51 protein-coding genes and 1 riboswitch (1 of these 52 running past the window's edge) are annotated in these 57,671 nt (G+C 45.4%); of the genes, 22 read left to right on the top strand and 29 right to left on the bottom strand.

Annotation, left to right across the window (positions count from 1 at the left end; translation table 11 throughout):
• Window positions 1-454: the 5' portion of a nuclear transport factor 2 family protein gene (locus tag FEM33_RS09765; RefSeq protein WP_139011879.1), read on the bottom strand. It extends 89 nt beyond the left edge of the window; only the first 454 of its 543 coding nucleotides appear in the window; it begins with the start codon at window positions 452-454; its stop codon lies beyond the left edge, outside the window.
• A gap of 203 nt (window positions 455-657) precedes the next feature.
• On the bottom strand, window positions 658-4,482 hold the full coding sequence (gene metH / locus FEM33_RS09760; protein WP_139011878.1) for a methionine synthase: 3,825 nt from the start codon (window positions 4,480-4,482) through the stop codon (window positions 658-660).
• Window positions 4,483-4,673: 191 nt separating this feature from the next.
• On the opposite strand from metH, the gene FEM33_RS09755 reads away from it, so the two are divergent.
• Window positions 4,674-5,150 carry an Lrp/AsnC family transcriptional regulator gene (locus tag FEM33_RS09755; protein ID WP_139011877.1) on the top strand — a complete coding sequence of 159 codons (477 nt, stop codon included), beginning with the start codon at window positions 4,674-4,676 and terminating at the stop codon, window positions 5,148-5,150.
• A gap of 54 nt (window positions 5,151-5,204) precedes the next feature.
• Here the strand turns inward: FEM33_RS09755 and FEM33_RS09750 are convergent, their stop codons facing one another.
• Entirely contained in the window at window positions 5,205-5,816 is a 612-nt protein-coding gene (locus tag FEM33_RS09750; protein WP_139011876.1) for a PepSY-like domain-containing protein, read from the bottom strand.
• Window positions 5,817-6,061: 245 nt separating this feature from the next.
• On the opposite strand from FEM33_RS09750, the gene FEM33_RS09745 reads away from it, so the two are divergent.
• The 3 genes from FEM33_RS09745 to FEM33_RS09735 all read left to right on the top strand — a co-directional run bounded on the left by FEM33_RS09745 (window position 6,062) and on the right by FEM33_RS09735 (window position 9,140).
• On the top strand, window positions 6,062-6,676 hold the full coding sequence (locus FEM33_RS09745) for an RNA polymerase sigma factor (RefSeq protein WP_201747724.1): 615 nt from the start codon (window positions 6,062-6,064) through the stop codon (window positions 6,674-6,676).
• Window positions 6,666-8,165, top strand: a complete 1,500-nt coding sequence (locus FEM33_RS09740) for a hypothetical protein (protein WP_139011875.1) — start codon at window positions 6,666-6,668, stop codon at window positions 8,163-8,165. The genes FEM33_RS09745 and FEM33_RS09740 overlap by 11 nt, the downstream gene beginning before the upstream one ends.
• Window positions 8,166-8,255: 90 nt before the next feature.
• Entirely contained in the window at window positions 8,256-9,140 is an 885-nt protein-coding gene (locus FEM33_RS09735; RefSeq protein WP_139011874.1) for a Ppx/GppA phosphatase family protein, read from the top strand.
• Window positions 9,141-9,146: 6 nt separating this feature from the next.
• On the opposite strand, the gene FEM33_RS09730 is transcribed toward FEM33_RS09735, so the two are convergent.
• The 8 genes from FEM33_RS09730 to FEM33_RS09700 all read right to left on the bottom strand — a co-directional run bounded on the left by FEM33_RS09730 (window position 9,147) and on the right by FEM33_RS09700 (window position 19,084).
• Window positions 9,147-9,515 carry a hypothetical protein gene (locus tag FEM33_RS09730; RefSeq protein ID WP_139011873.1) on the bottom strand — a complete coding sequence of 123 codons (369 nt, stop codon included), beginning with the start codon at window positions 9,513-9,515 and terminating at the stop codon, window positions 9,147-9,149.
• An 86-nt stretch (window positions 9,516-9,601) separates the two neighbouring features.
• On the bottom strand, window positions 9,602-9,751 hold the full coding sequence (locus FEM33_RS26540; protein WP_201747723.1) for a DUF5989 family protein: 150 nt from the start codon (window positions 9,749-9,751) through the stop codon (window positions 9,602-9,604).
• Between the two features lie 23 nt (window positions 9,752-9,774).
• Window positions 9,775-10,908: an SGNH/GDSL hydrolase family protein gene (locus tag FEM33_RS09725; protein WP_139011872.1), complete on the bottom strand. Its 1,134-nt coding sequence runs from the start codon at window positions 10,906-10,908 to the stop codon at window positions 9,775-9,777.
• A gap of 28 nt (window positions 10,909-10,936) precedes the next feature.
• Window positions 10,937-12,799 carry a carbamoyltransferase family protein gene (locus tag FEM33_RS09720; protein ID WP_139011871.1) on the bottom strand — a complete coding sequence of 621 codons (1,863 nt, stop codon included), beginning with the start codon at window positions 12,797-12,799 and terminating at the stop codon, window positions 10,937-10,939.
• A gap of 24 nt (window positions 12,800-12,823) precedes the next feature.
• Entirely contained in the window at window positions 12,824-14,437 is a 1,614-nt protein-coding gene (locus FEM33_RS09715) for a hypothetical protein (protein ID WP_139011870.1), read from the bottom strand.
• A 381-nt stretch (window positions 14,438-14,818) separates the two neighbouring features.
• Window positions 14,819-15,208 carry an acyl-CoA thioesterase gene (locus tag FEM33_RS09710; RefSeq protein ID WP_139011869.1) on the bottom strand — a complete coding sequence of 130 codons (390 nt, stop codon included), beginning with the start codon at window positions 15,206-15,208 and terminating at the stop codon, window positions 14,819-14,821.
• A 135-nt stretch (window positions 15,209-15,343) separates the two neighbouring features.
• Window positions 15,344-17,665 (bottom strand): 5-methyltetrahydropteroyltriglutamate--homocysteine S-methyltransferase, encoded by a 2,322-nt coding sequence (gene metE / locus FEM33_RS09705; protein ID WP_139011868.1) that lies wholly within the window; start codon window positions 17,663-17,665, stop codon window positions 15,344-15,346.
• Window positions 17,666-17,893: 228 nt separating this feature from the next.
• A riboswitch (cobalamin riboswitch) is annotated at window positions 17,894-18,133 on the bottom strand.
• 201 nt (window positions 18,134-18,334) lie between these two features.
• Window positions 18,335-19,084 (bottom strand): glucosamine-6-phosphate deaminase, encoded by a 750-nt coding sequence (locus FEM33_RS09700; protein WP_139011867.1) that lies wholly within the window; start codon window positions 19,082-19,084, stop codon window positions 18,335-18,337.
• Window positions 19,085-19,240: 156 nt separating this feature from the next.
• On the opposite strand from FEM33_RS09700, the gene fumC reads away from it, so the two are divergent.
• The 10 genes from fumC to FEM33_RS09650 all read left to right on the top strand — a co-directional run bounded on the left by fumC (window position 19,241) and on the right by FEM33_RS09650 (window position 28,420).
• The gene (fumC, locus tag FEM33_RS09695) at window positions 19,241-20,641 is read left to right on the top strand and encodes a class II fumarate hydratase (protein ID WP_139011866.1); all 1,401 of its coding nucleotides are present in this window, start codon (window positions 19,241-19,243) and stop codon (window positions 20,639-20,641) included.
• Between the two features lie 114 nt (window positions 20,642-20,755).
• Complete coding sequence (locus tag FEM33_RS09690; RefSeq protein WP_139011865.1) at window positions 20,756-21,274, top strand: HEAT-like fold family protein; 519 nt, start codon at window positions 20,756-20,758, stop codon at window positions 21,272-21,274.
• Window positions 21,275-21,365: 91 nt separating this feature from the next.
• A complete protein-coding gene (locus FEM33_RS09685) occupies window positions 21,366-22,307 on the top strand; it encodes a D-2-hydroxyacid dehydrogenase (RefSeq protein WP_139011864.1) in 942 nt (313 codons plus the stop codon).
• 16 nt (window positions 22,308-22,323) lie between these two features.
• Window positions 22,324-23,508, top strand: a complete 1,185-nt coding sequence (locus FEM33_RS09680) for a galactokinase (RefSeq protein WP_139011863.1) — start codon at window positions 22,324-22,326, stop codon at window positions 23,506-23,508.
• Between the two features lie 32 nt (window positions 23,509-23,540).
• On the top strand, window positions 23,541-24,680 hold the full coding sequence (locus FEM33_RS09675) for an aldose epimerase family protein (RefSeq protein WP_139011862.1): 1,140 nt from the start codon (window positions 23,541-23,543) through the stop codon (window positions 24,678-24,680).
• A gap of 208 nt (window positions 24,681-24,888) precedes the next feature.
• Complete coding sequence (locus tag FEM33_RS09670) at window positions 24,889-25,512, top strand: beta/alpha barrel domain-containing protein (protein ID WP_139011861.1); 624 nt, start codon at window positions 24,889-24,891, stop codon at window positions 25,510-25,512.
• Between the two features lie 200 nt (window positions 25,513-25,712).
• A complete protein-coding gene (locus FEM33_RS09665) occupies window positions 25,713-26,336 on the top strand; it encodes a PspC domain-containing protein (RefSeq protein WP_139011860.1) in 624 nt (207 codons plus the stop codon).
• A 59-nt stretch (window positions 26,337-26,395) separates the two neighbouring features.
• Window positions 26,396-26,581 (top strand): LiaI-LiaF-like domain-containing protein, encoded by a 186-nt coding sequence (locus FEM33_RS09660; RefSeq protein WP_139011859.1) that lies wholly within the window; start codon window positions 26,396-26,398, stop codon window positions 26,579-26,581.
• Between the two features lie 4 nt (window positions 26,582-26,585).
• Entirely contained in the window at window positions 26,586-27,629 is a 1,044-nt protein-coding gene (locus FEM33_RS09655) for a toast rack family protein (RefSeq protein WP_139011858.1), read from the top strand.
• A gap of 83 nt (window positions 27,630-27,712) precedes the next feature.
• The gene (locus FEM33_RS09650; protein WP_139011857.1) at window positions 27,713-28,420 is read left to right on the top strand and encodes a M15 family metallopeptidase; all 708 of its coding nucleotides are present in this window, start codon (window positions 27,713-27,715) and stop codon (window positions 28,418-28,420) included.
• 56 nt (window positions 28,421-28,476) lie between these two features.
• Here the strand turns inward: FEM33_RS09650 and nadE are convergent, their stop codons facing one another.
• On the bottom strand, window positions 28,477-30,537 hold the full coding sequence (gene nadE / locus FEM33_RS09645) for an NAD(+) synthase (RefSeq protein ID WP_139011856.1): 2,061 nt from the start codon (window positions 30,535-30,537) through the stop codon (window positions 28,477-28,479).
• A gap of 136 nt (window positions 30,538-30,673) precedes the next feature.
• Here nadE and FEM33_RS09640 point away from each other — a divergent pair, with 136 nt between their 5' ends.
• On the top strand, window positions 30,674-31,909 hold the full coding sequence (locus tag FEM33_RS09640; RefSeq protein WP_139011855.1) for an ABC transporter permease: 1,236 nt from the start codon (window positions 30,674-30,676) through the stop codon (window positions 31,907-31,909).
• 76 nt (window positions 31,910-31,985) lie between these two features.
• Here FEM33_RS09640 and FEM33_RS09635 read toward each other — a convergent pair whose 3' ends face one another.
• Window positions 31,986-33,149, bottom strand: a complete 1,164-nt coding sequence (locus FEM33_RS09635; protein ID WP_139011854.1) for a methionine aminotransferase — start codon at window positions 33,147-33,149, stop codon at window positions 31,986-31,988.
• 200 nt (window positions 33,150-33,349) lie between these two features.
• On the opposite strand from FEM33_RS09635, the gene FEM33_RS09630 reads away from it, so the two are divergent.
• A complete protein-coding gene (locus tag FEM33_RS09630; RefSeq protein ID WP_139011853.1) occupies window positions 33,350-33,559 on the top strand; it encodes a hypothetical protein in 210 nt (69 codons plus the stop codon).
• Between the two features lie 18 nt (window positions 33,560-33,577).
• On the opposite strand, the gene FEM33_RS09625 is transcribed toward FEM33_RS09630, so the two are convergent.
• A complete protein-coding gene (locus FEM33_RS09625; protein ID WP_229214172.1) occupies window positions 33,578-34,120 on the bottom strand; it encodes an NUDIX hydrolase in 543 nt (180 codons plus the stop codon).
• Window positions 34,121-34,251: 131 nt separating this feature from the next.
• Between FEM33_RS09625 and FEM33_RS09620 the strand changes: the two genes are divergently transcribed.
• Both FEM33_RS09620 and FEM33_RS09615 read left to right on the top strand, forming a co-directional pair.
• Complete coding sequence (locus tag FEM33_RS09620) at window positions 34,252-34,689, top strand: nuclear transport factor 2 family protein (RefSeq protein ID WP_310588819.1); 438 nt, start codon at window positions 34,252-34,254, stop codon at window positions 34,687-34,689.
• 29 nt (window positions 34,690-34,718) lie between these two features.
• Window positions 34,719-35,768 carry an alkaline phosphatase family protein gene (locus FEM33_RS09615; protein ID WP_161597090.1) on the top strand — a complete coding sequence of 350 codons (1,050 nt, stop codon included), beginning with the start codon at window positions 34,719-34,721 and terminating at the stop codon, window positions 35,766-35,768.
• Window positions 35,769-35,899: 131 nt separating this feature from the next.
• Here the strand turns inward: FEM33_RS09615 and FEM33_RS09610 are convergent, their stop codons facing one another.
• From FEM33_RS09610 to FEM33_RS09600, 3 genes are all read right to left on the bottom strand, one after another.
• A complete protein-coding gene (locus FEM33_RS09610; RefSeq protein WP_139011851.1) occupies window positions 35,900-37,114 on the bottom strand; it encodes an ATP-grasp domain-containing protein in 1,215 nt (404 codons plus the stop codon).
• A 156-nt stretch (window positions 37,115-37,270) separates the two neighbouring features.
• On the bottom strand, window positions 37,271-38,665 hold the full coding sequence (locus tag FEM33_RS09605; protein ID WP_139011850.1) for a leucyl aminopeptidase family protein: 1,395 nt from the start codon (window positions 38,663-38,665) through the stop codon (window positions 37,271-37,273).
• A gap of 307 nt (window positions 38,666-38,972) precedes the next feature.
• On the bottom strand, window positions 38,973-40,523 hold the full coding sequence (locus FEM33_RS09600; protein WP_139011849.1) for a M20/M25/M40 family metallo-hydrolase: 1,551 nt from the start codon (window positions 40,521-40,523) through the stop codon (window positions 38,973-38,975).
• Window positions 40,524-40,721: 198 nt separating this feature from the next.
• Between FEM33_RS09600 and FEM33_RS09595 the strand changes: the two genes are divergently transcribed.
• On the top strand, window positions 40,722-41,651 hold the full coding sequence (locus tag FEM33_RS09595; RefSeq protein WP_139011848.1) for a UbiA family prenyltransferase: 930 nt from the start codon (window positions 40,722-40,724) through the stop codon (window positions 41,649-41,651).
• 6 nt (window positions 41,652-41,657) lie between these two features.
• Window positions 41,658-42,293 carry a class I SAM-dependent methyltransferase gene (locus FEM33_RS09590; protein ID WP_229214170.1) on the top strand — a complete coding sequence of 212 codons (636 nt, stop codon included), beginning with the start codon at window positions 41,658-41,660 and terminating at the stop codon, window positions 42,291-42,293.
• A gap of 25 nt (window positions 42,294-42,318) precedes the next feature.
• Here FEM33_RS09590 and FEM33_RS09585 read toward each other — a convergent pair whose 3' ends face one another.
• Entirely contained in the window at window positions 42,319-43,218 is a 900-nt protein-coding gene (locus tag FEM33_RS09585) for an EamA family transporter (protein ID WP_139011847.1), read from the bottom strand.
• A gap of 169 nt (window positions 43,219-43,387) precedes the next feature.
• Here FEM33_RS09585 and FEM33_RS09580 point away from each other — a divergent pair, with 169 nt between their 5' ends.
• Window positions 43,388-44,185 carry an HAD family hydrolase gene (locus FEM33_RS09580; RefSeq protein WP_139011846.1) on the top strand — a complete coding sequence of 266 codons (798 nt, stop codon included), beginning with the start codon at window positions 43,388-43,390 and terminating at the stop codon, window positions 44,183-44,185.
• 9 nt (window positions 44,186-44,194) lie between these two features.
• On the opposite strand, the gene fabF is transcribed toward FEM33_RS09580, so the two are convergent.
• The 7 genes from fabF to FEM33_RS09545 form a co-directional block, all read right to left on the bottom strand.
• Window positions 44,195-45,445 carry a beta-ketoacyl-ACP synthase II gene (gene fabF, locus FEM33_RS09575; protein ID WP_139011845.1) on the bottom strand — a complete coding sequence of 417 codons (1,251 nt, stop codon included), beginning with the start codon at window positions 45,443-45,445 and terminating at the stop codon, window positions 44,195-44,197.
• Window positions 45,446-45,477: 32 nt separating this feature from the next.
• Window positions 45,478-45,714: a DUF2798 domain-containing protein gene (locus tag FEM33_RS09570; protein WP_510185954.1), complete on the bottom strand. Its 237-nt coding sequence runs from the start codon at window positions 45,712-45,714 to the stop codon at window positions 45,478-45,480.
• Between the two features lie 51 nt (window positions 45,715-45,765).
• A complete protein-coding gene (locus FEM33_RS09565; protein ID WP_139011844.1) occupies window positions 45,766-46,503 on the bottom strand; it encodes an SDR family oxidoreductase in 738 nt (245 codons plus the stop codon).
• A 58-nt stretch (window positions 46,504-46,561) separates the two neighbouring features.
• A complete protein-coding gene (locus FEM33_RS09560) occupies window positions 46,562-47,152 on the bottom strand; it encodes a TetR/AcrR family transcriptional regulator (protein ID WP_201747722.1) in 591 nt (196 codons plus the stop codon).
• A 246-nt stretch (window positions 47,153-47,398) separates the two neighbouring features.
• Window positions 47,399-48,667, bottom strand: a complete 1,269-nt coding sequence (locus FEM33_RS09555) for a PQQ-dependent sugar dehydrogenase (RefSeq protein WP_139011843.1) — start codon at window positions 48,665-48,667, stop codon at window positions 47,399-47,401.
• Between the two features lie 220 nt (window positions 48,668-48,887).
• Window positions 48,888-49,442: a DUF2911 domain-containing protein gene (locus FEM33_RS09550; protein ID WP_139011842.1), complete on the bottom strand. Its 555-nt coding sequence runs from the start codon at window positions 49,440-49,442 to the stop codon at window positions 48,888-48,890.
• A 132-nt stretch (window positions 49,443-49,574) separates the two neighbouring features.
• A complete protein-coding gene (locus tag FEM33_RS09545) occupies window positions 49,575-51,167 on the bottom strand; it encodes a serine hydrolase domain-containing protein (RefSeq protein ID WP_139011841.1) in 1,593 nt (530 codons plus the stop codon).
• Between the two features lie 136 nt (window positions 51,168-51,303).
• On the opposite strand from FEM33_RS09545, the gene FEM33_RS09540 reads away from it, so the two are divergent.
• A complete protein-coding gene (locus FEM33_RS09540; RefSeq protein WP_139011840.1) occupies window positions 51,304-52,446 on the top strand; it encodes a DEAD/DEAH box helicase in 1,143 nt (380 codons plus the stop codon).
• A 7-nt stretch (window positions 52,447-52,453) separates the two neighbouring features.
• Here FEM33_RS09540 and FEM33_RS09535 read toward each other — a convergent pair whose 3' ends face one another.
• The 4 genes from FEM33_RS09535 to FEM33_RS09520 all read right to left on the bottom strand — a co-directional run bounded on the left by FEM33_RS09535 (window position 52,454) and on the right by FEM33_RS09520 (window position 57,581).
• A complete protein-coding gene (locus FEM33_RS09535) occupies window positions 52,454-53,572 on the bottom strand; it encodes a sialidase family protein (RefSeq protein WP_201747721.1) in 1,119 nt (372 codons plus the stop codon).
• Between the two features lie 48 nt (window positions 53,573-53,620).
• Window positions 53,621-54,628 (bottom strand): NAD(P)H-dependent glycerol-3-phosphate dehydrogenase, encoded by a 1,008-nt coding sequence (locus tag FEM33_RS09530; protein ID WP_139011893.1) that lies wholly within the window; start codon window positions 54,626-54,628, stop codon window positions 53,621-53,623.
• A 196-nt stretch (window positions 54,629-54,824) separates the two neighbouring features.
• Entirely contained in the window at window positions 54,825-56,249 is a 1,425-nt protein-coding gene (locus FEM33_RS09525; protein WP_139011839.1) for an efflux RND transporter periplasmic adaptor subunit, read from the bottom strand.
• 60 nt (window positions 56,250-56,309) lie between these two features.
• Window positions 56,310-57,581 (bottom strand): TolC family protein, encoded by a 1,272-nt coding sequence (locus FEM33_RS09520; RefSeq protein ID WP_229214169.1) that lies wholly within the window; start codon window positions 57,579-57,581, stop codon window positions 56,310-56,312.
• Window positions 57,582-57,671: the final 90 nt, after the last annotated feature.

Genomic DNA, 57,671 nt, shown 5'->3' with positions numbered 1-57,671 from the left:
ACAGAATTGTTGCCTGAAAATTGACCGTTTTACCGTTCGGGAATCCGTACTGCTCCGTTTGTACAAGGTAAGCCTGCTCCGCACCGGAACTGCCGCCTATTTTCTCGGAAATGTAAGTATTGGCACCTGCAATCTGCTTTGATGAAAGTTTCAGAGCATCTTCTACTGCCTCCCAGCCTTTTTGCGTGCCGGCCGCAGGCCCTGTAAACATCGTTACGTCATCTTTACGGGACCACAAGGCTTTTGCCAGAGAATCATTTCCATGCGCGAGATCAAGGTTTGCCTGCTGCATTCTTTCAATAGCTTCATTCAATGAATGATCAGCAGCGGCCGCTTCCTGCAACGGCTGAAGGCTTGCAAGGTGCGGCTGGATGCTTTCCGTAGCTTTGGTCCTGTACTTGTATGAAGATGCAAGCAGGATCAACAGAATAAATACACTTATATTTCTTTTCATGGCTAATAAATTTCAAGATTAATATGCAAATCTTTATTACAAATATTCAATTTAATATCATAAGAAAATAGCGTATTTATACCTGATTACTACACATTATACCCATTTACTACGCTTAAATCAATTAAAATAGTATACCGGACACATATAAAAAAAGGGAGAACAGGCTAACCTGTCCTCCCACTGAACCTTAATCAGTAAAATCAGTAACCCAAAACGGGCGAAAGCCACTTTTCTATTTCTTCCAGCGGCATGTTTTTTCTTCGTGCATAATCTTCAACCTGATCCTTGAATATTTTTCCGACCGGAAAATAGCGGCTTTCCGGATGTGAGAAATACCAGCCGCTTACGCTGCTTGCCGGATACATCGCATAACTCTCGGTCAGTGTAATTCCCAGCTTTTCCGCATCAAGCAAGTCGAACAGCATGCGTTTTTCGGTATGGTCCGGACAAGCAGGATAACCCGGGGCCGGACGTATGCCGGTATAAGATTCTTTTATCAGTTCTTCATTGGAAAGCTCCTCATTTCTCGCATAGCCCCACAATTCCTTTCTGACACGTTCGTGCATCAATTCTGCAAGTGCCTCCACCAAACGATCCGCCAGCGCTTTTACCATAATGCTGTTATAGTCATCATGATCTTTTTCATATTTATCCAGAAGCGCTTCAATTCCCAGTCCCGCAGTTACCGCAAAGCCACCGATATAATCCGTTTTGCCGGTTTCAAGCGGCGCAATGAAATCGGACAGACAGTAATTGGCAAGATTGGATGCTTTCTGGCTCTGCTGGCGCAAATGGTGCAGAACTGCGGAAGTATCCGCAACCAACTCTCCCGCATTCAGATTATCCGTTCCATGCTGGCTGATCCGGTACTCGATATGCTGATGAGAGCCATGTCTTTCACAAGGCACATCCCGTGTTTCTTCCTCAAAATGGTGCAAGACAATGTCATCCTGAATAGAATTTGCCGGCCAGAATCCGATCACTGCTTTTGCTTTAAGTGTTTTATCCCGAATAATCTCTCCAAGCAACACGGCGGCATCTTCATAAAGCCTCATGGCTTCCGCGCCTACAACCTTGTCTTCAAATATCTTCGGGTATTTTCCGTGCAGCTGCCAGGTCTGGAAAAACGGCGTCCAGTCAATGTATTTTGCAATATCGGCAAGATCGTAATCATCATAAATCCTTGTACCCAGAAACTGCGGTTTTTTGGCTTCAAAGTTTGTCCAGTCTATTTTAGCCTTGTTTTCACGTGCATTTGCAATCGAAATGTGCGCTTTTTCCCCGCCTCTTTTGGCATGGTCTTCACGGAGTTTGGCATATTCCGCCTTTATATCCGACAATACTTCCGCCTGACTTTGCTCGTTCTGGATCAATTTTCCCGCAACAGGCACCGAACGCGACGCATCCAGCACGTGGATAACGGCACCGGAGTAATTCGGGTCAATTTTTACCGCCGTATGAATGCGCGAAGTTGTCGCCCCGCCGATCAGCAGCGGCATTTTCAGGTTCCGGCGCTCCATTTCCTTGGCAACACCCACCATTTCGTCGAGTGAAGGCGTTATCAGTCCGGACAATCCGATAATATCAACGTTATGCTCAATGGCAGCGGCCAGGATTTTATCCGTCGGAACCATAACGCCGAGATCAATAATTTCGTAATTGTTACAGCCCAGCACCACGCCTACAATGTTCTTTCCAATATCGTGCACATCGCCTTTTACGGTCGCAAGCAGAATTTTACCTGCGGAATTGTTTCCTTCGCTCTTTTCCGCTTCAATGAACGGCTGCAAATAAGCTACGGCTTTTTTCATTACCCTTGCCGATTTTACCACTTGCGGAAGAAACATTTTTCCTTCTCCGAACAAGTCGCCGACAATGCTCATGCCGTCCATTAAAGGACCTTCAATTACTTCCAGAGGTCTGCTGAAAAGTTTTCTGCATTCTTCAGTATCTTCATCGATATAATCCGAAATCCCTTTTACAAGCGCGTGTGAAATACGCTCCGTAATCGGCAGCTGCCGCCAGGAAAGATCCGGGCCGCTTTGTGTTTTTCCTTTATCTTTAACCGTTTCGGCATAAGTAACCAATCGTTCGGTTGCATCCGGACGGCGGTTCAGCAGTACATCCTCAACGAGTTCCAGTACATCTTTCGGTATTTCGTCATAAATCCCGATCTGCGCGGCATTCACAATGCCCATATCCATTCCTGCACGGATCGCATGGTACAAAAATGCCGTATGGATTGCTTCACGAACGGGTTCATTGCCGCGGAAACTGAAAGAAACATTGGAAACGCCGCCTGAAACTTTGGCATGCGGCAGGTTTTCCTTGATCCAGCGCACGGCATTAATGAAGTCCACCGCATAATTGTTATGTTCTTCCATTCCCGTCGCCACGGTCAGAATGTTCGGGTCAAAAATGATGTCCTCTGCCGGAAAACCGACTTCATCCACCAGAATACGGTATGCTCTTGAACAGATTTCAATACGGCGCTCGAAGTTATCCGCCTGGCCCTGTTCGTCAAAAGCCATGACAACCGCAGCCGCGCCATAGCGCAGTACAGTCCGGGCGGATTCTTTGAATTTCTCCTCTCCTTCTTTTAAAGAAATGGAATTTACAATGGATTTTCCCTGCACGCATTTCAGCCCGGATTCAATCACTTCCCATTTGGAAGAATCGATCATGAGCGGAACTTTTGAAATATCCGGTTCCGAAACAATCAGGTTCACAAATGTTTTCATCGCCTCCACGCCGTCGATCATTCCTTCGTCGAGGTTGATATCAATAACCTGTGCGCCGCTTTCAACCTGTTCGCGCGCAATACTTAATGCTTCGTCATACTTGCCTTCACGGATCAGACGGGCAAACTTTTTGGAACCGGTCACATTGCAGCGTTCACCGATATTGACAAAATTCGTCAGCTGATTGATTTTAACGGGTTCCAGACCCGATAACTTCATGACTGTATCCGCAGCAGGCAACGTTCTCGGACGATGCTTTTTGGCAAGATCAGCAATGACACGGATATGGGCCGGCGTAGTTCCGCAGCAGCCGCCGATGATATTCACCAGATTATCTTTGAGAAACCCGTCAATGACTTCACCCATTTGTTCAGGCGACTCGTCGTATTCACCCATTTCATTCGGCAAACCTGCATTCGGGTGAGCAGAAGTATAAAACGGTGCTTCTTTGGCAAGAATCTGGACATAAGGCCGCATCAGGTCCGCACCCAACGCGCAGTTCAGTCCGACAGACAATAACGGCAAATGTGAAACTGAGGTGAGAAAAGCTTCGGTTGTCTGGCCGGATAAAGTTCTTCCGGATGCATCAGTAATCGTACCCGAAATCATTACCGGCAATGCTTCCCCCGGTGCTGCTTTCCAGGAAGGCAAATGCGCTACTTTTCCATTTCTGGCGTCTGTAAAGAACTGATCAATCGCAAAAAGCGCCGCCTTTGCATTCAGCGTATCAAATATCGTTTCAACAAGCAGCAAATCAACACCGCCGTCGGTCAAGCCTTTAATCTGTTCATAATATGCTTCTACCAACTGATCAAAACTGATGGCGCGGTAGCCGGGATTGTTTACGTCCGGCGACAAAGAAGCCGTTCTGTTTGTCGGCCCGATGGAACCTGCAACGAAGCGGGGCTTTTCCGGTTCGCGCTCGGTAAATTCGTCCGCAACTTCTCGGGCCAGCCGGGCAGATTCAAAATTCAACTCATAAACAATTTCTTCCATGCCGTAATCCGCCATGGCAATCGTTGTTCCTGAAAAAGTATTGGTTTCGGCAATATCCGCTCCCGCTTCAAAATAAGCCGCATGTATTTCTTTGATAATGTCCGGCCGTGTCAGCGAAAGCAAATCATTATTGCCTTTTACATCCTGTGGCCAGTCACTGAACCTTTCTCCTCTGTAATCATGATCTTCCAGTTTGTACCGCTGGATCATGGTACCCATAGCGCCGTCAAGTACCAGAATACGGTTTTTGAGAATTTCTCGGATATCTGCCTTTTGCGTTGCTATCATATTTTAATGTTTTTGTGTGATTACTAAATGTTTGGAAAACTGTGGGTTCATACAAGCATACAAATTTAGCGCAATAGATGTTTTGTTTTATAAAATGAAAAAATTCAGATTAATAGTCTGCCAGAATTTACTTACACAAATAAGTTATCTATATTCGGCTCTTTCAAAAAGTGAATAAAGATATTCTATCTATGTACAATCTGGATGAAACCGATGCGAAAATCCTGCATTTCCTGCAACAGGATGCAACTTTAAAAACACGGGAACTGTCAGAAAAGTTAAATCTTTCCTATACGCCGGTTTATGAAAGAGTAAGGCGGCTTGAAAAAGAAGGTGTTATCAAGAAATACGTCGCACTTGTAGACCGTGAAAAAATCGGCCGCAAGCTCATGGCCTTCTGCAACATTGCATTGAAGGAACATTCGAAAGTCATGGGCGAAAAGTTTGTAAAAGCGGTTATCGCCATGCCGGAAGTCATGGAATGTTTCAATATTTCAGGGGATTATGATTTTCTGCTGAAAGTTGTCGTGGACGACATGAGTCAATATCAGCAATTTTTGATGCAAAAACTGGGTTCTCTGGAAAACATCGGCAGCACGCACAGTTTGTTTGTGATGGGTGAAATAAAAAATTCCTCTGCGCTGGAAATGTTCCCTTTGAAAAAATAAATACGGAACCGGAAAGTCCAGTGCCGTATTCCAACTCACCCCTAACAAAAATTCTCAGTGCTTCTTATGCCTTTTCCCGGACTTTTCCAGCTCCTTGCTGAAAGTTCCGTCTGCATTGAAAAGCAGCACTTTAATAACGTTATCAGCTGTAATTGCTACAAAATAAGCGCCGTCCGCATTCGTGGCGGCAGCCGAAACTGTCGAGCCGGCATAATTGGCGGTAATGTAAGCAGTGATTGCTGCCGGAAGCGCACTTACGTCAATTTTGGTCAGACTTGCCTTGTGCGCATGTTGTTTCAGCTCTTCCTGGAATGTTCCGTCCGCGTTGAACAACAATCCTTTTGCCGTTCCGTCAGCCAGAGTAAGGGCCACAATGATTTTTCCGGACTGGTCTTTTGCAGCATATTTGATTTCAGAACCTGCGTAAGTAGCTGTAATGTAACTTGTAACCGCAGCCGGCAAATCAGCCGTTGCCACTTCGGTAAGTTTTCCCTTGCATTTTCCCGCAGTTACAGAATCCGTAGAAACCGAATACCTGGCAGCCGTTGAAACCACACTTTCAAAATCCACCGATTCCACAGCCGGATCAACAGCGGAACCATCCTTTTGACATGAAGAAAACCAGATTCCTGCCAGCACAACCAATAAAAGCGAAATTCTTTTCATAACTCCCACTTACGTTTTTTGTAAATAATCAAACCGTTTTCTTGCATTACGCAGCGGGAAGAAATATTTGTTGCATATGAATTTACAGTTACTTGAATTTCAGAGTTAAAATGCTATTTATCTTTAACTTAGAAATGCATCTTTTTTTATAAATTCAGATAATTTGTAAAAGTCTGCAACAGATGATCTTTATTGTACGTAACCCTCAATAAGAATTCAATCCCTGACAATCTGATAATCTGACTTTGCTGTTCGGAAGAAAAATATCCTTTAACGAAAGCGACTTTGAATCGGTCGTTTCTGCATGCATTGCCGGAAACAGTCAGGCACAACGTTATCTGTACAAGCAGTTTTTTGGATATTCCAAAAGCATTTGTCTCCGTTACACTTCCACAACGGAAGAAGCGGAAGAAGTCCTGAACGAAGGTTTTCTGAAAGTTTTCAACAACCTTGAAAAGTATGATTCGACGCATCCTTTCAAAGCCTGGCTGAGAACCATAATGGTCAATACGGCCATCAGTTATTACAGAAAACACAAAAAGCACAGCGAGGACGTCATTGCACTGGAAGACGCACCGTATCCCAAATTTGACGAAGATGTGATCAGCCAGATTACAGCAGACGAAATACTGGAACTGATACAGCAAATAAAGCCAGTGTATAAAAACGTGTTTCTGATGTATGTCGTCGATGGCTATAATCACCGTGAAATTGCAGACATGCTGCAGATCAATGAAGCAACAGTACGGTCACATTATGTACGTGCGAGGGCACGTCTGCAGCATCTGATCAAACAATATTACCCGAATCTCTTCCCAAGTGATTGGGCTGTAAAGTCATTCAAAGGAAATGAAAACTAGTAAATTTGAAAATACTATACGCCAGAAACTGGAAAGTATCGAACCGGACTTTCAGGAACAGGACTGGGCCAAAATGCAGCGTTACATGCAGGCTCATACCCCGCCCACTTTCTGGCAGCAGTACAGTTCATGGATCGGATACGCCGCTGCGGCTTCCATAACCACGGTTATGGCATTTTTGTATGTAAATCAGCTTTCAAAAAACAACAACCTGACTGCGGATGTAAAAAACCTCAGGAATCAGATTGAAGTGATTAAAAGCACAGCCGCGCCGGCAGCTAAAACGGATACAATTTATATCGTTCAGAAAGAATCCGTTGACATAAACGATGCGCCTTCTGCTAACGGGAACCGCAATGAGTATTTAACCGGAAACCGGAATTCTGACCGTTACAATTCAGAAAATCAGCATGCTGCAACTGCATATCCAACTGCAGAAAAATTCAGTAACTCCAGTGAAGGCAGCAATGCTTTGGAAAGTAAACAGCATCATGAAGTTCTGGCTAACGCAGAAAGTTCTTCAGACAGCGCACCGGATTCCGACAATGCACTAATCAGCAAAGGACCAGTTTCCGGAAAGTCTTTGGCAATTGCGAAACAAGGCAATCCGAAATCCGAAGCTTTTACCGGAAATGAAAACACCCGTTCTTTTGATAATGAAAGGATTCTGGGTCCGGAAATCAGTCTTGACAACATCGGGATTACAACTTTGCATAATGAAGAAAATTCGGTTTCGCGCAAAATGAATTATAATCTTGCAAGCCGCATTTCAGCAAGACAAGTGAACAAAAGCCTTCTTGCAGTTTCTGCAATGGTTTCAAAAGCACAGGTTCCGGCCAAAAACATTGAAAAAACAAATAAAACGGAAAAGGTAATTCCTGAACTGAACCTGAAAGTTCCATACCGCTTTGGCGGCGGCCTTCAGGCTGAAAGTAACGGAACTTCCAAAACCATTCTGGGCGAAGTACTGGTTACCAGAAAGATTTCCATTTCTGCCGGTATCAGCTGGCTGAAAGTGAAACCGATGGAATTCTTTACGGAAAAAATGTTCCGGGATAAAAACAGGAAAGATTTCAAAAGATCTCATCCGGATGAAGTTCCGCTGGCTTTGGAAGTGTTCAACATCAAGGTTAGCCCGACTATGGTGCAGATTCCGCTTACGGTGGCTTTCCGGAATACGGTAAAAAATGATTGGTCTTACTACGGAAGTGCCGGAACAAATATCAGAATTTCATCCAGGGAAAGTATTTCCTTTGCATGCCGCGCCCCTAACAATGAATTTATTAATCAGTCTTTTGAGCGGAAAACGGATGCGCCGATTGTAAATTCCATGAATGTATCACTAGGCATCGAAAAAGTATGGCACCCGATTGTAGTTCAGGCGGAGGGATATTTATATACTTATTTCAAACCACTTACGCCGCTCAGCCATAGCGGCGGTCCGGGTGTAAAAGTGAAATTGTTATATCAGATAGGCGGTAAAATGTAAATGGTAAAACCGAATTTTTACGTGCATTAATGTATCTTGTTGCTTAATGTTCTATTTTTGGCTTTTATTTACTCCCCTATTATATAGCTTTTGAAATTCGCTGCAATCGATATCGGATCCAATGGCGCCCGCATGCAAATATCTTCGGTATTGCATGATGAAGGCGTCTCTCGCTTCAAAAAAGTAGAATACGTTCGCTTTCCGCTTCGTCTGGGCCATGATGTATTTACGCAGGGCAGGATTACCGCCCAGAGTGAAGACCGCATGATCAAGCTCATGCTTGCTTATCAGCTTTTGATGGAGCTGCATGAAGTGGACGATTATATGGCATGTTCCACTTCTGCCATGCGCGAATCCGACAACGGCCATGAAGTCCGGGACCACATTGAAAAACGTACGGGCATTTACATCCAGATTATTGACGGTCAGAAAGAAGCAGAACTGGTTAATAACGTTGTTGTAAAATCCCTTGGCGAAGGTCAGTACATTCACATTGACGTCGGCGGCGGCAGTACAGAGCTTAACATTTACAAAGACAGGCAGAAAATCAATGCAAAATCTTTCAAACTTGGTTCGGTCAGGTTACTGGAAGGCAAAGAATCCAAAAATGTCTGGCCTAAAATCAAGGAATGGATTAATCAGAATGTAGATTACAGCCAGCCTATTCAGGCAGTCGGAACAGGCGGAAACATAAATAAACTGTTCGATCTTTCATCCAAACTTACCGAAAGCTCTACAAGTCTGGATGAAATCATCAGGATGAAAGACTACATAGCGCAGTTCTCATTATCGGACAGAATCAACAAACTTCAGCTGAACCCCGACCGCGCCGATGTCATTGTTCCAGCCGGTGATATATATACTTCTGCCATGAAATGGGCAGGTGCAAGCATCATTCATGTTCCGGACGTTGGCCTCAAAGACGGCATGTTACAGCTGCTTTACGACCGTGCCTGCCGCAAGAAAAAGGCCTGAAACAGGTTACCAAACCTGTTCCAGGTCTTTAGATGTGTATTTATGATTTCTTTCCACAAAAACCGAATCCTTTGCTTCTTTTTTCAAAGCAAGCATATTCCTTTTCCCGAGTCTTGCAATAAGGGCAACGGGAAGAAGAATGAGAAAGAAAACAACTGAAAGCAGGATTCTTCCGTTGATTGCACCTAAAATTTCTGCCAGTTTATACCACAACTTAACAATTAGATTTCCCGCGACCGGAACAGCAAGGCTGATTACGCCGATACCGGCTGCGGCATACAGGAAATACACGTATTGCGATTTCAATATAAAATACAGGACGATCAATCCGGTAACAATAACAAGTTGTGCTTTAAGCTTTTCTGATTCTGTCATTAGTTGAAAAATTTAGTACAACAGCATACTTGTGCACTATGCCATTGTACAATGAAATCTGATTGGTTAATCGATAAATATATTCATCAGAACAGGGTATAAATAAACGGAGCCACAGCAGAACCTCCGCCAATCACGATCAGAACGCCAATCAGTAACAGTATAATGATTACAGGTGCCAGCCACCACTTCTTGCGCTCTTTCATGAACGCAAACAGGTCAGTCAAAAAATCCATATTTCTAGTATTAAGTGTGTGTTTCAATGTTGTCTAAGGTCGGGCTTCATTGCTTCAAATAGTTTGTCAGCAATCAGGCTGTTAATGACAGAACTGGCATGTCCGTCATTCTTTCCCACAATCCGGTCCTTTTCCGGCACCTTTGCAATCGTATTGTTTAAAGTAATTACATGAACTTTTTTTGATCTCAGAAAGCCTTCAACCGGCTTGGTATAGGCTGCACTTTTATCCAGTTGAAACAAAAAAGGAATAAACACAGTGTACATTTCAGCTTTACTGGCTTCTTTATAAAGCGTAAATCGTGATAAATCGCGGAGATGCGCATTGAGTACGGTTGTATCAGTATATGCTGATTGAACAAATTTTTCAAATGTACTGAATCCGGTATGCGGCAGTTGCCAGTAAATAAAATTGGGTAGATAGAATCGTTTTACCAACATGGAAAAAGGGCCATGCAGGTCTGCATAAGATTCGGCACCGGAAAGAGAAAGACCATTTTCCCTTCCAGCTTTCTCAATATCATTGGGAAAGTACTGCAGGATAATAATATCCGGTTTTATCGGAAACTCTTCAAGCCTTTTTGCTTCATCCCGGGTATCTGCTCCGGAAACGCCCAGATTATAAACGCTGTATCTTTCAACGCCCAACTTTGCCTGTAGAATATCTGAAAAACGTTCGTTTACATTTTTAAGGCCATGTCCGGCAGCAAAGGAATCACCAATGACCAATACATTGATTTTTCCCGCTTCATCCATTATTTTCTTATCCCGATATCCCAGCTCATTAACCGGATGCCAGTATTTTTCCCACCATATCTGAGAAGCTTTTGACGAAATCCCTTCGTGGCTTTGCGGAACATACATGAATATGACCTCGAGAAGGATCAATGTAATAACAAGAGGAACCACAAGAGTAACGATATTGGCAACAAGCCCCTGCATCCTGCTTTTTATGATACTGTAATAAAAAACACGCAGGATTTCAACAGAAACCAGAAACCAGAAAGCCAGCCTTGTTAATCTTATATACCAGTTGTCGCTAAGTGGAAACCCTGCATATTCTATTTTAATCTTAAATTTATCAGCAAAAAACAGAAGCAGAAAAAATACACCAAGAAACAGTATGCGTATAAAACTTGTGAAAATTTTAAAAATCATTATAGAATCAGTGTGTGTTAAAAGACAATCAATCCAGAACGAACTCCTCTTTCCAATTATCTTTTTCGAGCCATTCCGGCTGCTGCTTTTTATCAAAAATAAAGTCTCCAATAACCAGGTAATCCATTTCTGTACGCATAAAACAACGGTAAGCATCATTTGGAGTACAAACAATCGGCTCTCCGCGTACATTAAAACTGGTATTTACAATTACTGCATATCCGGTCAGCTCTTTGAATGAATTGATCAGTTCGTAATAACGCGGATTTGTTTCCTTATGAACAGTCTGTATACGAGCGGAATAATCAATATGCGTTACGGATGGAAGATCGGAACGCTGGAAATATAGTTTTCCACGAAGATCCATTGCATCATAATTGGCCGGAACCGGCTTACGACGCTGTTTTGCTACCGGATGAACAAGCAACATATAAGGCGAATTTCCTGCATATTCAAAATAACTGGAACACTCTTCGGCCAGAACGGATGGAGCAAATGGCCTGAATGATTCCCTGTACTTTATTTTTAGATTTAATTTCTTCTGCATCTCTGCATTTCTCGGATCGCCCAGAATGCTTCTTCCGCCCAATGCCCTTGGCCCGAACTCCATTCGCCCCTGTATCCAGCCTATTACATTTCCGGCTGCCAGCAAGCGGGCTGTCTCTCTGGAAAGTTCTTTAAAATCATTGTATTGTGTATAAACTGCCTTGTACTTTTTTGCCGTCAGAATCACTTCAAGATCAGAGAAAGTAGGCCCAAGATAGGAACCGTGCATGGCATCAGCTTTCCAGGTAACTTTCCTTTCATTGTTGAAATAGATGTGATAAGCTGCCTGTGCAGCGCCTAGTGCGCCGCCGGCGTCTCCGGCTGCAGGCTGAATAAATATGTCTTTGAACAGATTAGCTTTCTGAAGTTTACCGTTGGAAACACAATTCAGTGCCACACCGCCGGCCATGCACAGATACTCGGCACCAGTAAGCCTTTTTGCTTCCTTAGCCATGCGAATCACAGCTTCTTCAGTAACATTCTGAATGGCCAGCCCAAGATTACAATGCATGGATTCAAGTGCATCGTCCGGTTTTCTGGTTTTGAATCCAAAAAGCGCTTCCCATTTATGCTCATCAACCATTTTCAAGCCTGTTGCATAATCAAAATATTCCTGATTAAGCCAGACAGATCCGTCCTCTTTTAATTCAATTAGTTTACTTAATATGATCTGTTCATATTTCTTTATATCCGGCGAAGTAGGGTTTCCATAAGGCGCCAGTCCCATCAATTTGTATTCACCCGAATTCACCCGAAAGCCCAGAAAATAAGTAAATGCCGAATAAAGAAGACCCAGAGAATGAGGAAACCGCAGTTCTTTTAAAATACGGATGTCCTTTCCATTGCCCATGCTGATGGAAGCAGTAGCCCATTCACCAACGCCGTCAATCGTTAGTATGGCTGATTTCTCAAATGGAGATGGATAATATGCACTCGCTGCGTGCGAAAGATGATGTTCAGGAAAAAGAAGCTTTACTTTTCTATTTTTATCATAGCCAAGCTTCACAAGCTCCTCATTAATCAGGCGTTTCAAGAACATCTTTTCCTTGATCCAGACTGGCATGGCAGTCAGAAAAGATCTTATTCCTTTTGGTGCAAACGCATAGTATGTTTCAAGCAACCTTTCAAATTTAAGCAGCGGCTTGTCATAAAATACGATTGCATCCAGCTCATTGATTGACAACCCGCCATATTCGAGGCAAAATGCAATTGCATTCGAGGGGAAGCCCGGATCATGTTTTTTGCGGGTAAAGCGCTCTTCCTGTGCTGCTGCAACAATTTCTCCATTATCAATAAATGCAGCTGCGGAATCATGATAGAACGCTGAAATACCTAAAATCTTCATATTAAATAATTATAAATCCTGACTTCAATAGGATGCATAGCGAACTGGATCTGTATTAATCCTTTTTCCCGTGGTTAACAAATATTTATTGCCTCCATCAATGACACCAAGAATTACTTCATATTCTTCATTCGCAGTAAGGTACTGATTCAATAACGGATAAGAAGAGGCATAACCCTGATAAAACTGACCAGTTGTAAGTAATCCGAATAATGAACTTTGCGGGTTTTGGGCTGGAAGGACATGCATATTCTTTCTTGATTTAAGAATGACATACGCACCATCATCAAAGCCGGATTTTCTTTTGAATTCAGGAACTAGTACAGAAATAAATTGTCCGCTGTTTACTTCAACATGAGTATACCCTCTGACTGGTATTTTAGTCAGGTCTGTAAACGGCAAGTCCGGAAATCTGTACGTTCCATGATTCAAACAGTTTTCATACATCGGATCTACAACTGATTTTACCGACAAGTATATTGGAGCAGAGGGAACCACACGGTTTTTAGACCATCCGTAGGCATCCGCTAATATGATTTTGCGAAAAAAGTCCAGTTCACCCCATACCTGAAAATAACCGTTCACAAAATACAGAATGGATAAGCCAAGGCATATAAAGCCCGCTTTTTTGTAGCTGCCCTTGATCCAGGAAGTTTTAAGAAATAATAAATAAGTCAGAACTCCCCAGAACAAAAACATATGCTTGTAGCGATTCAACAAAATAGATTTTGTTCCCTCAGCAGCACGTCCAAAAGCAAAAGCGGTAAATGTGAGCAGAAGAAAAATAATGCAGCCCCAGATCCAGATTTCATTTAATGAAACGTCAGATTTCCCATACAAAACCTTCTTTATTAAATAAATAAACTCGTATGAGACAAAACCCAGAATAATCAGTCCTGACACTAACGCAATCCATATACGTTTATCATCAGGAAGTCTTGGAAATACATCTGCTATCATGCCAGGCATTGCAATAACGATCGCAATCATGATATCCCAATGTAACAGATTATCAGACATCGATGGCCTGAAATCTGGAACGACCAAGTTATGAAAATAAAGGATTACCGGAGGTGCAATCAAACTAACCCAGATCAGGAATTTGAGCTTTTCACGCTGTACAGCCAAAGTTAATGCGCCGACAACCAGTATAAGTACTCCAGTTACATCCGAAAAGATAGATAGCAATCCAAAGAATATTCCTAAGGAAAAATAAAAAGCAGTGCGTCTGCTTAGGCACCATATCGAAGCGAAAGCCCAAACGTAAACAGCAATGTGCTGCAATGGAACCATGGACTGATATAATGCACCAAAGTTAACTTGCGTGAAAATGATAAAAGGAACTGGCAGAAAAAGATAAAAAGGCACCTTATTTTCTTCTTTGAACCACTTGAAAATAAGTAACAAAAAGACAAGGTATGTTGCAATCCCGAAAAATGCGACAATGCGAAAATCAAGAAAGCCCAGAATACTGTATGAAATGATCGCCATTAATCTTACCATGATAATGCGGCGTTCATCATCCTGTGTAGTTAGAATCTCCCATAACTGCACAGGGCCTTTCACTCCTGTTGCCCATTGTCCAACCGGGCCCAGTATTGCATCAACGTCATCCTGATAAGGGACATTAACAGACATCTGAAACCAGACTGTGAAAAAAAATAGAACAGGAAAAAGGATACACAACAGGTAAAAAGCTTGGTAGAAAACTTTGTTTTGCCGGTAATGAAGCCAATTCTTATTCAACATGGATCTGGAAAAATTAATATCTCGCCAAATCTATTTCATTCACAGAAAAGAAAATTTTGAAGTTACCCTGCGGTTAAGTTCAGAGGACTAAATACAGAATTTTTAACTAACGGTCGATTACAGATTTAAAAGGATAGTCTAAACAACCTGCATTTTGAAGTTCGGCAGCGCAATTCGCGGTTCAACTTTTTGTCCTTATGCCAGAATGCGCTTTCCTGATAATCAAGTGTGATCAGGAAAGCGCATCTGCTTTGCTTCAAGAAAGTCAGGCTATTGCGACACGATCCTTACCGGCTTGTGATCCTCGTCCAGGGCTACAAAGGTAAAGATTCCGGTAACGGCTTTTTCCCGGCCTTCTTCATACATTTTCTCCACAAAAATATCCACCCGGACTTTCATACTTGTATTTCCGACCGTTTCAACCCGACCGACAAGTTCTATAATGGTTCCGGCCGGGATCGGGTGTGTAAAATCGATACGGTCGGATGATACCGTTACGCAGCGAAGGCGGGAAAAACGTGTGGCTGCAATAAAGGCAACTTCATCCATCATGGACAATGCCGTTCCGCCAAACAGCGTATCGTAATGATTGGTATTATTAGGAAAAACGGTTTTGAAAACGCGTGTTTCCGAGGCAAGTATTTTTTCTTCGAGTGTCAAAACGTTGGACCTTTATAGTAAAAACATATTTATCAATAGCAGCTTTGCCGTAGCCTAAGCATCAAACAAATGTCAGGAATCGAAGCGTATAAACGATTTATATGCCTCAATTCCTGACAAATTTAGTACTATTAATCAATACGCAGCCGCAACGGATTCCCGCAGCAGATTTGCCGCTGCAATCATGTTTCGCAATGCAGCTTCTGTTTCCGGCCATTTTCTGGTTTTCAATCCGCAGTCGGGATTTACCCACAGGTTCCTTGCCGGAATGACTTTCAATGCTTTTTCCATCAGCTGCACCATTTCTTCAACCGTCGGCACGCGCGGGGAATGGATGTCGTAAACGCCGGGGCCGATTTCGTTCGGATACTCGAATTCTGCAAATACATCCAGCAGCTCCATCTGCGAACGGGAAGTTTCAATCGTGATTACATCCGCATCCAAAGCAGCAATGGACGCAATAATGTCGTTGAATTCGGAATAGCACATATGCGTATGGATCTGCGTCTGATCGGCGACTGCCGCGGCACTCAGCCTGAATGCATCTACGGCCCATTGCAGATAATTGTTCCAGTCCTTGTTCCGCAGCGGCAAGCCTTCGCGAATAGCCGGTTCGTCGATTTGTATGACTTTGATTCCTGCTTTTTCTAGATCGGAAACTTCATCTCGAATGGCCAGCGCGATCTGGAAAGCGGTTTCTTTTCTCGGCTGATCGTCCCGTACAAAAGACCACTGCAGGATCGTTACGGGTCCGGTCAGCATTCCTTTTACAAGCTTGGCGGAATTGGCCTGCGCAAAGGAAGACCATTTTACCGTCATGGCTTCGGGCCTTGCAACATCGCCGTAAATGACGGGCGGCTTCACGCACCGGCTGCCGTAACTCTGCACCCAGCCATTTTGTGTAAATGCGAATCCGGACAGGTTTTCACCGAAATATTCGACCATATCGTTCCGCTCGAATTCTCCGTGTACAAGCACATCAATGCCCAGTTCTTCCTGCCAGCGCAGCGAGCTTACGATTTCCTCTTTGATCCGGTTTTCATATTCCTGAGTAGTCAGAATGCCTTTTTTCAGATTGGCTCTTAATTGCCGCACTTCATCCGTCTGCGGAAAAGAACCGATTGTAGTGGAAGGGAAAAGAGGCAGTTTCAGTTTCTCCTGCTGTACCGACTGACGGATCAGAAACGGGCTTTGCCGTTCAAAATCACCAACTGTTACGTTTCTTACCCGGCTTTTGACTTCCGGTTTATGGATCAATGCTGAATTTTTCCTGTTTTCAACGGATGCCTGATTTGTTTTAAAATCTTCATCATTCTGAAAATCTGAGCCGGACAAACGTGCTAATGTCGCAACTTCATGCAGCTTTTGTCTGGCAAACGCCATCCAGTCCTTGATTTCCGGGGTCAGGATTTCCTCATTTTTTTCGAGGTCCAGATCATACGGGCTGTGCAGCAGCGAGGAAGATGGCGCGATCATCAGCCGGTTTTCACCCAGTACTTCTTTTGCTACATTGATGTATGCAAGCGATTTGCTGTAATCATTTTTCCAGATATTGCGCCCGTCCACAACGCCAAGCGAAAGCATTTTGGAAGAATTTACAAAGTCCTCGTTTTCCAGAATCGCGGACAGGCTTTCCGATCCGCGCGTTACATCCAAATGCAGTGCATCCGCCGGCAATGCAGCAGCAACCGGCAAATTATCTTCCAGTGCGCCGAAATAAGTGGCAACCAGGATTTTCAGTTCAGGAACTGCTTTTCTGATCTCGGTATATGCATACTGAAATGCCTGCTTTTCTTTTTCACTCAGATCCAGAACAAGTCCGGGCTCGTCAAGTTGTACCCATGCGGCACCGCGTGCGGAAAGTTCTTTCAGTATGGAGGTATAAACGGGCAGCAGGTTTTCCAGCAGATCAATTCTGTAAAAACCCTTTTCTTTTTCCTTGCCTAAAAGAAGATAAGTAACCGGCCCGACCAATACCGGTTTTGTAAGTATGCCTTTTTGACGTGCGTCTTCAAACTCGATGATTACCTTGTCGGAATAGCGGCTGAATTCCTGATTTTTAATAAATTCGGGAACCAGAAAATGATAGTTTGTATCAAACCATTTGGTCATTTCCATGGCTTTTATATCCATTCCCTCGCGCTGAACGCCTCTTGCCATGGCAAAATACAGATCCAGCTCACGATTGGATTTCCCGTCGATCAGCTGATGATAACGTTCCGGAATGGCGCCGACCATTAAAGTCGTATCCAGAACCTGGTCATAAAGGGAAAAATCATTGGAAGGAATGAGGTCAATGCCGGCATTCTGCTGCGTTTCCCAGTTCTGATGACGAACCTGACGCGCTGCCTTGAGCAATGCATCCCTGTCGATTTTTCCTGCCCAGAATTGTTCGTTGGCCTTTTTGAGTTCCCGCTGACTTCCTACGCGCGGGTAACCGAGATTGTGTGATAACATAAAACTGCTTTTAAAGAGTTAATAAAAACCCTTTGAAAACACCCCCGTCCCGATCCGTCGGATTGCATTTATTCCGTGATGATCTGTACGTGTTACAAGGCAGGAATCCGGTTTTATACGGCTAAACATAAAATATCTGCTTCCGTAAGAATCAATCCTGCTGAAAACCGAAATCCTGAATTTGTAACTGTAAAATCAATGCTTAACTGTCTTCTTTTCGTGAGAAAACAGCTATTGAGCGTAGCGGCAAGTCTCCTGGCTTGTATTATTTTCACCATCCTTCTCGCTGTTACGGGTTGCAAAAACCTTCAACAACAATGGAATGCACGGGTAAAAAACTGTTCTGCACTTTACAGAACGAATACTTACAGTAGCACGACTGCCCGTGAATTGCACACGGTTCCTTTTTAATTTCTGCTTTTCCGGATGAGGGTTCCGGAAGCGAAAACCACTACCCCGATTGACGGGCGTTCACAAAGAACAGGGCAAATTTATGCTGAAATCCGGCCGCTCAAAAACAGGTCCTTATATTAAGTGAACAGCCCCGGAATTTCTGAACCGAACGCGATAAATTATCTTTTTTTCAAAAAAACAAATAGTCCGAAAAGTGAAATCTGTTTGTGCTTCCTGCAAGTATGGACATGTAAAATGCTTTGTTCAAAGCTTCAATCAGATATTTTCAGAAGTCCAGTCAATCAGACTTCCGGCTTCCCTGTCCAGTAAAAATTCCGCGTTCAGGTGATTCTGCAATACGGTTGCCGGGAAAGCCGGCGTAACGGGAAATGACAGCGCGCGCTGTATAACCTGTGCCTTGGAACTTCCGTTAGCAAGCAGAATGGCCGTTTTTGCTTCCAGTATATGCCTGATTCCCATTGTAATGCCTTTTTCAAGAACAGCCGTTTTACTGAAATATTTCTGCCCTGAAACTTTTGTCACTTCATCCAGCTCCACTACATGCGCATACGTATCCCACGCAGTTCCGGGTTCGTTCAGGGCAAGATGGCCGTTTAGCCCGACGCCAAGCACGATTAGGTCCAGACCGCCAAGTTCAGAAACGATTTTATTGATCCTTTCACATTCTGCAAACGGATCCCTTGCTTTTCCGTCAAAGAAAATAACCTGATTGTCTTTCAGGCCGACAGGCTTCAGAAAGTCCCTGTTGATCATATAACGGCCGCTTCCTTCGTCTTCACCGCCCAGCCCGACCCATTCATCCAGCCCTACAAAAATGCAGCGTGAAAAGTCCACATTTCCTTTCTGACTGGCGGAAACAAGGGCCCGGAACATACCGACCGGCGTACTGCCTGAAGGCAGACAAATGACAGAATCCGGCTTATGGTTCAACAATGCACTTACACGGTCGGCAGCTGCAAGGCTCATTGCTTCATAATCAGGATAAATGCTGATTTTCGGAATCATACTTTTACAGAAATCATAAATTATACCGGACAATCTAAACATTCTTTTTTAGCCGCTAAACATTTATCTGTAAAAAACACCAAAAACTGCAAGCTCAATCCTAACTTTACCCCGTTATCCGCATTATTCATTTTCAATATTCATACTACATATAAAATGGAATACCGCATAGAAAAAGATACCATGGGCGAAGTTCAGGTGCCTGCCCATGTATACTGGGGCGCTCAGACACAACGTTCCATCCAGAATTTCCCGATTGCCCAGGACATCAATAAAATGCCGAAGGAAATTATTAAAGCCTTTGCATATCTGAAAAAAGCGGCTGCCATTACCAATTTTGAAGCCGGTGTTCTTCCAAAAGAAAAAAGCGATCTGATCGGTACGGTCTGCGACGAAATTCTGGCCGAAAAACTGGACGACCAGTTTCCGCTTGTTGTATGGCAAACCGGTTCCGGAACGCAGTCCAACATGAACTGCAATGAAGTCATCGCTTACCGCGGGCATGTTCTGCAAGGCGGGGACCTGGCCGATAAAACCAAATTCCTGCATCCGAACGATGACGTAAACAAGTCGCAGTCCTCCAACGATACGTATCCGACGGCCATGCACATTGCCGCTTACAAAATTCTTGTGGACGTCACGATTCCGGGCATTACAAAACTCCGCGATACGCTGAAAGCAAAAGCCGAAGCTTTCAAGAATGTGGTGAAAATCGGACGTACGCACTTTATGGATGCCACGCCGCTTACGCTCGGGCAGGAATTTTCGGGCTATGCATCGCAGCTGGATCATGCTCTGCGCGCTATTTCCAACACGCTGGCGCATCTTTCGGAACTTGCACTGGGCGGAACTGCGGTGGGAACCGGGATCAATACGCCGGAAGGCTACTCCGAAAATGTCGCCAGACATATTGCAGAACTTACCGGACTTCCTTTCATTACCGCCGAAAACAAGTTTGAAGCACTGGCCGCACACGACGCCATTGTGGAAGCGCACGGCGCACTGAAAACAACTGCAGTAAGTCTGATGAAAATCGGAAATGACATCCGCATGCTTTCTTCCGGCCCGCGCTCCGGCATCGGCGAAATCCATATTCCGGACAACGAACCCGGAAGTTCCATTATGCCCGGAAAAGTGAACCCGACGCAATGTGAAGCCATAACCATGGTGGCAGCACAGGTGATGGGCAATGACGTTGCGATCGGTATCGGCGGATCAAACGGGCATTTCGAGCTGAATGTCTTCAAACCTTTGATGGCGTACAATTTCCTGCATTCCGCAAGACTGATCGGCGATGCCTGCGTTTCGTTCAATGACAACTGCGCAATCGGCATTGAGCCTTTGCATGAGAATATCAAAAAACATGTGAATAATTCACTGATGCTTGTAACGGCACTCAATACCAAAATCGGTTATTACAAAGCGGCAGAAATCGCGCAGACAGCGCATAAAAACGGCTCAACGCTGAAAGAAACGGCTGTTGCGCTTGGATATGTAACGCCCGATGAATTTGACGCCTGGGTAAAACCGGAAGATATGGTCGGAAAAATCCAGTAAATCAAGATTGTCCCTGAACCTGATTTTTAGTGCTCCGCCTTACCGGCGGAGCACTTGTTTTTGTTTTGAAAAGCAATTTACATTTGGCAAAAAAAAATCAGGTGCCTTGTATTTATGAACATTGAAAAAACACTTCTGGCAGATCCGGTGCAATCCCGGCAACTGGCTGTCCGCGTTGCGGATTATGCGTGCACGGATGAAGAAATTTTCAGTGAACTGATGAACTGCTTTTTCAGCGAACATTACCGGCTGGCGCAGCGGGCAGCTTACAGCGCAGGCATTGCCGCGCAGAAAAAACCTGAACTCATTCAGCCGTACATTGGCAAACTTGCTGCGTGCCTGACGCGAAAAGACGTTCACGATGCTGTAATCCGAAACAGTGTAAGGATTCTGGAAGATGTTGCCATTCCCGAAGCATTTCACGCCGAAGTCATGAACAAATGCTTTGAACTGGCTGCCGACCGAATGGTTCCGGTTGCCATACGCGCTCTTTCCCTTACCGTTCTGTACAGACTGTCATTGATTTATCCGGAGATTAAAAAAGAATTGCGGATTATTATTGAGGAAGGCATGGAATTTGAAAAAGCTGCATTCCGGTCGAGAGGAAAGAAAATACTGGCGCTGATAAAATGAATGAAGTATACATTAATCAGCTATAAAAATACAAGACCGTGTAAAAACAGGTAAAAGGTTTTAATTTGCTTCTTTTAAACTAAACTATTAAATGGTTATTTACTGTCATTCCATGCTTGATGAATCGCTGAGGAACAAACTCGGCGAAGCCTTGTCTCCGCAGCATACCATTCATTTCCGTACAGAGTCAACTACTGACGAAGAAGCGAAATCTGAATTTCAGCATGCTGAATACATCCTCGGCAATCCGCCCGTAGACTGGTTTGATGCTTGTCCGGAAAGTCTTAAATTCTGGCAGCTGGACTCGGCAGGATTTGATCAGTATGCTTCTATTCCGATACGCAGTGAAGTAAAAGTGGCCAATATGGGCGACTGGTTTGCACATCCCTGCGCCGAATCCATTGTAGGCGGCGTACTGGCACTTTACCGCGGCCTCGACAAACTGACGCTTCTGAAACAGAAATCGGAATGGATTGGGTCAAAGCTGCGCTCGGAACTGAAAATCCTTCATCAGCAGAATGTAATTATTCTGGGGGCTGGTACAATCGGCATGGCAGTGAACACCATCCTCAAAGGTTTTGGCTGCTTCACGCATCTGATGGCCAGAACTTCGCCCGAAGCGGACCTTCACAGCCGTGAGGACCTGTTTAATGAACTTCCTTATGCGGATCTGGTTATCAATACATTGCCGGGAACAGCAACGCATTTTGCTGATGCGGATTTTTTTGCAGCCATGAAAGATCAAAGCGTGTATGCAAGCGTGGGAAGAGGAAGTACGACGGACGAGCATGCATTGATCGAAGCACTGAATTCCGGCAAGCTGGAAGGCGCCGTGCTCGATGTTACTGAAACGGAACCTTTGCCGCAGGAAAGTCCGCTCTGGAAAATGGACAATGTAATCCTTACGCAGCATACCGGAGGCGGCCACCGAAATGAACACATGGGGAAAGTGGATTTGTTTCTGAACAACATTTTCGCGCTTGAAAACGGCAGCAATATTGTGAATGAAGTAAGCCTTGTAAAAGGATATTAAGTAAATTTTTCAGCGTATGTTATTTGCAGAAGAAACAGAAATTCTAGACAGAATAAAGGAAAGATACATCCTTGAATTCGGCAGTACGGACAATGCCCGGGTATTCCGTTCGCCGGGCAGGATCAACCTGATCGGTGAGCATACCGATTACAACAATGGCTTTGTACTGCCAGCAAGCGTGGATAAAGCGGTGTATTTTGTTATTGAGCCAAGAACTGACGATCATGTTCTGCTGATTGCGGCCGATCTGGATGAATCGTACTCGTTTGCACTGAACGATCTTTCCAAACCGGAACAGTCGTGGCCGCATTATCAATTGGGCATTGTGGAGCAGATTTATAAAAAAGGTTTGAAAATCGGAGGTTTTCAGGCGGTGTTCGGCGGGAATGTTCCGGTCGGGGCCGGCTTGTCGTCTTCGGCTGCGCTGGAATGCTGTCTGCTTTTTGGACTGAACGAGATTTTTCAGCTTGGGCTTGACCGATTCACGATTGTAAAAATGTCGCAGAAGGCAGAGAACGAGTACGTCGGCGTGCAATGCGGCATTATGGATCAGTTTGCTTCTGCTTTCGGGAAAGAAGAATCTGTCATCCGGCTGGACTGCCGTTCACTGGAATACGAGTATTTCCCGTTCCCGATGCACGATTATCTGATTGTGCTTTGCGATACAAACGTCAAGCATTCACTGGCCAGCTCGGAATACAATACCCGCAGGCTGGAATGTGAAAAAGGCATTTCAATCCTGAAACAGCATTATCCCGAAGTAGAAAGCCTGCGTGACGCAACGCCTGAAATGGTGCAAAAACACAAGGATGAGTTGGGCGACGTCGTTTACCGCCGCTGCAAATACATTACGGAAGAAATCCAGCGCGTGCAGGATGCATGTGATTTTCTGGTACAGAAAAATCTGGAAGAGTTTGGAAAGAAAATGTATGAAACGCATTACGGCCTGCAGCATGAATACGAAGTAAGCTGTCCGGAACTGGATTTTCTGGTGGAACAGACGGTTAACAATCCTGCGGTACTCGGCGCCCGGATGATGGGCGGAGGCTTTGGCGGCTGCACGATCAATCTTGTACAAAAAGAGGCTGTTTCCGAATTTGAAAATAAAATGAAGGAATCCTATAAAGAAAAGTATGAAATAGACCTTCCTTGTTATAAAGTAAAAATTACAGCCGGAACGGACGAAGTAACCCAGTTGTAATAAATACCCGAACGACCAACAACAAACCGTACATGAAAAAGATCCCTTTTTTACTCACTGCGCTGATTAGCATTTGTATGTTCAGCTGCTCCAAAACCAACCAAGAAGAAAAAATGATCAGTACCATTTCCAAAGAAACATTCGGCGAACTTCCCGATGGCCAGAAAGCGGAACTTTATACGCTTACGAACGGCAATGGCATGACCGTCAACATTACCAATTACGGCGGGATAATTACCAAACTGACAGCGCCGGATAAAAGCGGAGCATGGACGGACGTTGTGCTCGGATTTGATTCACTTGCTCCGTATCTGAAGGACAGCCCCTATTTCGGCGCTTTGATAGGACGTTACGGGAACCGGATTGCCAAAGGCAAGTTCACACTTAATGGAAAAGAGTATTCGCTTCCTGTCAATAACGGCCCAAATTCATTGCACGGCGGCTTGAAAGGCTTTGACAAAGTTTTGTGGAAGGCAACAGAGATCAAAAAGGATTCCGTTGTGGGTCTTCAGCTCGAATACCTGAGCAAGGATATGGAAGAAGGCTATCCGGGAAACCTGACCGTGAAAGTTACTTACACGCTCGACAATGACAATGCATTGTCAATAAACTACACGGCTACAACGGATAAGCCAACGGTTATCAACCTGACAAACCATTCCTATTTCAATCTTACGGGTTTAAAGCGCGACATTCTGAACCATGAGGTTACGCTTGTTTCGGACAGCATTGTTCCTGTTGACAAAAACCTGATCCCGACCGGAAAGCTGCGTGCGGTGGAAGGAACGCCGTTTGATTTCAGAAAATCGGTCAAAATAAACGATGGCATCAGCAAAACGGATGAACAACTTACAAATGCAGGCGGATTTGACCATTGCTGGGTTATTAAAAGAACAGAACCCGGTCTGATGCTGTTTGCGACGGTGAAAGAACCGGAAAGCGGAAGGAAAATGGAAGTGTTCACAACGGAACCCGCCGTTCAGTTTTACACAGGAAACTTTCTGGACGGAAGCCTGAAAGGAAAAAATGCTACTTACGTAAAACGTTTCGGTTTTTGCCTGGAAACAGAACATTATCCCGATTCCCCGAACCAGCCGCAGTTCCCGTCAACGGTGCTGAATCCCGGAGACACTTATAATACAACCACAAAATACAGGTTTTCAGCAAATTGATTCTTTTAAAATCCTTGTATCCAAAAGGCAGGACTTAACGGTTCCTGCCTTTTTTGCGTTAGCATCATACAAGCTTTTCAGATCAGGCGTTATTGAAACAATGATTTTGCAAACAGCCTGCAACCTTGGTACGGTTCGCTTTTTCCGGCATATAAACCGGAAATAAAACCGGAAACAATTACCTTTATTGAACAATCAATAATCGCGTATGTTAAGCAGAACAGTAAAAGTAAGCAACGTCACCAACTTGTCCGATGCCCGTTATTGCGCAGGGATGGGCGTAGAAATGCTTGGTTTTTCAATAGACGAAGATTCTCCCAATTACATTTCCCCAAAGAAATTTGAAGACATATGTTCATGGCTGGCCGGCGTAAATCTGGTGGCAGAAACCGCACAGACCGACCCGCAGGCAATCCTGAATGCATTAAGCAATTATCCGGTGCATTCGGTTCAGGTGGAAACGCCGGGAATGCTCCACTATTTACGCAGCGAACTGAACCTGCCGCTGATTTTACGGATCAGTGCCGATTTGTACGGTGCCGATGAAATCAGCTCCATATGCAGCCGTTACGATGGAGAAGTTTCCTACTTTTTGCTGGAAAGCGATAATGAAACAAGCCTTACCGAAGCATGGATGCATGTGCTGGAAAACCTAACGGCGGAATATCCCGTTCTGGTCGGCTTCGGACTGGACAACGAAAATAGGGTGAGCGAACTGACCGGACGCTTTCCGAATGTCGGGATTGCATTGCGCGGCAGCGAAGAAATTCGCCCGGGTTACAAGGATTTCGGCAGCATGATGGATATCCTGGAAGCGTTGGAAGAACAGTAATGCTTTTTAATGGGTTATATTTAAATAAAATCACTTTTAAACAACAGAAACAGTACGCTTTGCAGCTCCTGACGGTTTTGCAAAATTGGCTCTCCTCAAATAAATCCGCTTAACACGGCTTTCAGCCGATAATAATGATTAGGTTTACAGTATCTTGCATTACCTACTACCTTTGATTACAAATAAACACCAAGCTAATCATGGAAAAGAAATTGCACCGCATACCCGATCAGGCTGTTTTTGGAGGAGTTGCATCCGGAATTGCCCAATATTTGCAAATAGATGTTGTTATTGTCCGGATACTTTTTGTCGTTATGTTGCTTCTGCCTATTCCGCCGAGCTTCGGCTGGACCGGCATTTTGTACATCATCCTCTGGGCAGTGCTGCCGACCGGCCCGGCGGCAGATGTTTACACGACCAGTTTTGACAGCAATGCTTCCAGAACTCCTGATCCCGTCTGGGACAAAAAACGGTCGGATCAGACGGTGATGATACTGGGCGGCGTGCTGATATTTTTCGGCGCTGTGATGCTTGTCGATGATTTTCCGATATGGTACCAGTTCAAGCAGTATTTCTGGCCCCTTATTCTGATTGCCATTGGTGCATTCCTGATCCTTCGCCAGCGGGACAAAGATCAGGAGAGCAATACGACCGTTTATCCTACGACACCTCCTCCGGTTGATCCTGTAAAGCCCGATCCTGATCCACAGCCCTATACGCCGTTTTCACCGGCTTCCACTACTTCTGCTTCGCACTTTCCGGAAGATCCGCAAAATAAAAAGCGGGACGACGAAGACGACGATCAGATTATTAAAGTCAACTGAGGAAAAAGCATTTCCGGTTACAGTAACATTCCCAATCTTACATTTAACTTTTTTTAGTCATGAACTTTAGAAACATTTTCTGGGGCGTAATCCTGATCATTACAGGTTCCCTTTTTCTGATAGAAGAACTTACATCATTTGATTTCGGCCGTTTTTTCTGGCCGATTATCATGATCACAACGGGCGGGCTGCTGCTTTTACGCAACTTCCTGAATTCTGATCTTTCCAACAGATCAAACATATAAAATCATGAAAAACTCGCGCGGACTGGTCTGGGGCGGACTGCTGATCATTTTTGGAATGCTCTGGTTGCTACGAAATCTGAACCTGCTGGATATCCATTGGGATGAAATCCTTCCTTACTGGCCGGTTTTACTCATTATTGCCGGAGCCGTCCTGCTGGCGACGGGGCGGGAACATAACACTTCCGGGGCATCGGGCGGATTGGTCGGGTTGCTGGTCACACTTGCTGTTTTCGGAGGGATCATCAACCGGACAGACAGGGCTTTTGACCGCCATAAGGATAACTGGCACTTCAACTGGAATGACGACGACGATGACAACCCTGATGAAGAGAACAGTTATCACGAAGACCGTGACGACGACGAAGACAAGGACAGAGACTATGAGAATGATCGCCGCAGAAAAAATGATAGCCGTCCGGTGAATGGTTTTTACAAGTATGAAATGGAAGATTTTATACAAAAAGCCAATTTTCACCTTGAAGGCGGCGCAGGTTCCTTTTCAATGGACGGAAATACGGCAAAGCTTTTTGAAGCCAATACAAAAAGCTCCATGGTAAAATTCCTGGCTAATACTTCCATCAATAAACTGGACAAGTCGGCTACTGTAAACCTGAAAATGGAGGACGGAAACATCAGGATAAAAAAAGGCGAGATTTCCAATCAGGCCAAAATCCAGCTTAATGAAAGGCCCGTCTGGAACATTGACCTTGGCATCGGGGCCGGGAACGGCAATTTTGATTTCAGTAATTACAAAGTGGAAAAGCTGAAAGTAAGTACCGGCGTTGCGGACATGAAAATCCGTATGGGTAGCAAACTTGCAGAATCCAACGTTGAAATCGAAGCCGGCGTTGCATCCGTTACACTTGAAATACCGAAAACGGTCGGCTGCGAAATGCATATGGACGGCGCACTGAATGCAAAAAACATGGACGATATGGACAAAGTAAGCAACGGACTTTACCGTTCACCGGATTTTGAACAGTCTGCAAATAAAATCATTGTTCACTTCGAAGGCGGGCTTACGAGCATTAATATAAAAAGATACTGATTCCGGCAGTTCTGAACCGGAAAAGTATACCATCGGGAAATGAATATCTTTGCAGCAGTTTGCAACGGATATTCATTTTTTTTATGCCTCAGAAAGTTTTCTTTTTCAGCTTGATTCATTGCCTTTTTTATTTCAGCAGTTACAGTCAGAAAGATGTAAACAAGCGTGCAATTCCGGCCATCGAGCAAAAAATGATAGAACAGGGTTTGGTTAATATTCAGGTCATTGACCCGGACATCAAGGTTGAACTGAAATATTCCACGACGGATAATTTTATTGGAAAGGACGTTTACGGCAATCTTGAAAATGCTTACTTACAGCCCGAAATGGCTCAAAGATTAAAAAAGGCAAACACACTTCTGAAACAATCGCACCCCGGCTACAAACTGCTTGTGTACGATGCGGCGCGGCCTAATTCGGTACAATATGATCTCTGGAATGCGCTGGACAATCTGAAAATTCCTGCAAAAAGCAAAACGCAGTATGTAGCTGATCCGAAAATCGGCTCGAATCACAATTTTGGCTGTGCAGTGGATCTAACGGTTGCTGATGAAAAAGGTATTCCGCTTGATATGGGCACAAAATTCGATTTTTTTGGTCCGCTTGCTTATCCGCGTTCCGAGCAGGAAATGCTGAAAAAAGGCAAGTTGTCCCAAAAGCAAATTGATAACCGGAAAATCCTGCGACTTGTGATGACACAAGCCGGCTTCAAAACCAACCCAACCGAATGGTGGCATTTCGACGGCATGTCCAAAAGTGCTGCCCGCGCAAAGTACGGAATGATCAAGTGATGAAATAATGGCCGGCATTCGTGAAAATACCGGCCATTAAGAAGTTTGTTTATCTATCAAAATCCAATCCTTTTTCTTCCGTTCTGCATGGAACTGCCTTCTGCATAGGCGCGCAATTCTGCCAGTTCGGTTTCAAATCCTCCTGAAAGAATCGGGAAACGGCACCACGTTCTCGGATCAAGGTTCAGGTCGTCCAAATGGAAAGACGGCGCATAACGTTCTCTTTTCCATTGATTCCGGCTCCATAGCTTGAAGAAACGTTCCGTCCAGGCAAGAATCTGTTCGTTGGTATAAATTCCTTTATAACCGACCTGCAGATTGCGGTAACATTCCAGCGGCGATTTTTTATCACGGATCGCATGTCTTTCCAGTACGTTCAGGAATTCGTACGGCATCAGATCCGCTTCGTCCGTTTGCGTATTGGCAAGCGGGCGCAGTTCCGCAGTCGGCTGCAGACTGTTCACTTTTTTCAGACCTTCAATTTTAATGTGTTTGCCTTTTACCTCGCATCCGGCTGTTTCCAGCCAGCGGAGCCATTGCCGCAGATAATGTTTGTCAATCCCGGCCAACGGACTGATGCTTCCCGCCGTATCGCCGTCCATCGTGGCATAGCCGACAGCTACTTCCGAGCGGTTGGAAGTAGAAAGCAGCAAATGATTGGACAAGTTCGTCAGCAGCCATACGCCCGGGGCACGAACCCGTGCCTGAATATTCTGCAGTGCGATATCGTCCTGTTCCCATGTCAGTTTCCGGCCGATCTGTTCTTCGATCAGGCCTTTGTACGTCTCAACAAGTCCGTTGATATTAACATTGTAAAACGTGGAACCGATGGATTCCGCCAGTGACTGCGCGGATTCCAGCGTATCCGTGGAGCTGTTTTCTGTTCCCTGATAAATATTGTGGATCAATGCCAGTGCAAGGTCTTCTTCTGTTTCCGCATTCTGAATTTCCTGTATGTAGGAAAGCTTCTGTTTGAATCTTTCCATTCCGATGCTTTCATCGGCAAGCCGGATCATCAGTCCGCACAAGGCTGTACATGCGCAGGAATCTGCTCCGCCGGATAGTGAAATGGTAAAACCTCTGGACTTGCTTTTTCTTAGGTAATCAAATAAAGCCAGACAAACTGCGCGGGCAAATTCCTCTTCTTTCAGCGCACCGCCTTTTTCAAACGGCTCGATATCCGGAACCTGCTGCGGAACCGGATCAATCACCGGAAAATCAAACCGGCCCTGAACACGCCATGTACGATCTTTTGCCGGAACGGTGATTTTGCTCTGAACCTGGCTTAATCTGGTAATTTCCGTATCGATAACCGCTGTCGTAATCAGATAATCCTCGTAACTGAAACGCGGGCTTGAAGCCAGCAGATCGCCGTTGGACGCGATCATGGAATCGCCGTCATAAACCGCGCGGCCGGCTTCATTACCCAGTAAATTGGTATAAATATAACTGCATGAAAATGCTCTGGAAGCATCCACAACCAGCTTTTCACGCGTTATGAACTTGTTGAAGGCAAAATGGCTTGCGCTCGGATTCAGGATAATATCCACGCCGCGCTCGTAATGGCGCCTGGCCGGGCGATTGGCAACCCAGCCGTCTTCACAGATTTCAAAAGCGATTTTCACACCGTTTGATCCGCCCTGAATGGGTCCGTTAACGATATCAAACACGACGTCGCCGATCGGGTACAGCATCTGGTTTATTTCAATGCTTTCCACAATCCCCGGCTGCCACGGACGGAACCAGCGCGCTTCATAATGAATGCCGTTATTGGCCAGAAACTGTTTACAGTAAAATCCCACGATCTGTTTGTTGGAAATCAGGCAGGCAGCATTGTAAATGCTCGTATTATGCCTTACCGGCAATCCGACTGCCACCACCATGCCGACCGTTTCCTGCACGATTTCAAGCAGGCAGCGCTGTGCCTGTTCAACAAGATCGGGAGCAAAAAAGTAATCGTCGCAACCATATCCCGAAATACATAATTCCGGCAGGCACAACAAAGTCACCTGCTGCTTTCGGGCTTCTTCTATGGCATTTATAATATTCCTTGTATTGGATTCCCACGCCATCGGCGTTTGATTGACTACTCCGGAAGCCGCTTTGATCAAAGGCATAGAACTGTTATCTGATTAATGAATAAAGATTCTGTTATGCATAAAAACTGTATGCCGGCAACTTAATAAAATTTGCTTTTTCATACGGGCAAACTTTTTCCCTATTTTTGCTGAACATAAAATTAACTGATTCCTCTTGCAATTTCCCTCTTTCATTGCCAAACGCATTCGTCATAACGAAGCAGGCTCATTCTCGGCCACAGTTTCAAAAATAGGCGTTGCCAGCATTGCTGTTGGAGTTGCCGTCGGGATCATTGCATTTGCCGTCCTGCTCGGCTTCAAGCAAACGATCCAGCAAAAAATATTCCTTTTCGGGGCACATATCAACATCAGTTCCTTTTCAATCGGCAATACGTATGAAGAAGGCCCGATCCCGCTCAAAAACCCGGTTTCGGATGCATTGCCCAAAATCCCTGAAATAAAACGCTGGCAAACCGTCGCCCATAAATCGGGAATCCTGAAAACACCGGAGGAAATAAAAGGGATTATCCTGAAAGGCGTCGGCAAGGATTATGACTGGGACGCTTTCAAAAGCAGCCTTAAGGAAGGAAACCTGATCAGCAGAAAAGACTCTTCGTCCATCAAATACGGCTATTCCTCAGAAATCCTGATCAGCAGGAAAGTTGCCGCGCAGCTCCGGCTGAAAACGGGCGACGATGTAATCCTTTATACCCTGCAGAATCCGCCGCGTCCCAGAAAACTGACGATCTCGGGCATTTACGATACGCAAATGGAGGAATTTGACAATAATCTCGTCATCGGCGACCTCGCGCTTGTTCAGCGGCTGAATGGCTGGGGGCCGGATTCCATTGGGACTTACGAAGTTTATTTAAAGGATTTTGAAAAACTCGATGAAGTTTCCGACCGTTTGAAAATGATCCTTCCGCCAGCGGTTTATCTGCAGAAAGTAACCAGCAGCTTTCCACAGATTTTTGACTGGCTTATTTTGCTGGACCGCAATACGGCTGTTTTCCTCACACTCATCCTTTTTGTTGCCTGTTTCAACATGATCTCCATTCTGCTGGTCATGATCATGGAACGCACGCCTCTGATCGGGTTACTGAAAACGCTCGGAAGCCCGAACAAACAGATCAGACGGGTTTTTCTGAGAGTCGGGCTTTATATGGTCCGGCGCGGACTGATCATCGGCAATGCTGTCGGCCTGCTTTTCTGCTGGATTCAGTATCATTTCAAACTCATTTCCCTCGATCCCGTCAATTATTACATGGACACGGTTCCCATCGTGTTTGACTGGCCGATATTTCTGATGGTGAATGTCATTACCATTGTCATTTCGGGACTTATCCTGCTGATTCCTACGCTGATCATTACCAAAATCCAGCCAATAAGAGCTTTGCTTTTCAAGAAATAACGGCAGCTGATCTTTTCGACTTTATTCCGGAACAAGCAACATTGTAAGCTGAAAACGGACAGGCTTTTCAGAGAAATCAGTTCCAGACAAACCGGTAAAGCTGCTCGGCGGCACGGAGCAACGTATCGTCATTTTTTGCAAAACAAAACCGGAGTACCTTGTAATCCACCTCTTTGGAGTAAAAAGAAGAAACCGGAATGGAAGCCACGCCGGCTTCTGCCGTCAGCCTTTCGGCCACGGCAATATCTTTATCCTCAGACAGATTCTGATACGATACATTCTGAAAAAAACTTCCCTGCGAAGGCCTGAAAACAAATCCGGTACCCGCGATGGCCTCATTGAAAAGGTCCCGCTTGTTCTGGTAAAATGCGGCCAAAGCGGTATAATGCTCCGCATTCTGCAGATACTCGGCAATGGCGTATTGAAATGGCGTTGCCACGCTGAAAACAAGGTATTGATGTATTTTCCGGAACTCGGCGGTCATTGCTGCCGGTGCCATACAGTAACCGATTTTCCAGCCGGTAATGTGAAAAGTTTTACCAAATGAACCGCAGAGAAAAGTGCGTTCTGCAAGCGCAGGAACGGAAGCGGCAGAAATATGAATACGCCCGTCAAAAATGATATGTTCATAAACTTCGTCGCTGATAACGGTCAGATCGTGTTTTTCCGCAAGCAGCGCCAGTTGCTGCATATCCGCCTGCATCCATACGTTTCCCGTAGGGTTATGTGGCGTATTGATGATCACTGCTTTTGTCCTGGAAGTGACTTTTGATCCGACTTCATTCCAGTCAATGGATTGATACTGCGGATCAAGTGTGATAAAAACCGGGATTCCGCCATTCAGCTCGATAGCGGGAACATAACTGTCGTAAGCCGGCTCAAATACAATTACCTCATCGCCCGGCCGCACCGCAGCCGTTATGGCCGTGTAAAGTGCTTCTGTTGCACCGCTCGTAATGGTTATTTCGGTTTCCGGATGATATTGCCTGTAATAACTTTTCAATACCTTTTCTGAAATCGCTTCCCGCAGCGGCATGATGCCGGCCATCGGTGCATACTGGTTTCTACCCGAATTCATGGATTTTTCCACCATACGTTTCAGTTCCGGCGTACAGTCAAATTCCGGAAAGCCTTGTGCAAGATTAATGGCCTGATACTCTTCGGCCAGTCTGGACATTCTTGTAAAAATGGTCGTTCCTACATTGGGAAGCTTGGAATCGCTTCGTTTCTCAGCAGACATAGGTTAAAAATGATTTCTTCAGCATGATATTCAAAACCTGCATAACGCAGCAAAGCCAAATATAACAGTTGCAACCAATTTGATACCGCTGCCGGTCTGTAAACAACATGATTCCTTTTCTTACGGTCGGATCATGCTGACGAATAGTATAAAATACCGATAAAGACTTCTATTCTTTGATCTCTTATTTCGCTTTTTCAATGAGCAACTTTCCAAGCAGCCTCTTTTGTCTTTTACTCCGCATTCCTCCGTTCTTCTTTGCACAATGTATGCAATGGCAGGAAATACATGCCGGAAACCGGAAAGGCACAGCCGGAAAAGCAGGCTCCTGCGATCCTCTGAAAGCCGGTGCTATAAATACATCCAGGGCAGAAACCGGCAAGCCGAATTCAGCCGGAACAGTAACGTAACGTTACATAACCAGCTAATCACAGGCCGTCCAGATTGGTAAAATCCATTGTAAAATGGCCGGTTTCAAGCGGGTTCCGCGCCAGTTCGGCAGCAAGGAAATGCGGGTAAATCGGAACCGAATCCAGACTTCGGACATCAATCCAACTGAAAAGCAGTTCTTCCTGGCCCTCGCTTCCTGAAAAATCCGTCTGGTCCTTTAAACCGGGAATTTCCATTTCAAAATAAAAGCCGATTTCATGATGTCTGATGCCGTTATAGCGAAAGAAATTTTCCGAAATCCAGAGCATTTTGCCGACTTGCACCTGCATTCCCGTTTCCTCCTGCATTTCCCTCAGCAGTGTATCTTTTGAAAACTCGAACAGTTCCGCACGGCCGCCCGGCAGGCTCCAGAAATGGTCCGACGGCGTTTTATGCATAAGCACTTTTCCGTTCAGAATGGCAACGCCTGCCACGCGGTAATTGAAAAGAGAATCCTGAACCGGAAGACTGATCATTTCAACAGAAATTACCTTTGGAAACAAATTATTCAGCGAAGCTGCGAATTTAGAAAGGAAATGCAAAATACCCGCTTTGCATTCCGATCAGTAGGAGAAATCCGGAGCCGGCTTTTAACAGCAAATACATTGAAGATTTTATATTTGTAACCATTACTTAACTTGTATTCTGTCCCAATTCCATAATTATGATAAAAATGAAAATTAGAAAAACGTTGTTACTCGCTGTTTTCCTGCTACTTGGAAATATGATTGCATTTGCACAAGGCAAAGATGAAAAAGCGGTTGCAGATGCCGTGGAAAAACTGCGGGTTGCCATTGTCGATGCCAATGAAGAAGCACTGAACAAACTTACTTCGCCCATGCTTTCATACGGCCACTCCAACGGGCTTCTGGAAGATAAAAAAGAGTTCATCCGTGCCCTGACGAGTGAAGAATCCAACTTTACTAAAATCGAGCTTACCGACCAAACTATATCCATCTCAGGCGATGTTGCGCTTGTGCGTCACAAGCTGGCGGGCGAAACGCATAACAAAGGCAAAGATCCGGCTTCGGTCAAACTGGGTATTTTAATGGTTATGCAAAAAACAAAAGGCGAATGGCTGCTGCTGGCACGTCAGGCTTTCAAGCTATGAAAGCATGCCTTGCTGTAACCTTTGCTTTATTGTCTTTTTCACATGCTTTTGCCCAATCCCGGAAAACTGAAAATCTGGTTGTTATTGTCCTGGACGGCATGCGCTGGCAGGAAGTTTTCGAAGGCGCAGATTCCGCACTGATCAACAAACCGCAGTTTACAAGGAACAAAGACCGGATAAAAAGCCGGTACTGGAATGATGACGCCAAAAAGCGCCGGGAAAAACTGATGCCGTTTTTCTGGAATACGGTTGCTGCCCAAGGCGTAGTTTACGGCAACAGGAATTTCGGAAACACAGCGGATGTTACCAATCCTTTCCGGCTTACTTATCCCGGTTTCAGTGAAATGCTAACCGGTTTCGCCGATCCTGCGATAAGTTCCAACCGGCTGGTTACAAGCAAGTCGCAGAATGTGCTGGAATTCATTAACAGGCAAAATGCATATCAAGGAAAAGTGGCCGTCTTTGCCACTTCAGACCTTTTTCCTTTTCTGCTCGACCGCGCAAACAGCAAATTGTATATCAATGCAGACAGCGATTCGCTTGCATTTTTATCCAAGGAATTTCAGCTTCTCAATGAAATGCAGCGCCTGAGCAACAAGCCTACAACCGAACGCCCCGACTTGCTTACTTACTTTGCAGCCAGAGAATACGTAAAGGCGTACAAGCCCAAGGTATTGTATCTCGCATTGGGCGAAACGGATGCATTTGCGCATCAGGGCAATTATGATCAGTATCTGGAAACGGCAAAGGCGGAAGATCAGATGATTTCGGAGCTGTGGACATTGATGCAGTCCATGCCGCAGTACAAGGACAAAACGACGCTGATTGTCACCTGTGATCACGGACGCGGCAACCAGATCAAAGAACAATGGATCGGGCACGGCGCACAGATCAAAGACTCCGGAGAGATCTGGATTGCGGCAATGGGCCCGGACATCAAAGCATCCGGTGAAGCAAAAAACAAGGGCCAATTGTATCAGGCTCAGCTTGCAGCCACCATGGCCGCCATACTGGGTTTTGATTTCCAGCCGGAAACGCACAAGGCCATGGAACCGATCCGTTCCTTGATTTTAAAGTAGGTGGCTATTGGCTGTTAGCTATTGGCTTTTGGCTTTTGGCTTTTAAAAAGATGAATATTTAATCATAAGCAAATGGCAATTGTTAAAACCTTAACCGGTTTGTAACAATTGATTTATTAAGATTAACAGCCCTAATTCGTTGGCCTTACCGGAACCGGAGCCGATGCGTGATAATCTTTCTGAATGATCTCGGCATAACGGTCCATTAATTCGATGACCTTTTCCCGTGATTTGGAACGGACAACCAAACCGACATGATGCGGTTCGTTCATGCGCCAGACAATTTCAGGATCGTTGAAAACGGAAACATCAGGCCATTCCTGGCGGGTAAGGGAAATGATAATTCCCGCGTAATCCTTTCTGACCGGCGGCAGTTTGTAGCTTTCGCCTTTTGCCTCTGCCGTTTCCATTCTTGCCCATTCTTTCCAGAGGTTTATTCCCGAAGAAGCTTCCACCATTTCGGATAAATTGGCACCTCCGACGCGTGAAGAAGTTTCCAGAAAATAATATTTTCCGTCGTCGTAACAGCGGATTACTTCGGTATGCGATGCGCTGTGTTTCAGGCCAAAAGCTTTCAGCAGATCTACGGCAAGTGTTTCCAGCGCATGGTCTTCCGCCGAATCGAACGGAACGGTAACCGATCTGAAAATTCCGCCGCCGTGCGCCACATCAAAAGGCGGCGCGAGGTATTTGCTGTTCCATGAAAAAATCACAATTCCGTTATAGGAAATGGAATCCACATGATAAACATCGCCCGGCTTGTACTGTTCCACCAGATAAGCATGTCTTTTGTCGCCGAGGTCGTGGATGGTCTGCCATAATTCCTCCGCGCTGTGCATTTTTTTTATACCCGTTGCGGAAGCTTCCGACCGGGGCTTGATCATCCACGGGCCCGGATATTTTTCTATAAACCGGTTGATATCGTCGTCATTGAACAAAGCAGAAAATCCCGGGACCAGAATGCCGGATTCCGCCGCTTTGGTACGCATGGCCAGTTTGTCCCGAAAGTATCTTCCCGTCGTTTGTCCCATGCCCGGAATGCGGAAATATTCGCGGATATGTGCTGCTTTTTCCACATCAAAATCGTCCAGCGCCACTACACGGTCAATGGGCCGGGTGCGCATGACATAAGCCAGACCATTGATGATGTCGTTCATGTTATAAGTCCCGTTTTCACTTTCTTCTACATAAAAGAATTCATCAACGGCTTCTCTGGCCCACGGTTTGTTTTCCAGCTTTTTTGCCGTCAGCAAATAGACTTTATTACCGGCTTCTTTACAGGCTTTCATAAAATCATTTCCCTTGAAGAATGTTGATATACAAAGAAAAGTTAAGGTCCGGGTCATAAAAAGGTGCTTTGGTGAATAATCGTAATGAGCAATCCGGAAAGGATCACAACCATACTTACTTTCTCAAATCTAGCAAATAGAACCAGTTCTGCAAGAAAATGCGGTTAATTTATAACACAATTATTCCGGCCCGAATTCTGAATTATTTCTGCATCAAACCCCGGATTTGGAAAGGTACGCACACAGCAGGCGGATTCCGTAAGCAGTTCCGCAGCGGCCCGCAGCAAATTCAGTATCCCCGAAAGCCGTTCCTGCAATATCAAGATGTGCCCATTGCGGATGCTGATCCGTAAAAACTTCCAGGAATTTGGCAGCCACGATTGCTCCGGCCAGCGGCTTTCCGTGATAATTTTTTACGTCGGCAATATCGGATGAAATTTCTTCTTTGTATTCGTCCCAGACCGGCAGCCGCCACAAGCGTTCACCCGTATAATCGCCCGCTTCGATCAGTTCTTCTGCAAGCGAATCGCTTGGTGTAAAAAGTCCGGCGGCTTCATAGCCAAGGGTCTGAATAACACTTCCCGTCAGCGTGGCCAGATCAATAATCACGTCCGGATTGAACTGCTTTGCCGCATAGCTTAGCCCGTCGGCAAGGATCAGCCTGCCTTCCGCATCCGTATCAATGACTTCAATCGTTTTCCCGGAATAGGAACCGATCACATCGCCCGGCTTTGTAGCGGAGCCGTCCACGCAGTTTTCCGTAGAAGGAATGATGCCGATAACGCGAACGGGCAGTTTCAGCTGCGCCACAAGTTCCAAGGTTCCCAGTACCGCTGCCGCGCCGCCCATGTCGCTTTTCATCAGGTGCATATTGGCAGAAGGCTTGATGGAAATACCGCCGGTATCGAATGTCACGCCTTTTCCGACGAGTGCAATCGTCTTCTGATAATTTTGCGGTTCGTATTCGCTGATGATCATGACCGGCGGAGCATCGCTGCCTTTGCTCACCGACAACAAAGCATGCATTCTCAGTTCCTGTAATTTTTCTTTTTCAAAAACAGTGACCTTATACCCGTTTTGCCTACCCGAATCCTTTGCCCATTCTGCAAGCGTTTGCGGCGTTTTGTAATTTCCCGGCGCATTCATCAGATCCATGATCCGCATCTGAACAATAGCTGTCTGCTGTGCAGCATGGATGCTGTTCTGCACTTCTTCCGAATCGGAGTAAGTTAAAATCTTTAAAGTACCGTTTTCAAAAAAGCGGCTGAAAGGCTTCGGCTCTGTTTTGTAAAGCTGAATATTGTAGCCGCCCAGAATGATTCCGTTCACGGCATTTCCGATCCATTCCGGTGAATAACCTTTTGCATCCAGCACGATCTGTTCCGGCCAGCGATCCTTTCGCTTGAAGAAAAACGATCTGAAAATCCGGATAACGGCCGAGAGCTTCGGGGATTTCCCCAGTCCAAGCCAGACTTCATGGGATGAATACCACCATATTTCGCCTTTTTCTGCCCTGAACATGGACTGGTTTTCCGGCTCGGAACCCTCTTCAAACGGACGGATCAGCAGTATATTTTCATCCGCCTGTACGGTTTGGTTTATTTGCATAGCGTTTTTTGATACTTTTAGCGATTAGCTTTTGGCTTTTACAATTTGCCTACTCTGGACATAAGTTTCCTGACTATTTATTCTAATTGCCAAAAACCGCCAGCATTAAAATTCAACTTTGCTTACATACATCAATTATCAATCCATGACAAAAAAGACCTTTGACAAAATTTACCAACCCATGATAAAAAAATACCCCTCGACAAAAATTATCAATCCATGACAAAAAATGACAATCCATGACAAAAAAACGCCCCTCGACAAAAATTATCAACCCATGACAAAAAATGACTGCTAAAAAGAACCGTCAATCCAGCCCGCCTCTCCGGATCGGTTTTCTTTGTTCAGGCCATGCGCCCGGCTTGCCTTCCGCATTCAATGGCAATATACTTTTTTCACGCGATGTTTTTACAGGATCTTCGCTGGCCTGATAAGCCATGATGGCGGCGAGTATGGCATTGCTGCGCACATCGTCAAACACGATCTTGTCATACGTATCGCGGTTGGTATGCCACGTGTAAGTTCCGTAAGACCAGTTCAGCGAACTCAGGGAAAAAGCGGGCGCGCCGGCCGCTACAAAAGAAGCATAATCAGAGCCGCCTGCGCCGGGAGCGCCGGGAAAACGGGTTTCAATCGGAGCTTTAATGGATTCCGGCACTTTCGATAACCAGCGCCCGATGTAATCATACGCATTCAGAAATCCCTGACCGGATATGTTAATGACCCTTCCGGTTCCGTTATCCTGATTAAAAACTGCCTGAATATTTTTAACGATTTCCGGATGATCTTCCACAAAAGCCCTTGAACCGTTCAACCCCTGCTCTTCACTTCCCCAATGTCCGACCAGAATCGTTCTTTTAGGATTCGGATAAACTTTTTTCAGGATACGCATGGCTTCCATCATCACAATGGTGCCCGTTCCGTTGTCGGTTGCGCCCGTTCCTCCGTCCCATGAATCAAAATGGGCCGATAACATGACATATTCATCCGGTTTCTCCGTTCCCCTGATTTCACCGATGGTATTGAAAGTGGTGCTGACACCCGTTTCCTTGGCATCGGCACGAACACTGATTTTCGGCGTATGCCCCGATTCGCTCAGCCGGTAAAGCAGGCCGTAATCTTCCAGTGAAATATCCACGGTCGGGATTGTTTTGGTATATGCGCCGAAAATCTTGTTTGCTCCGAACCCTTTTGACCAGTAAGACATGACAATGCCGGCAGCTCCGGCTTTTTCCAGTGCAACGGGCAAAGTACGCGTTGTGTAACCCGTCTTTTTCAGCCGGTTTGCCCATGCTTCCGTTTGCACATCGCGGTCTTTTTTCATTTTTTCAAACGATTCCTTGGTGGCAAACTCCTGCCAGTTGTAGTCCGGGCGGCCTGTCGGCTGGTTCATGCTGATCATGACGAATTTGCCTTTCGCGGAAGGAAGCCATTTCTGGAAAGCCACCGAGTCCGCCACATCTGGAAGGATCATGACTTCGGCAGTAACCGTTTTTCCGCCAGTTCCCGGGCTCCATGCAAGCTGCATTCCTTCCAGTGATTTTACACGCGGCGAAACCATGTCGATATGCGAAACGCCCCGCTCCCATCCGCGCCATTCGCCCCATTTTTCATTTTTGGCCGTAATATTCCAGCTTTTGTATTTAGCAACGGCCCATTCGTGCGCCTGCATCATTTGCGGAGAACCCACGAGCCTCGGGCCAATGACATCCATCAGTTCGTGCGCCAGTTTTTCCAGCTGAGAGTTTTCCGTAGCTTCCTTAACAATGCTTTCTACAACAGGATCTTTTGTCTGGCCGAAACCTGACTGGACAAGAAGTAAAAAAAGAAGAATAAATAGCGGAGATATTTTTTTCATGAAAGGTTAAAGTTTAAGAATTTTCTGTTTCCGAATGTATGAAATACGGATGAAGCTTTCCATACCAACTTGAAACATTCCAAATTCATATGCTTATTGCCACATAAATGCAAAGTCGGGGATTGTAAAATAAATAACTGCACCTGTTTACGGTTTACAAGGCACTGGTTTTGCATATTGCAGGCACGCGTTCATCGTATGGGAAACAGAATCGTATCATTTGTCTTTTTTGCCAATTATTTCGTCGGGCTGCTTGCAGTGGCATTGTCCGTGGAAACTGCTTTTCAGCTAAACCTTCCGCTTAATTCTGCGGCTTACTATATCCTATTATTCAGTGCGACGGTTGTTTATTACACTTGGGCCTATTCCGGTCCGGTCAGTACAAAAGCGTCCGTAAACCCGCGGACGGAATGGTACCGGCTTCATCACCGTTTTGTAATCGCCAGTCAGTATGTGCTGGTTATACTTTGCATTTGCCTTGGATTGTGGCTGCTGATCAAAGATTTCAGCAAAATTTCAGTTTTGCCCGTTTATTACTGGCTGCTGCTTTCCGTTGTTCCGGTGGCTGCCATTTTGTATTACGGCCTTTTACCCGAAACATTTATTTCCCTGAATTTGAGAAGAACCGGCTGGCTCAAAGCATTCGTCATCGGCTTTGTGTGGGCGGGCTGTGTCAATCTTTTTCCTGTGACCATGGTCCGCATCGAGCAAGGCATTTCCATTCACGAACCGCTTGTGATGCTCTGGCTTTTCATGAAAAACTGGATGTTCTGTACGGTAAATGCCATTATGTTCGACATGAAAGATTATGAAGACGACGCCAACATCGAGCTGAAAACCTTTGCCGTGAGAATGGGGCTGAAAAATACGATTTACTATATTCTCGTTCCGTTGCTGCTCATCGGACTGATGTCGTTCCTTACTTTTGCGGTTTACAGGCATTTCAGCCTGATCACGATTCTGCTGAACCTTGTTCCGTTTGTTTGTCTTCTGGCCGTTGCATTTTCATTACAGAGACCCCGAAAAATCCTGTATTATCTGATTGTTATTGACGGACTTTTGCTTGTAAAGGCCATTTGCGGAATAGCCGGTACTTTCTTTTCGGGAAATTATGCGTATTATGGTTAAAAACGAATGATGACCAACAACTACGACGATATTGCCGGGAATTACGATGCGATCAGCCGGCTGGTTTTCCGGAAATCCATTGTGCGTTCGCAGCAGGTTCTTTTGCCGCATGTAAAAACGCCTTCCCGGATTCTGATCGTCGGCGGCGGTACCGGCTGGATTCTGGAAGAACTGTCGAAAATCCATCCGCGCGGGCTTTCCATTACTTACGTTGAAATTTCCCGGAATATGATTGCATTGGCCGAAAAGAGAAACTGGCAGCAAAACCGTGTTTCATTTGTGCATACTGCGATTGAAGACTATAAAACAGAACTAAAATTTGACGTCATAATGACGCCGTTCCTGTTCGATAATTTCAGTACGGAAAGAGCAGAAACTGTTTTTAAACTGCTTGACAAGTTGATTTTGCCGGGCGGATTGTGGCTTTTCACAGACTTTCATGTAGAAAAAAATGCCAGGGGAATCTGGCAGTCGGTTCTACTGAAAATCATGTACTGGTTTTTCCGGAAAATAGCTCATGTGGAAGCCGATAAATTGCCCGATCTGAACGCACAGTTTCTGGCTGCGCGTTATGCGTGCATTTACAAAAGTGTCCATTTCAGCGGATTCATACAATCGCTTGTTTTCAGAAAGCTAAGTTAGAAATCCATTTCGTCAGAAAATAAAATTACACAAGTACAGCCCTTTTCCTGCCGAAAATGAATTTTTCATTGAAGACAACAATGGAAATCAGGATAATGGAGTAAGCAACAATCTGGATAAAATTGATAGGTTCGTGAAAGTAAAATAGGGCGGTCACAAAATTCATGAGCGGATTGATATACAGCAGAATCCCCATCGTAGAAGAAGTTACGCCCTGCAAAGCGTACAGGTTCATGTAAAGCGGTATGATCGTAAATACGACGGCAATAACGGCGATCAATGCATAAAACGAAAACTCCGTTGGGATGCCTGCGCTGTAAACGGGATAAAACGGCAGCAATATCAATGCGGAAAAAAGGATTTGAACGGTCAGTACCAGAAACTTGTCCAGGCCCGTATTTTTTCTCTGGCTAACTAAATAAAACGCATAGGAAGCCGCTACAATAAGACTGTAAGCAATATCGGCAATGTTGTTGAACGACAGCAGAATACAGCTCGCAACGCTCATCGAAACCGCCGTCCACTGCCATTTGCTGAGCTTTTCGTTCAGTACAAAAAACGCGATAACGGTCGTCATGATCGGACAAACGAGATAGGCAAACGATGCAGCTTTTACGCTGATATGGTTCATGACGTAAATGAAGAAAAACCAGTTGGCCGTCAGCAGAATCCCTCCGCTTAACGTCAGCGCAGCAACGGTTTTTCTTTGCACGGCAGGCATTTGTTTAAAGATGCGGATGTTGTCCGCAAGCACTTTTCTTCTTATAAACAAACTGGTGACGGACATAATCACAGCGCAGAAAAACACCCTGTAAAATAAAATATCGAGCGAAGGATAATCTTTAAGCGGCTTTAAGGCAAGACTGAAAAATCCCCATATCACAAAGGATACAAAGGCGGACAAGTAGTATTTGGAAAATTTCATTACAAACAGAAAATGCGTTTATTTGAAGCTGCGGGCTTGTTTTTACCCAACAGAAAAATGTTCGCGCCGGTTCGGAACAACGCGGAAACTGTCTGAACGGCATAAAAAGAATGTTGCGGGATACCCTGGCACGGTAATGGAATCAATAAGGCAAACTTAAACAAATCGTATGAATTTTTCGGATATAAGGCTGGTGGCGACGGATATGGACGGAACGCTTTTAAACTCAAAACATGAACTGCATGAATCTTTTTACCCTGTTTTCCGCAAGCTGAAAGCGCACGGGATTCTGTTTGTAGCTGCCAGCGGCCGGCAGTATTTTAATCTGCTGAAAACGCTGGACCCGATAAAAGATGAAGTTATTTTTGCCGCGGAAAATGGAAGTTATGTTGTTTTTCAGGATGAGGAAATTCATATTCAGGATATGGACGGGCAAATTGTAAAAGAGTTGGTGCTGCTTTCCAGGACAATCCCGGATACGTATGCTGTCATCTGTGGCAAGAAAAAAGCGTATGTTGAAAGCGATGAACCGGAATTCATCAATCATCTGAAATTGTATTTTGAACGCTACGAAATCGTCGAGGATCTGACAAAAGTAGACGACGACCAGTTTCTGAAATTTACATTATGCGATCTTGCCGGTTCTGAAACAAACAGTTACCCGCATTTTAAACATTATGCAGACCATCTTCAGGTAAAAATATCGGGACAAATCTGGCTGGATATTTCCGATAAAAACGCGAATAAAGGCAAAGCCATGGAAGTGATTCAAAAAATGTACGGGATTTCACCGGAACAAACGATGGCATTCGGAGATTATCTGAACGACCTTGAAATGCTGCAAAAAGCGCATTTTTCGTACGCAATGGCCAATGCGCATCCCGATATAAAAAAAGCAGCCCGTTCTCTCGCCAGAAGTAACGATGAGAACGGGGTTGTGGAAGTGCTTTCGGAACTGACCGATTAATAAAAACGGCTATTTGGTGTATTTCTTGAAAATGGAAGTCGCCGTATGGCCGCCAAATCCGAATGTGTTGTTAAGCGCATAATTTACAGTCTTTCTGATCGATTCGCCAAGAATGATGTTCATGCCTTCCGGAACGTGTTCGTCCAGATTAACCGTATTGATGGTGCCCGGAATGATATCTTCCTTAACGGCCATTACACTCACAATGCTTTCAATAGCGCCGGCTGCGCCCAAAAGGTGGCCGGTCATGGATTTTGTAGCACTGATCGCAACGGGATGATCGCCAAATACCTGCTTCATTCCGTTCAGCTCGCTCATATCGCCCAATCCGGTCGAAGTGGCGTGTGCATTGACGTAATCGATTTTATCGGCTGAAATACCCGCTTCCTTCAATGCTTTGTTCATGCCCAGCGCGGCGCCCATTCCGTCCGGCGGCGTGCCGGTAAGATGATATGCATCGGCTGCCATGCCGCCGCCAACGATTTCCGCATATATTTTTGCGCCGCGTGCAACGGCATATTCCAGGTCTTCCAGAATGAGGGCAGCTGCACCTTCACCCATTACAAAACCGTCACGATCTTTATCAAAAGGACGTGAAGCTGTTTCGGGCGAGTCGTTCCTTTTGGAAAGTGCCTGTGCTGCGCCGAAGCCGCCAAGAGCTGAATAAATAATGGCTGCTTCCGAACCGCCGGCAACCATTAATTTTGCCTTTCCAAGTCTGATGGTATCAAATGCGCTGATGACAGCCGTATTGGAAGATGCGCAGGCAGAAACCGTACAGTAATTGGGGCCATGCAGTTTATGCCGGATTGAAATAACACCTGCCGCAATGTCAACGATCATTTTCGGAATAAAGAACGGACTGAAACGCGGAACGCCGCCCGACGCATGGAATTCAAGCAACTGATCCTCAAATGTGCCCATACCGCCGTTTCCCGTAGCCCAGATTACGCCCATATCGTGGCGCTCCGAAACATCTATCGTACTGAAATCCAGCCCTGCATCTTTTATGGCGTCGTCCGAAGCAGCAATGGCGTACTGCGTATGCAGATCAAACTTTTTCAGTTCCTTTTTATCAATATAATCTTCCGGATTAAAGCCTTTTACTTCACATCCAAACTGGGTCTTGAATTTGGAAACGTCCATTTTGGTAATCGTAGCCGCGCCGCTTTTACCATTTACAATATTTTCCCAGAACTCGTCGACCGTATTACCCAATGGAGATATTACTCCCAAACCTGTAACTACTACTCTTTTCATAAAATGTTGAATTGTTTCTAAGACGCCGGACATTACAAATCATACTGCCGGGTCACTGCATCTTTGAACATGGAATTTACCAGTTTCTGAACAATCGGTCCTACCAGTAAGATCACCGGAATGACTATCATATAGGCCATGCTCCAAGATTTCAGCCAAATCACTAAAAAATTGCTAACAAATCCAATATTAATGGAAATCAAAGTAAAGGAAATTATGCCCGTCGTAATAATTCCCATAATCATGGCAAATGCAATCCTGTGTTTCATTGTATTGTATTTACTGAAAAGAATATTTCAACAAACTTTCGTCACAAACGGTTACGAATTCATGGCCAGCAGCGCGCCGGCAGGATCGTGCTGAAAAAGCTGATAAAGCTGCGCAGTCCGGCCGACATGGATTTCATAAGTATTATCTTCAAAAGCATTCATCAGATCTTCGGCAACCTGTTGTGGCGGAATGCCGTTTGCACCGCCTATTACCTGTGAAAAATCCGTATTCACCAGCGGCGGCATCAGTTCAAACACTTTGATGTCCGTAGCATTTTCCAGCGTAAAGCGCAGTGACTGCGAATAGGAATGCAGCGCGGCTTTGCTGGCGGCATACGTAGGCAGCACATGGTTCGGGACAAAAGCGACAATACTGGAAACGTTGACAATGGCAGCTTGTTCCGCGTTTTTCAGCAACGGAAGCAGTTTCTGGTTAAGCCGGACAACAGACAAATAATTGGTAAGCATTTCCTCTTCCGCATTTGCAAATGCATTATCATCGCCGTCCAGTTTGTAGTAAGACGCTTTTCCGGCGTTGTTGATGACTACATTCAGATCCGGAAAATTCTTCTGCAGATAATCCGCAAGCTTGTCTACATCGCTTGGAACGGTTACGTCACAAACAAAAGGCGTCACATTATGCAGCTTTGCAGCGGCCATGTCCAGCCGGATTTCATTTCTGCCGGTTATAATCACCTGATTGTTCTGCTCTGAAAAAATCCGCGCAATTTCAAAACCGATTCCGGCACTTCCGCCGGTTACCAAAACAATGTTTCCAGTAGTTTTCATTTTTGTTTCATTTAAGCTGAAATTATATACCGATCGGTATATTTTATGGTAAAATTTTTTAACCTAAATCATCAATCATTTTTTTAATGGACTTCATGACTGCATTTCTGTAGTTCAATTTGCCTGTAACCTTCGCCATCATGATTCCGCCTTCAATCATGGCAATAATCGTCAGGGCCATTTGCTCCGGATCCGTATCCGCATGAAATTCCCGGTCATCCATGCCTTTTTTAATCAATGCCTGAAGATTGCTTTTCCATTGCATGATGGCATCGGCCGCTTTTTGCCGGAGTTCGGGGTGCGTATCGTCGGCTTCCGTGGAGGTATTCAGGATCGGGCATCCGCCGTCCGGAAAAGGAAATTCGAGAAAGTTGCTGTAAACATTTACGTACACCATAAGTTTCTCTTTAACAGAATCCTTGCTGTCCATTTCATGCCTGATTACTTTATGAACCATTTTCAGATTATGGTCAAATGCAGCCAGCGCAACGTCATCCTTGTTCCTGAAATTTCCGTAAATACTTCCTTTTGTAAGGCCTGTCGCCTGAATCATATCATTAATGGACGTCCCCGCAAATCCTTTGACATTAAAGATCGGAGCCGTTTTTTCAATAATAAATTGCCGCGTTTTTTCTGCCTTGTTCATCATACTGAAATAGTCACTTCACAAAAATATACCAATCGGTATATTTATACAAACAATCCGGAATTTATATTTTCAATTCCTACAAAAAAAAGGTACTTCGCCCAAGCAAAATACCTTTTTAAATATGGTTATGAAGATCGTTTCAAACTTCTACAAGCCACTTTTAACTATAAATGACTAAAACACAATAAATGACTCTTAGTAACAATAAATGACAACAAATGACAATCCATAACTACAACTTCCCCCCTACTTCCCAGCCGTAACCCGCCATATCGTATTTCCCGAATCGTCATTTACAAGCAATGATCCGTCGTCCATTACCGTAACGCCTACCGGCCGGCCGAATACTTTGTCCTCAGTGTCTATAAAGCCAGTCAGGAAGTCTTCCTGTTTTCCGGTAGGTTTTCCATTTTCAAAAGGAATAAAAATGACCTTATAACCCGAAAGTCTGGAACGGTTCCATGAGCCGTGCTGACCAACAAATGCGCCATTATGATATTTGGCCGGAAACTGGTTTTTATCATAGAAAGCAAAGCCGAGCGAGGCGGTATGCGCTCCGACTGCCACATCCGGAACGATGGCCTTGGCTACAAGTTCAGGATTTTCACCTTTGCGGCGCGGATCGACATTTTGTCCGAAATAGGAATAAGGCCAGCCATAAAAACCGCCTTCCTTCACGCTTGTGACATAATCCGGAACCAGTTCATCGCCCAGTTCATCCCTTTCATTTACCGCAGTCCACAATACATTGGTACCGGGCGCCCAATCCATCCCGACCGGATTTCTCAGTCCGCTTGCATAAATTTTCTCACCTGTTCCGTCCGGATTGATCTGCAAAATGTTGGCCCGGCGCTTTTCCTTGTCCATGCCGTTATCGCCGACATTACTTCCGGAACCAACAGAAACGTAAATTTTGGAGCCGTCCGCATTGGCGAGCAGATTTCTGGTCCAGTGATTATTGTATCCGCCGGCGGGCAGTTCCAGTATTTTTTCACCTTTGCCCGTCATTTTCGTTTCTCCGGCTTTATATGGATACCGGTAAATTCCGTCGGTATTGGCTACATAAAAGAAGTTTTTAAGCACCAGCATTCCGAATGGCTTGTTGAGCTTTTCAAGGAAGATTTCCCGCAGTTCCGGCTTGCCGTCTTTGTTCACATCCCGCAAAAGCGTTATCCTGTCAGCACTTTTTTTCGTATTCGACTCGGCCACGAAAATATCGCCGTTCGGTGCGATGTACGTCCATCTGGGGCTGTCCAGTTTATCTGCAAACTTGGTTACTGTAAATCCAACGGGCGCTTTCGGCATTTCTCCTTCCGGCCAGCCTGCTTCTTCCGGGCGTTTTTCTGCGGACTCGGTCGCAAAAGGCGGCGGCAAAGTCAGTTTTTCAGCTTCGGTTTTTACCGTGTCCGGGCCGCTTTTGGCAGCTTCCTCCTTTTCTTTTTCTTTACTGTTGCATCCGATCATTGTAGTAACGGCAAGGATGTATGCCACGGTAAGGCGGGTAATTCTGATCATGATTATATCGGGTTTGTTTAAAAACAAAAAAGCAGATCGCAGGTTTTTTACAACCTTCTATCTGCTTTTTAACAATAATAATGCCAGTTTGCTTTTTACAGGAATTCCAAGAAAGCAGACCACGCAATTTTATACATTGCTGCGGAACGAAAACGTACGCTGTTATACGGACAAGATGTCCTTTTCAAGGTCAGAACGCAACCCGTAATTGTTTCAGGTTCTAGAAAGTGACAGGCACTTCAACAACGGTTGTTTCCCAGCCCATGAACATTTTCGCCGCATTGTCTGAAGCCTTCTCAAAAACAATGGAAAAGTTTTCAATCGGAGCCTCTGCTTTTTTTACCGGAGCCGTTACGCGCAAAACGTCATTGCCTTCCTTGTATTTGTAAGCGCCCCAGTAATCCAGGTCGGAGCTCAGGATAATGGTCCATTCTTTTTCACCGGGAATGGTAAAAAGTGAGTACGTTCCAGCTTTTACCGGTTTTCCCGCGATTTTGGCATCCTGATAAAACTTGATCTCGGTGGATTCGTCCGCACCCGTTCTCCATACTTTTCCATAAGGTTCCAGCTTGCCGAAAGCTTCTCTTCCTTTCAGATACGGACGGCTGTAAGAAACTTTGATTAATGGCTTTTCACCATCTTTCCGGTCATGTGCAAAATGGTCGGGAAAATAGGCAATGTCGCGCGGGCTTTTGTCCAACGGCCTGAATTTCTGAGCTTTTGCAGCAAAAGAAAAGATGGTTAGCAACAGGAAAACGGAAATGTTCTTTTTCATAAATAAAATGCTGTAATGGTTATAAATGAATGTTTGAAATATTTTAAAAACGATGCTTATTCAATTCACGCTAAATCAAAATCTTAACTTTTAAAAGCTAACAGCCAATTGCTAACAGCTAAAAAAAACCTGCTATGCAATCTGTTTTCCGTTCAAAACCGGCCGCGGATCTTTGGAATTGTTGAGCACTGCAAGACTCTTTTTAAATTCAACCTGAACGTTATTTTCCTCAAACACACATCTGACCTTTTCATAATGCGCGGTTTCTACAAACCGCCACGTCATTTCAAACGTGTTCTCGTCGACCCAAGCGCCGTTGGCTGCTATTCTGGTCAGTTTTTCGCCCGGCACCGGTGTCGGAACGAGCTTTAACGGGATTGTGGAAAGGCTTGTTTCACCGTTTTTCCATTTGCCTATGCCGCAACTGATCTTGTGCTCGCCCTGATTGTCTTTCATTTTAAACGTACACGAATCTTTTGCAAACGAAAGCGCAACACTGCTCACATTCAGGGAATTTTCACTGATGCTGTAAGTTCTGTTATTGATCTTTGAAATGAGCGGCGACTGTGGTTTTCCCGTTTCAAGCGGCAGCGCAAGCGAAGCCAGTTTTTGACGTAGTTGTTCCTGCATATTTTTACCTGAAGATGCTTCTTCCGGTTTGACAACCGGCAGAATATTGTTCCATACCTCATCCAGAATGGCCTGCATGTTGCTCGTTTCGCTTGTAATCGCAAGAACCATTTCTTCCTTCGGCATCACAATGCAGTATTGTCCGTAAGCACCGTCGCCGCGATAAGCATCGTTACGGCACCGCCAGAACTGATAACCGTACCCTTGAAGCCAGTCATTTTCCTCTTTTTTGCGCGATCCGCCTTTGGACTGGATGTGCGAACGCGTTGCTTCATTTACCCACGATTCCGGAATGAGCTGCTTTCCGTTCCACATGCCTTTCTGCAGGTACAATTGCCCGAATTTTGCAATATCTTCTGTTTTCACACGTAATCCCCAACCGCCGGTATTGATCCCGTTCGGGTCTGTTTCCCAGTCTGCGCCTTCGATTCCGAGCGGCTGAAACAATCTGGGTCCGAGAAATTCAAGCAGTGTTTTTCCGCTGCGTTTCTGAACAATCGCCGAAAGCATGTAAGTAGCCACGCTGTTGTAGACGAAGAATGTTCCGGGCGTATGTTCCACCGGTTGCGCAAGAAACGATTTGATCCAGTTTTTGTCGGAAGATTCCCGCACGGCCGGCGTTGCGTCTTTATCATGGCCTGTAGACATTGTCAGCAAATCCTGAACGCGCATGGCTGCCAGATTGGGACTGACAGTTGCCGGCTTTTCATCCGAGAAAATGGAAATTACTTTATCCTCGACAGACAGCTTCCCGTCGGCAACGAGCATGCCTATGGCTGTGGAAGTAAAACTTTTGCTGAGCGAGTAAAGCGTGTGCTTCAGTTCCGGCGCATACGGCGCCCACCAGCCTTCTGCTACGACTTTCCCTTTTCGTAAAATCATCAGGCTATGCAGATTAAGCTTGCCGGATTCAACGGCATTGACAAAATCCAGGATTCCTTTTGAAGCTATTCCCTGCGACTCGGGACTGCTTCTCGGCAACTGAACGGACTTCAACGGTGACGCCCATAAAGAAGTCGGAATGGCGCTGATCAGACCCAGCTGAAGTGCGCCCGAGCCAAGTTGCTGTAAAAATTCTCTGCGGTTATAGGACATATTTTTGCTGTAAAGTAATGGTTGTTATCCGTAGGTTTCGGGTTCCCGCTGCGCAAATTGAAAGGTTATTTTCCCGGGTAATGGTATCTTTGTACACATCAGCAAATCTTATCCGACCAACTGCAAGCAGAATCCTATGTCTTTCAAATCCCTTGGCTTATCCGAATCCTTACTAAAAACCATTGAAGAACAGAATTATACTCAACCTTTTCCGATTCAGCAGGAAGCAATCCCGGCTATTCTGAAAGGACATGATGTGCTGGGCATTGCAAAAACGGGTTCCGGAAAAACAGCCAGTTTCGTTCTGCCCATTCTCGAAATGTTTCAAAGCATGCCCGCCGCAAAAAACAGGCATATTTCAGCACTCGTGCTGGTTCCCACGCGGGAACTGGCGGTACAGATTGCGGTTGTTTTCCAGACTTTCGGTGAAAGGCTTCCGAGAAAAGTGAAAACGCTGGCTGTGTACGGAGGTGTTTCCATTAACCCGCAGATGATTGCCCTGCAGGGCGTTGAAATCCTTGTTGCCACGCCGGGAAGGCTACTTGATCTGCTTTCATACAAAGCGCTCAGTCTTTCAGAAACGCAGATTCTTGTGCTGGACGAAGCGGATAAAATCCTGAACCTCGGTTTTGCCTCGGAAATGAAGGATATTTTTTTCCTGCTTCCCAAAAAACGCCAGAGCATTCTTTTTTCGGCAACGCTCGGTGAAGAAGTGGACAACATCAATAAAGAACAGCTCAGGAATCCGGTCCGCATCGAAATCGCCGAAGAAGAACAAAACCTTGACCTGATCAGACAAACAGGTTATTTCGTTGATCCTGACCGAAAAGGCCCTTTGCTCCGGTATCTGATCAAAACGGGAAACATGAAACAGGTTCTGGTTTTTGTATCGGCTACCCGGACGGCTGATAATCTGGTTGAAAAGCTGAACAAAAACGGCATTCAGGCCATGGCGATGCACAGCAAAAAAAGCCAGGGTGCCAGAACGGAAGCACTGAACAAGTTCAAATCAGGAAAACTGACGGTACTTGTGGCTACGGATCTGGCTTCCCGCGGAATCGACATCCAGTTTCTGCCGCATGTCATCAATTTTGAACTGCCGCGTTCGCCCAAGGATTATGTTCACAGAATAGGCAGGACGGGCCGCGCGGAAGCTTCCGGCGAGGCCATATCGCTGATTGTTCCGGAAGATGTGCATCATTTTCAGATCATCCAGAAAAAAATGGGCAAACGCGTCGAGATGAAAGAATCGTACGATCTGGAACTGAAAGGCTACTGAAAGCGGGTCAGTGCTTTTTCTTTTCCTTCGCGGCCAGCTCCACAATATCCTTTTTGCTTCCCGTCCAGAACGCGACGTTGCGCCGGTTGTAAGTATAAGTAACGGCTACGGAATCGCCCCAACTGATGATGGCAGGATAGGAATATTCATCCTCTTTTTTGCCGGTTGCAATATCGATCCGGTCCGTCCAGTTCTGACCGTTGTCGTACGATAATCCAAGTGAAAGCGGCGAACGCGAGCCCCAGTCTTTGTCATTCGGATTGTAGGCCAGTACGAGCGTGCCGTCCGGTATTCTGGCAAGGTCAATTCCGCTGTTCGGATTGGGCAGATTGGTCTTTTTGATTTCAGACCAGGTTTTTCCATTGTCATTGGAATCGCTCCGGCCGATTACGCCGCCGGTTGTACGTACCAGCATATGCACCATTCCGGGTTTCGATTCCCATAATGTCGGCTGAATGGCTCCTTTTCCTTTGATTTCGGTTGTATCAATTTTAAGATACGGGCTTGCTGTCCAGGTTTTTCCTTTGTCGGTGCTTCTGTCCACAAAAACTTCCCAACGGCTTTTTTCATTGGACGAGCCGGCCAGCCAGTCTCCGTTTGAAAGTTCGATCAGTTTATTTTTAACCGGTCCTCTTCCGCCTTTGTCGCCTTTTACCAGTTCATAAGCGTCAGACCAGGTTTCGCCGTTGTCGTCCGATGATTTTACCCACGTTTCCCACTGCGGTATTTCCTTTCCTACTTTGAAATACAAATAGATTTTGCCGTCAGCAGTTTTTTGTAAAACAGGGTTCCAGTGCGCATCTTCCCTTATTTTGGCAACTTCTTTCGGTGTGCTCCATTTTCCGGGACGTCCTTTCGAAAGCCAGATGCCCACATCCGGGTTCTTTTCTTCCGTACCTCCAAACCAAGCAATCAGAAACTGGCCGTCGTTCAGCCGAACAAGCGTGGAAGCGTGGCATTGCGCAAACGGGCGGTCATCTCCGAATACAAATTCCTTATTGCTGGCCAGCGTATCCGTTTTTACATCTTCGGCAGTTTCTGTTTTTTTGGAATTGCAGGATGCAGCGGCAATCAGCATAAAGCAAATTCCTGTTAAGAAGCAGTTGTTCGGAAGTTTGATACTCATGTTGGAACTTGGGGTTAAGGTTACTATTTTCAGAAGAAATGAATTCGTTTATTTCATCAGTTTTTTCAGATCGTCCATGACTTGTGCCGGCGCGTGCTCTTCGTACAGAATCCTGAAAACGGCGTCCGTTATGGGCAGATTTACGTGATGCATTTTATTCAGCTCATGAATGCTTTTTGTTGCGTAATAACCTTCTGCGATCATTTTCATTTCAAGCTGCGCCGCTTTTACGCTGTAACCGCGTCCGATCATGTTTCCGAAAAGCCGGTTACGACTGAACTGGGAATAGGCCGTTACAAGCAAATCGCCCAAGTACGCCGATGAACTGATGTTGCGCTCGCGTGCATCCAGCGCAGTTACAAAACTGCCGATTTCCTGCATGGCGTTGGAAACCAGTACAGCCTGGAAATTATCGCCATAGCCAAGCCCGTGCGTAATGCCGCATGCAAGCGCAATGATGTTTTTCATCACAGCCGCATATTCCACGCCGTACAAGTCATCGAGCGGATTGGCAGTTACGTAGCGGCATGTCATCAATTTTGCAAAATCTTCCGGAGCCGGGCATTCGGTGGAAGCAATGGAAAGGTAAGACTGTTTTTCGAGCGCGACTTCTTCGGCATGGCACGGACCGGCAATCACGCATGTTTCGCTGAGTTCAATCTCGTATTCATGCGCAATCCAGTCGGTAATCAGCATGTTTCTGTCGGGCAGCATGCCTTTGATCGCCGAAACAATGCGTCTGCCTTTCAGATGCTTTGCGGATAAGGGCTGCAACGATTCCTGAACAAAGGCGGCGGGAACGGCCAGAATCACATAATCAGCGCCTTTTACCGCATCCTGAATTTTTTCAAAAACCTTTATTTTCCGGGGAGAAAGTACAACGTCGCTGAGATAACTCGGATTATGGTGAAATTTCCGGATATGTGCAATGTCATTCCGGTTACGCAGCCACCAGCGTATCTGCACATGATTCTGTTCACACAATATCTTGATCAGTGCAGTGGCCCAGCTTCCGCCTCCGATGACAGCAATTTTTATATTATTGTTCAAACTCATTCCTGAAATACCGTTAACATCTTCACAGAAGACGATTTTGCCCATCCTTCCAACTGTGACGGGTTTCAAAAATGAGAAGATTTTAACAGAAACGTATGCAGAGCGGGGTAATAAATAAAAAATCCTTGCAGCAAAGCCGCAAGGATTTTCCTTTTTAACCTAAACTAAATCGAACTTATTACTTTTTTAGAACGTATCAGTTCCCGTTTTCATTTGATTTTTTATCGTCTTTTTTCACATCTTCTTTCTTTTTTTCTATCAGGTCGCCATTATTGAGGTTTTTGGAGACGGCAATGTACGGTCCGGAAATAATCGTGTCACCCGGTTTGAGCCCGGACAATACCTCGATATTTTCAAAATCGCTGATGCCCGTCTTTACTTCCTTCATCACGGCTTTTCCGTTTACATCCGTAAAAACCACTTCTTTGACGGCTTCCTGTTTTTTCAGCTTATTGTCATTTTCCTCGGCATTTTCATCTCCGTTCGGCTGATTGTTTCCTGCATTGGCGGCATTGTTGCTTCGGGTCGTTACGGCTGCAATCGGTACGGACACAACGCCGTTCTTTCTTTCCGTAATGATTTCAACCGAAGCCGTCATACCCGGCTTGAACGGATAGGATTTTTTGGTTTTGGAAACCAGCAGATCTTTAAAGGATTCGTTCAGGATTTTCACTTTTACTTCAAATTCGGTCACTGCGTCTGCTGAAATGCTGGAAGAAGCCGCGCTTCCGGTTGCGGAAGATGCAAGTCCGGCGGCTGTATTTGCAATTTCTTTTACAATACCTCTGAATTTCCTTCCCGAAGCACTGTATGCATCCACGTCTATTTCGGCAGTGTCGCCGAGCGCTACACGCACAATATCATTTTCATTGACGTTCACGCGTACTTCCATGTTGCTCAGGTTTGCAATGCGCATCATTTCCGTTCCGGCCATCTGTGAAGTTCCGACAACGCGTTCGCCGGCTTCCACGTTCAGCAAGGAAACGATTCCGCTTACCGGCGCAAAAATGCTCGTTTTGCGAAGGTTTTCGGCTGCGTCTTTCAAACCGGCCTCGGCACTTTTGATGTTGTAAAGCGCCGCTGAAACATTGGCCTTCGACGATTCCAGATCCTGTTGTGCAACGCCGTAAGAAGACTGGAACTGCTCATAATCGGCGGCGGAAATCACTTTATCGTTGTAGAGTTTTTTATTTCTTTCAAAATTGGCCTTTGCCTGTAAAAGCCGCGCTTCTGCCTGCGCCACCATGGCTTTGGTCTGCTCATAATTGGCCTTGCTGGAATTCACCGTAGCCTGCGCACGCGCCAGTAACGATTCATAGTTATCGGGTCGGATTTTAAGCAGTAGTTGTCCTTTCACCACCGAGTCGCCTTCAGCTACGTTCAGGCTGATGATTTCTCCCGAAACATCCGGGCTCAATTTTACTTCCACTTCCGGCTGCACTTTTCCCGACGCACTCACGCGTTCAATAATGTCGGCGCGTTTGACCGTTGTATATTCCACTTCGGTTGTTTTCGGCTTGCCGATGTATCCGGCTTGTTTGGCCCCGAATAAACCGGCAACAAGTAGTACCAGAATGCCTGCTGTAATCCACCAGATTTGTTTCGAAGATTTACGTGCCATATAATTATGATTTCAATTTTTGATTTTTTACTGATAAAAAACTTCTCCCGATCTGATCTATTAAAAATCGGATAACGGGCGGCCGAGGTAAAAGTCAAGGATTTTTGTCCGGAACACATAATCGTATTTTGCCTGTACCAGATTTCCGTTGGCCCTGTCCAGATTGGCTTTTGCAATGTTGTATTCAACGGAATTGACAGCGCCTACGTCAAACTTGGCCTGTGAAACGCGGAACGCTTCTGTTAATGCACGAACCTGATTAGCTGTTGCCGAATACCTTTTAGCCGCATTGTTCATATCAATATAGGCCTGTTCCACATTTTTTCGGATCGTCAGCTGCACTTGCTGCGCCTGATATTCGTACGTTTTCTGCTGGATTTTGGCATTGGCGACGTTGTATTTCACTCTGAAGTTTGTAAAAATAGGAATCGTAAGACTTAGGTTAATGGCCGAGTTCCGGTTAAAGTTCAACTGGTCAAAATAGCCGAAATAACGCAGGGAACCATTTGGCGTGGACACTTTCTGGACAATCGGCAGCTGCTCGTTGTTATAAACAATGTAATCCGTTGAAGACGTTACTTCCACCATCGTCGCTCCGGAACCGTCCGAAACAAAGCGCTCTTTCGGTGCGGCACTCGAAAAAGCCGTGTAAACGCCGCCGTTTAGCGTGAGCGAAGGCATTCCCGCTCCTTTTGCCAGGTCCACATTGGTCTTTGCTGCTTCTATGCGGAGATTTGCGGCTTTCATCTGCGGAAGATTGTTGACGGCTGCTTCGTAAATCTGCTGAATCGTGGCGTCATATGCCTGAAGTGTAGGATCGGCAACCGGTATTTCAACGACGTTGATCGGCTCGCTTCCCGGCATGTTCATGTATTGCTTAAGGTTCAGTTTGGCAGTTTCGAGATTGTTTTCAGCATTTACCAAAGTCAGTTCGTCATTGGCAAGCTGCGCTCTCAGATCCAGCAGATTGCTTTCGGCAAGCGTTCCGGCCTCAACAAGCCGTGCCGTTCTTTCCACCTGCAGGGAAGATGCATCCACTTGCCGCTGCGCCACTTCGATCAGCTCCTGATTGGTAATTACCTGAAGATAAGACAACGCCACGTTCAGCATGATGTCGTTCCGGGCCGCGTCCAGGTCTTTTGTGCTTGCCTGCAAATTGATATCGCTTCTCCGGATTGTATTCTTGATCTGAAAACCACTGAAAAGCGTAACCTGGCCGCCAAGCTGATAATTGTTGGAACTGATGTTCTGCTGTACAAACTGGTTAGTAAAAGGATCAATATTCCGGCCGAAACTGGTTCTTCCCCACTTTTGGTGGTTAAGCAGGAGCAAGTACCAATCTTTTTCTGAGCAATTCAAAGCTTGCTCTTCCATACATCTGCCTTTTTATAGTCTTTAGTTTATTAACATTGCCTTCCACAG

The sequence above is a fragment of the Dyadobacter flavalbus genome, from assembly GCF_006149045.1.
Taxonomy (GTDB): domain Bacteria; phylum Bacteroidota; class Bacteroidia; order Cytophagales; family Spirosomataceae; genus Dyadobacter; species Dyadobacter flavalbus.
The sequence above is the reverse complement of the archived record's forward strand: the minus strand, read 5'-3'. Positions and strand labels throughout refer to the sequence as shown.

What these genes read in the sequence shown, in the direction of transcription:
- FEM33_RS26540 (WP_201747723.1), bottom strand. Translation starts at nt 9,751, where the DNA reads ATGGATTTTTTGACTGACCTGTTTGCGTTCATGAAAGAGCGCAAGAAG.
- FEM33_RS09675 (WP_139011862.1), top strand. Translation starts at nt 23,541, where the DNA reads ATGAAAAAGATCCCTTTTTTACTCACTGCGCTGATTAGCATTTGTATG.
- metE (WP_139011868.1), bottom strand. Translation starts at nt 17,665, where the DNA reads ATGTTATCACACAATCTCGGTTACCCGCGCGTAGGAAGTCAGCGGGAA.
- FEM33_RS09545 (WP_139011841.1), bottom strand. Translation starts at nt 51,167, where the DNA reads ATGTCCTATAACCGCAGAGAATTTTTACAGCAACTTGGCTCGGGCGCA.
- FEM33_RS09715 (WP_139011870.1), bottom strand. Translation starts at nt 14,437, where the DNA reads ATGTCTGTTAATGTCCCTTATCAGGATGACGTTGATGCAATACTGGGC.
- FEM33_RS09610 (WP_139011851.1), bottom strand. Translation starts at nt 37,114, where the DNA reads ATGACCCGGACCTTAACTTTTCTTTGTATATCAACATTCTTCAAGGGA.
- fabF (WP_139011845.1), bottom strand. Translation starts at nt 45,445, where the DNA reads ATGAAAAGAGTAGTAGTTACAGGTTTGGGAGTAATATCTCCATTGGGT.
- FEM33_RS09605 (WP_139011850.1), bottom strand. Translation starts at nt 38,665, where the DNA reads ATGCAAATAAACCAAACCGTACAGGCGGATGAAAATATACTGCTGATC.
- FEM33_RS09555 (WP_139011843.1), bottom strand. Translation starts at nt 48,667, where the DNA reads ATGATCAGAATTACCCGCCTTACCGTGGCATACATCCTTGCCGTTACT.
- FEM33_RS09685 (WP_139011864.1), top strand. Translation starts at nt 21,366, where the DNA reads ATGGTTATTTACTGTCATTCCATGCTTGATGAATCGCTGAGGAACAAA.
- FEM33_RS09560 (WP_201747722.1), bottom strand. Translation starts at nt 47,152, where the DNA reads ATGATGAACAAGGCAGAAAAAACGCGGCAATTTATTATTGAAAAAACG.
- FEM33_RS09535 (WP_201747721.1), bottom strand. Translation starts at nt 53,572, where the DNA reads ATGAGTATCAAACTTCCGAACAACTGCTTCTTAACAGGAATTTGCTTT.
- FEM33_RS09635 (WP_139011854.1), bottom strand. Translation starts at nt 33,149, where the DNA reads ATGTCTGCTGAGAAACGAAGCGATTCCAAGCTTCCCAATGTAGGAACG.
- FEM33_RS09590 (WP_229214170.1), top strand. Translation starts at nt 41,658, where the DNA reads ATGATGACCAACAACTACGACGATATTGCCGGGAATTACGATGCGATC.
- FEM33_RS09660 (WP_139011859.1), top strand. Translation starts at nt 26,396, where the DNA reads ATGAACTTTAGAAACATTTTCTGGGGCGTAATCCTGATCATTACAGGT.
- metH (WP_139011878.1), bottom strand. Translation starts at nt 4,482, where the DNA reads ATGATAGCAACGCAAAAGGCAGATATCCGAGAAATTCTCAAAAACCGT.
- FEM33_RS09570 (WP_510185954.1), bottom strand. Translation starts at nt 45,714, where the DNA reads ATGAAACACAGGATTGCATTTGCCATGATTATGGGAATTATTACGACG.
- FEM33_RS09620 (WP_310588819.1), top strand. Translation starts at nt 34,252, where the DNA reads ATGAAAATTAGAAAAACGTTGTTACTCGCTGTTTTCCTGCTACTTGGA.
- FEM33_RS09670 (WP_139011861.1), top strand. Translation starts at nt 24,889, where the DNA reads ATGTTAAGCAGAACAGTAAAAGTAAGCAACGTCACCAACTTGTCCGAT.
- FEM33_RS09630 (WP_139011853.1), top strand. Translation starts at nt 33,350, where the DNA reads ATGAGCAACTTTCCAAGCAGCCTCTTTTGTCTTTTACTCCGCATTCCT.
- FEM33_RS09550 (WP_139011842.1), bottom strand. Translation starts at nt 49,442, where the DNA reads ATGAAAAAGAACATTTCCGTTTTCCTGTTGCTAACCATCTTTTCTTTT.
- FEM33_RS09525 (WP_139011839.1), bottom strand. Translation starts at nt 56,249, where the DNA reads ATGGCACGTAAATCTTCGAAACAAATCTGGTGGATTACAGCAGGCATT.
- FEM33_RS09720 (WP_139011871.1), bottom strand. Translation starts at nt 12,799, where the DNA reads ATGAAGATTTTAGGTATTTCAGCGTTCTATCATGATTCCGCAGCTGCA.
- FEM33_RS09595 (WP_139011848.1), top strand. Translation starts at nt 40,722, where the DNA reads ATGGGAAACAGAATCGTATCATTTGTCTTTTTTGCCAATTATTTCGTC.
- FEM33_RS09530 (WP_139011893.1), bottom strand. Translation starts at nt 54,628, where the DNA reads ATGAGTTTGAACAATAATATAAAAATTGCTGTCATCGGAGGCGGAAGC.
- FEM33_RS09750 (WP_139011876.1), bottom strand. Translation starts at nt 5,816, where the DNA reads ATGAAAAGAATTTCGCTTTTATTGGTTGTGCTGGCAGGAATCTGGTTT.
- FEM33_RS09565 (WP_139011844.1), bottom strand. Translation starts at nt 46,503, where the DNA reads ATGAAAACTACTGGAAACATTGTTTTGGTAACCGGCGGAAGTGCCGGA.
- FEM33_RS09580 (WP_139011846.1), top strand. Translation starts at nt 43,388, where the DNA reads ATGAATTTTTCGGATATAAGGCTGGTGGCGACGGATATGGACGGAACG.
- FEM33_RS09665 (WP_139011860.1), top strand. Translation starts at nt 25,713, where the DNA reads ATGGAAAAGAAATTGCACCGCATACCCGATCAGGCTGTTTTTGGAGGA.
- nadE (WP_139011856.1), bottom strand. Translation starts at nt 30,537, where the DNA reads ATGCCTTTGATCAAAGCGGCTTCCGGAGTAGTCAATCAAACGCCGATG.
- FEM33_RS09700 (WP_139011867.1), bottom strand. Translation starts at nt 19,084, where the DNA reads ATGATTCCGAAAATCAGCATTTATCCTGATTATGAAGCAATGAGCCTT.
- FEM33_RS09730 (WP_139011873.1), bottom strand. Translation starts at nt 9,515, where the DNA reads ATGACAGAATCAGAAAAGCTTAAAGCACAACTTGTTATTGTTACCGGA.
- FEM33_RS09725 (WP_139011872.1), bottom strand. Translation starts at nt 10,908, where the DNA reads ATGATTTTTAAAATTTTCACAAGTTTTATACGCATACTGTTTCTTGGT.
- FEM33_RS09740 (WP_139011875.1), top strand. Translation starts at nt 6,666, where the DNA reads ATGAAAACTAGTAAATTTGAAAATACTATACGCCAGAAACTGGAAAGT.
- FEM33_RS09655 (WP_139011858.1), top strand. Translation starts at nt 26,586, where the DNA reads ATGAAAAACTCGCGCGGACTGGTCTGGGGCGGACTGCTGATCATTTTT.
- FEM33_RS09680 (WP_139011863.1), top strand. Translation starts at nt 22,324, where the DNA reads ATGTTATTTGCAGAAGAAACAGAAATTCTAGACAGAATAAAGGAAAGA.
- FEM33_RS09600 (WP_139011849.1), bottom strand. Translation starts at nt 40,523, where the DNA reads ATGAAAAAAATATCTCCGCTATTTATTCTTCTTTTTTTACTTCTTGTC.
- fumC (WP_139011866.1), top strand. Translation starts at nt 19,241, where the DNA reads ATGGAATACCGCATAGAAAAAGATACCATGGGCGAAGTTCAGGTGCCT.
- FEM33_RS09585 (WP_139011847.1), bottom strand. Translation starts at nt 43,218, where the DNA reads ATGAAATTTTCCAAATACTACTTGTCCGCCTTTGTATCCTTTGTGATA.
- FEM33_RS09650 (WP_139011857.1), top strand. Translation starts at nt 27,713, where the DNA reads ATGCCTCAGAAAGTTTTCTTTTTCAGCTTGATTCATTGCCTTTTTTAT.
- FEM33_RS09755 (WP_139011877.1), top strand. Translation starts at nt 4,674, where the DNA reads ATGTACAATCTGGATGAAACCGATGCGAAAATCCTGCATTTCCTGCAA.
- FEM33_RS09540 (WP_139011840.1), top strand. Translation starts at nt 51,304, where the DNA reads ATGTCTTTCAAATCCCTTGGCTTATCCGAATCCTTACTAAAAACCATT.
- FEM33_RS09690 (WP_139011865.1), top strand. Translation starts at nt 20,756, where the DNA reads ATGAACATTGAAAAAACACTTCTGGCAGATCCGGTGCAATCCCGGCAA.